The sequence below is a fragment of the Pedobacter panaciterrae genome (assembly GCF_013204795.1).
GTDB lineage: Bacteria > Bacteroidota > Bacteroidia > Sphingobacteriales > Sphingobacteriaceae > Pedobacter > Pedobacter panaciterrae.
Map to the genome: position 1 here is coordinate 1,325,301 of NZ_JABMKW010000020.1, position 57,671 is coordinate 1,382,971.

The following is a 57,671-nucleotide window of genomic DNA, read 5'->3' on the forward strand; positions in this document are numbered from 1 at the left end:
AACAAAAACTGATCGAGGAGCATGATCGCATTATCCTGCAATTCCCCTACTACTGGTTCAATTGCCCGGCATTGTTAAAAAAATGGATGGACGAAGTTTTTACCCATGGCTGGGCCTATGGCAGTCAAAGTGGCCATAAATTAAGAGATAAAAAGTTTGCTTTGGCAATAACATTAGGCCTGAAGGAAGAGGAAGTACAGCCCGGCGCAACTTATAAATATTCGCTGGAAGAAATGACGCGACCTTTCGAATTAACATTTGAATATCTAAAAGCTGATTACAGGCCCCTTTTTGCATACTATGGAATGACTTATAACCCGTCGGAAGAATGGGTTGAAAAAAGCGTTCCGCTGTACCTGGATTTTCTGTATCAATATCAAGATAACAATCCAGCGCAATCACTAGAATCAGTCAAGTAAATCAAACAGACAAATTTTCTGCCGAACCAAATTTGCGGCACAATAGAATATATAAATGAAAACATTAATTATCGTCATCCATCCTGATATTAGAAATTCAAAAATAAATAAAAGATGGATTCAAGAATTGGAAAAATTCCCGGAAAAGTATCACATACACCAACTACACGAGGTTTATCCTGACCAGAAATTTGATATTGAAGGTGAACAAAAACTGATCGAAGAACATGACCGAATTATATTTCAGTTTCCTTTCTACTGGTATCATGGCCCCGCATTATTAAAGAGATGGATGGACGAGGTGCTTAACTATGGCTGGGCATACGGTAATACAAGCGGCTATAAATTAAACGGAAAAAAAATAGCAATCGCAATTTCATTAGGACTTAAAGAAGATGAAGTACGGAAAGGAGGTCCTTATAAATATTCTCTTGAAGAAATGACCCGTCCATTCGAACTGACATTTGGTTACGTTAAAGCCGATTACAGACCCCTTTTTGCCTATTACGGAATGGCCTACAACCCTTCGGAAGATTGGATAGAAAAAAGCGTTCCATTATACATTGATTTTTTGAATCAGCTACATGAAGCTGAAGATGGCGCCGAGGCGGCTTTATTAACAGGAAAATAAGCCTATTATCTTACGATTGAACGTAAGTCGCTTGAGGGTTTAAAATGGTCACTATTTCAAAGTGACCATTTTAGCTATTATCTACATTACAAGAGCGATGTTTTTGACTACGATTGTATGTACATACCAATACTAGTTCTGGAATGCAGTTTCAAAAGGTTAATAACAAAGCGCCCTTCCTAACGGCGCTTTGGATCATTTTGCGGCATTGTGTTTCGCTTCAACTAAAGGCTTATAGATGACCTCATACAAACGATCGTACAAATCCAGCAGGTGATTCCTGCTGGATCTATCTTTCATGATTACCGAAGCTGTTTTAAGCGCGCTAATCAGACTCCTTGCATGTTGCCTGACAAGGGACGTGGCATCCAGATCCGTACCAAGGCCTGCGCGGTAGGAAGAGATCAAGTTAAGCACATAGGCCCTTTGAAAGTGGCTTTTCATCCCGGTCGGATTTTTTTAAAGCCCATTGACTTCAGTTCCTCAGACCGCATCAGCCGGGCTATTCCCTCTATCGACCCTATGTCCACGCAAAAATCTGTCAGGGAAGGATAATCGATCCAGAATCTGTATTCTTTCTGATGGGCAAACCATATGTCTTTCATAAATTGAGATTTCTTACCGTCATATTTCGAAAAATTGGTATATGTGACACACCTCCCCTCAAAATCAAGGCTTTTGGATTTCAGCGCATTTTCCAGGCAGTTTGTAAATTCCTGCGCGCCAATAATGACCAGCACCCATTCTTTTATCAGATCAATGTCTCCGCCGGCAGGAACATTTAATTCCTGACCTTCGATGTTGTGAAAATAGAGACAAAAAAGGTTTCCGCAGATTTGGCTGGGGGTATATGCTTTGGTTTGCTGACAGGGGCCGTTTTAAAGCGGTTTGAAGACATCTCCCTCTTGTATTCGATTCGCCCCGCCGAGTTACGAATGTCAAAAACCATTTCATACTTGTCCCCAATGAAATTTTCATCCTTCAGGTTGGCAAAATAGTGCATCGGCCTGCAAAATACGTTTAGTTTGGTACGGCTGCATTAAGGTTCATGGTAACTTTGAAGCTTAACGAAGCTGATTCCCGCTATACATCCCTTCCTTGAATATCGTCGTGTTCTCATCAGTTACGAATAAAACCAGCTCTGCACCTTGCAAGGTTTGAATGGCAATTTCCTCATCCCTAATGATCAAGCCTTCTTTATGTTTTAATTGGAATGTTTTATTCACCGTTACATCACCCTTGAAAACATAGAGTAGCTGCGTAAGACCTTCGACGGGAAGGACCGGCAGACCTATTGAATTGCCTGCTGATAAACGGACATCATAGATCCAGGTCTGACTACTGAATTGAAAAACGGTGTTCTTTGCAGTCGAAGCAAGTAACCGCCATTGATCATCACTATATATTTTGTCAAGGTCCTGAAACACTACTTCCGGCTTTAAATCTTTCACACCGGGACGGATGAATATCTGTAGTCCCTCATGTGGTTCCGTTTGTCCGTCTATGTCTTCTTCGTGCTGGAACATCCTTCCCGCTTTCATGAGCATCAGGCGGTTTGCGCCGATGGACTCATGAAAACCTTCAGAGTCCCGGTGCACAACTTTACCACTTCTGAAATAAGAAAGGATCTCGTCGTTGACGTGCGGGTGCATGGCGATATGATGTTTACCTTTAAATGTAGCATGGTCGATCCGGCCAATGCTACCGATGCCGGTATCAGCAGTACCCACCACCAAACCCGGATATAGCGCCTGAATAGGGCCGTTCCCGCGGAAGTCGCTGCTTTTGAACTGTTGTATCATAGTTTTGAGATAAAGCAGCGCCGGTAAACCGGCACTGCAAATGATTATTTGAACAATAGTGAATAAACCTCATCGATAACGATAGGCTTGGCAATCTCGCCTTCGGGTGATGCCCAGCTGCCGATCAATTCTGAAATGAATTGGCTGATAGTAGTGGTACGTACGCCGTTAGCCTCCCAGGTTTTGCGTGCCACGTCTTCCGCGATCTCGGTCGGTGAGCCGCCTCCGTCTATTACCACTTGTACCTCAAAACCCTCTTCCTGCATATCTATTGCCGGCCATACGATACACACGTCATTAGTTAAACCAGCCATGACGATATTCTTTCTGCCATCAGCAGCCTGACGAACAGCTGCCCTGAAATTCTCATCATCCCATGCGTTGGTGATGCCTTCACGTTTCACGCGTTTGGCAAATTGTTCCGGTAAGATCTCCTGAAGGTCTTTTAACAGCGGGCCTTGCTGCATATCTTCCTGACTGGAAGTTAACACAACCGGCATGTTAAGCTCTTTGGCTAATCTTGCCAGCGTGCGGGCACGGGATATGATCACCTCATGCGGACGGTTAGCTGAAAAATTGATGGTTCCTTCCTGATGATCGATCAGTAAAATTACGGTGTCTTCGATCTTGAACTTTTTCATATGCTTTGTTTTTTAAATAAATGAATAAAATTTACAAAGCAAAAGTACCCTCATGAATGAAGGCAGAACGATGACGTTTGTCACAAAAGATGCGTGACGAAAGTCACGCTCCTGTTAGTAGCCTATTGCTCAGCGTACCGATCTCGAACGCGCCCGGCTGAGCGTTTCCCGGGAGACACCTAAATAGGAAGCGATCTGGTGCGAAGGAAACCGCTGGATGATTTGCGGGTAAAGCCGCTGAAAATTTTCATAACGTTTAATGGCGGAAAGGCTGATTGTATCGTCCAACCGTTTCTGTGCTGCAATGTGATTATTCTCACTCATCTGCCAGAACATCGTGTTGATGGCCGGTATCGAAAGCAAGGTATCAAGTTTGGCACGCGGCAATAGCAAAAGTTCGCAATCTTCCCAGGCCTCTATAAAGTAAGCCGAAGGCACCTGGTTCATAAAACTGTTTCGGTCAACGATCCACCAGTTTTCAATGGCCAGCTGCATGATGTGCTCATTTCCTTCTTCATCCAGACTGTATTGACGGGTTGCGCCTTTCACGATGAATCCTGTATTGGCACAAATCTCACCTTCTTCTAAAAAATACTGTTTTTTGCGCAGACGCTTAGGTTCCATCACAGAGGTTATGATCGACATCTCTTGTTCAGACAGTGTTTGTTTGCTATAGCGGTTGATATAATCAAAAAGCTGTTCGTGCATATACAAGAAGTGGTTTATCTATAAGCAATATCGTGAAGTCTTTCAATAAAGTCAAACGCATTTATATTTGAAAATTAAAAATACTATTATAAATACGAGCGGGGTTGCTAAAAACATAGCTGGGATACTGAAAAAACAGTCTGATGAATTCTGGAAATTTAGGGAATTCGGCACCAGTTCCGGAGAGGTATTGTATACAGTATACTGTACCTGTGGCAGTATGAACATGTGGCAGTTGAAGCGTGGGGAATTACTCGTAGATGACGTATGCCAGGACTGTGGCAAGCTGCTGTTTGATGCGAAGGGTGAAGCATCACTACCAGTAATTAAAGAATATTTTTAATCTCGCCTGTGAAGTAATTAAACAAGACACTAAACCAAATTCAATATGGCACTAAACCGCGATGAACTCATACTGTTAGCTAACAAGATTAGGAATGCAGAGGGAAAAACTGAAAAAGAAAACGACGAATTTTTAAGCCAGTTCCTGGATAATGTGATAGACCCTAATGCAAGCAATTATTTCTTTGAACCGGCATACGACCAATTGTCCCCCGAAGAAATTGTGGACAGAATTTCAGCATACAACCCCATTCAATTATAACATGAAATCCCACTCATGAAAGCATTTCTATCCGTGGCATTTACGCTTATGGTTTCTACCCATGTCTGTGCCCAGTCTACCGGTTCTCTAAAAAAAACTGATTTCAGTAGCTTGAATCCACCTAAAAATAAACCTGAGTACCAGGTAACAGTTACTGCCGAAACACCTTATCGGGTATTTATAAACGATATCCCCTTAATGAGCAGTATCATATCGGGGAGAATCAAATTTCCTGTAAATAGTGCGATACAATCGAGCGGCACGCAAAAAATCCGGGTTGTAAAGCAGCACAAGTATGCACAAGAAAAACAGATTGAGGTGTCCGTGCAGCAATTGGGCGGACTGGATACTTTATGGCAATCCAAGTTGAAAAACCAATTAAAAGCTGAGGGTGTTTTTCAGGCTGCAGTACCTTACAAAGTAACGGATTGGAGCCTTGGTGTATCTATAAGCGAGCAAGACAAAATACGGATAGAGAAGGCCAACTTGTGGTTTAAACAGATGGCGGCATTTCTTCAATCAGGCAAAGGTGACGCTTTTATGAACCGCCTTTCAGCAGCGGAAATGCTTACTTTCCAAGCACATTATTTCGACAAATCGATGGCAATTGACACCCCATTCGCACCTGTTTATTTAAAAGAAAGCCAGTCACTGATCAAGGTCATGACCAGGGGCAACCCCAGCCTGAGAACCGAGGCGCTGGCAGTCATCAAAGAAGCACTAAAAAGCCTGCATCACACCGGCCGATAAAAACCAGGATCTGCGCCAAATTCAATTTTTCCGAACCATTCGCCCCCAGCATTGTTATCCTTTAGGAATTAAACTCAACGATTATGACAGACCCTAAAGAAAAAGACGAGCAGGCACAAGATGCCAGCGAGCAAACAAAGAAACCGCAATCAAACGACACCAAAAACACCAAAGGGACAAACACCAGCAAATAGACGAGGAAGGCAATGAAGTCGGTCCGGATGACATCAAATAAAACAATATGAAAAACATTCTAATGGTCCTGAGCTCCCACAGCGAGATGGAAAATACCGACAGCAAAACCGGAGTATGGCTCGGCGAATTCACCGACCCCTACTATGAATTTATAGATGCAGGATACACCATCACCCTGACCAGCCCCAAAGGCGGCAGACCACCGGTTGACCCCATGAGCGAACTCACTGAAAACATCACCGGTTCCAACCGCAGGTTTCGGGACGACGAGCAGGCAAAAGCCGATTTCAGTCAAACCACCGTACTGGACCAGATCAAACACACCGCGTTTGATGCTGTATTTTATCCCGGCGGACATGGCCCCATCTGGGACCTTGCGACCAACAACAACAGCGGAATTCTGATCCATGACTTTCTGGACGCAGGGAAACCGGTAGCAGCAGTATGTCACGGCCCCGCCGCATTGATCAGCGCAGAACAGCAAAGACCCGGCTTTTTAAAAGGAAAGGTCCTCTCCGCCTTCAGCAACACCGAAGAAACCCTGGTCGGACGCAGCCACAACGTCCCTTACCTGCTCCAAACCAAACTGGAAGAACTGGGCGCAAAAGTAGAAACAGCCCTGGTACCCTTTCTCCCTCATGTTGAAACAGACGGCCTGCTGATCACCGGGCAAAACCCCCTTTCAGCAGGACCCGCCGCAAAGGCCCTGATCGAACTCCTGGAATCCAGAACCCTTAAAAACACCTCTGATCCCGTCGACTAGCAGCAGCAATGGCAGGAAAAAGCAGAACCTGGACCAGAGGACCCCAAACCCTAGAAAATAAAAAGCTGAAACATCAAAAAACGCAACGACCGCTTTCCAAAAACGCTGTTTCTTCAAATTTCATCACTCAAAATCATTAAAGCCCGCGCTTCATTCCATATCTTCGCCTCATGAGTAAGGGATACATCACAGCAGAAGACTACCAGGCAGCATTTCACGGAATTGAATTACCAGAGGGACCCATTGAATTAGTAAAAGGCTCCACCATTCCAGATGTGCATATATTTCTGGATAAACAAATAACAATCCTTCGCACAGGAACGCACGAACGGATTAAAGAACCGGTAAGATGGAGATTAGACAGACTGCTGGAGATCATTGAAGAAATGAAACAGCCTTAAGTCCCCTCTCATTCCATCCATCCCGCATCGCGCAATCTGTCCAATACTGCCTCAGCATCATCGAGACCGTAACGATCCTGGTCACACTTTTCTCAGTTGGCTGCCTCCAAAGCACTACCCATTTACCCCTAATACCGGTAATAGCCATTAACATAAATATGAATACCATTCAAGCTGCCCTGACTAATCACAGCCACCCTACCCTTATCACCATAAGCAGCTTTAAACTTGATCCCCTTCATCCCTAAATACCGAATATTGAGTAACAGGATGTGTCGTTTTAAGCCGCTGGAATAACCTGCCAGAGTCGTTACGATGATAATCAGCCATTCCCCAGGCTAAATATTGCGTCATCATCTCCTGAAACACACCCGTAAGCTGGTAACAGTGCCATTCCTCAACATAAAACACATAGGTGAACAGTTGATAACCTTTATAACCCCTGATAGATAAGTAAGTATTGATATCTCCCGCATCACAGTAATCCACCCGGTCATAAAAAGTCAAAAGATGCTTTATTATCGCATTCCGCAGCGTACGATATTCAGCAACATTAATCACATACTTTTCTTCCGGATTTACACTGGTATTAATTACAAGACTGCCATCCCCAGGCATTTCATTAACAGGCACTGAGGGCTTGAAATAGTACTTTTCATCTAATATCGGTGTTTCCATACGTAAAAATTGGACCACAAAATTACTAATATTTTTAGCAAAAAATATAAAATAAACAGCAGAAATATCGAAAATTAATAGGCATGGAACCAGCTACCTGATCACATACCTAAATGGAATCTAAAGGCAATGAATAAACCTTACACCATCTATTTATTGAAGCCCTACACTAACGGTACACAACTAAACATTAAACTGTTACTGAAAATCGACGATCAGCCATCCAAAATGACCGGAATTAGAGTTTTATAAAAAAGGCCGCTTAAAAAGCAGCCCTCTTCAATCATCAATCAGCCCTTTTTAATCACTAAGGCAATTGTGATTATATTTTATCAGAACGATTCAGGGGTTCTGACTAAGATGAAATCTTATTGAATTACTTTACCGTCCTTGTCGATTTTCAAAGAACCAGTTTCTGTTTCTTTTTTAACATCAACTTGATAGTAAGTAGATTTATCTGCATTTGTTACCAGAAATGCCACTGTTGGAGTCCATTCTTTAACCGCATCTGACTGCAGAGTTTTTTGCACCGGTTCCGGAAGATCTTTTAATTCTACAGGAGTTTTTGTTGTACTATCCTGATGAACACTAATCATCACTGGATTTTTGATTTCGCTTGCTTTTACTGAGGTTAATCCTGCTACAGCTAAAATTGCTGCTGATAAAATGATCTTTTTCATAATTACCATATTAAAGTTCAACTAAATATTCTAGTTATTTATGTTTTGAGTAGGCTACATAATAATGCCTAACTACAGTTATTTTGACACACATTTGATTTACAACAACTTACAAATAAACACCGCGCATCACACTGTTGCATTTTTCCGCAAGTTGCGGAATACCGATACGGTTTTATACTCCCGGATTATGCGCTAAACTAAAAAGCACAAGCTTTTAGCGGTAAAGTTTTAGCTCCAGGGCTTTGATATGGATTAATGACAGGATTAATTGCATACGGACGCTTTCGATTGATTCCATTTCACGAAAAAGTGTGATAAAAATTACACAATCGAACAGTTTTGAAATATTTTTATCTGATTGTTAAAATATTTATTTATATTCAAACAACTCAGCTATTGATAGATACAAATAAATAACAAGCTACTTCCGAACCCACCAACTACTTATCATATCCAGAGCTGGATATAAATTAACCTCAAAGAAATGACTAAAAACAAAAAGTCTTTCCAAGTCTCCGGTCCATGCTATCCAAATGTATACGTCCGTGGTTATGTCATGACGTCTAATAAAAAGGGAAGAAACTTTCAGCCGTGCCTATTATAGTTTGACGGCAGCGCAGTTAAAAAAATGCAGGCAACGAAGAAAATAATCACTAATGGAAAACAAGACACCGGGTCAGATCTCATTTAATCCTTTTCAAAACATAGGAGTTGCACTTTCAGGAGGCGGTTTCAGAGCCGCATCCTTCTCACTTGGTGCACTAAGTTACCTGAATCACCTGACAATAGAAGATAAACCAATAGCGGACCGCATCAGTTTTATTTCATCTGCTTCAGGAGGTACCATCACCGCTTTGTTGTACACTGCAGGCTTGCACCAGGGCAAGGACTTTTTGAGCTTTTATCGCAATCTACTCTTTAATCTTGAAGGTGACAGGCTTTTAGAAATGGTATTAAAAATCCTGAATGACGACAACAAATGGAATAAGCCCGGCGCAGAGAAGCAAAGAAACCTGATTAATGCTTTCGCAAAGGTTTATGACAAAATGCTTTTTGACCAACAGACCATGGGGGTTTTCTTTCAAAAAACACACAGAAAGAAAATGGAAGTCTGTTTTAACACCACAGAATTTTACAGAGGACTGAGTTTCCGTTTTCAAACAGACGGAAGGAAGGACGGCAGACAGATAATTGGCCATAACTATTTGTGGTTCGACTTTAAGCAGCTGGAAACATTTAAGAAAATCAAACTTGCCGACGTACTTGCTGCCTCCTCTTGCTTTCCAATGGGCCAGGAGCCCATAATCTATCCGGAAGATTTCAGCTATTCGGATTCGCCAGAGCAGTCACTTACTACCACAGAACTGCGTGCTGCACTTTACTATGAAAACTATAATGAAGAGCAGCATCCCTTGTCCTATGAACCATCACCGGCAGCAAAAGAAGACTCAAAAGAAAAGGGACATATACAATCCGTTGCCTTTATGGACGGAGGTATTACTGACAATCAGGGCCTTTACACGTTAATGCTTGCTGACAATAAGCGGCGCAAAAGAACCTCCCCAAATCCCTTCGACCTAATCATCGTCACAGACGTTGCAAGTCACTTCATGCATAGTTATGAAACACCATCTATCCAAAACGGAGGAGATTGGCGTAATAGCAGCCTGGGCCATTACCTGATGACAATAAAAATGACCCTTTCTGAATTAGATCTCTACCTGGTGCTTTCTTTATGGGGGTCAGTCGTCTTAATTATTGCAGCATGCCTCATTCCAAATCAGTGGGCGCGTATTCCGGCAACAATAGGTTCCACAATATTGCTCACCTTGTGCAGTCTATTCCTATGGACGAAGCGATCGAAGGCAGGAAAGAGTTTGCTAACGGGACTACACGACTTCGATTTAAAACAGTACCTCTATGCCAATTTAAACCTGAGAGGAAATTTCTCTGTGAGCATTATCGAAAAGCTAGTAAAATATTTGAAACTTACACGGCTCAGTGTATTTGAGCAAATGATTAAATCCAGGATCAGTTCGGTGATGACCATGGTCTCGGATGTAAACTTAAAACAGGTAAGAAGGTTGATCTTCAAGATGTTTTATGATGACACCCGATGGGATGACCGACGCGTACCGAATTTTATTTACGAACTGAGCAGCCATAATCAGATTGCCAGGAAGAGCAGGATTAACGATAAAGGACGGCTGAAATGGGGAGCAACAGAAGAAGACAAACAATTATTAGTTGAGGGCCTGGAACAGATTAGTGGCATTGCCGAAGAAGCCCGTTTAACCGGCACCACGCTCTGGTTTGACGAAACTCAGGTCAGGAACGAGATTCTTAAAAAGATTGTCGCAACCGGACAGTTCACAACCTGCGCGAACCTTTTGGAATATATCATTTCACTGGAGCGGAAAAAAGTTAAATTTGACCAGTCATGGACTGAAGAAGCAGATACCTTAAAATCCAAACTCAAAGCCGATTTCCTCCGTTTTAAAGCCAGTCCTTACTTTCTTTTTGATGAGCTGGCAGAAAACAACATTACACCTACACAACCTTGACAATGGCCACAAAACCTACGCAAACATCTACTGAGCCGGATATTCTGAAAGATGCCGGCAGTATCTGGAAATTTCTAATAGAGAATGCAGGAAATGATCCTGTATTTTATGATAAGGATTTTCTGAAAGGCAACGAAGATGAAGCTGGTTTGTATACTCATCTGAAAATTAAGCCCTCAACAGCGGGGTTAGAAAAAGACCTGATCAAACACAAAATCAGTTCTGAGCAGTTTATCGTTGCTTTATTTAAAACGCTTCAGCCTTATTCACAAATGATGTCAGACCTATGTGTGTTTTTTGAGCGACATGAAATTAAAACAACCAATAAAAATTTGAGGATAGAATTTGATTTCAGCAAAACACAAACTGACCAGTTGGCATTCGACCTAAAGCATTTCAGGGAAACCATAAAAAAATTGACACGGGCATCCAGAATCGTTAACTATTACTTCTTACACGACCGGGATATATGGCAAGCGCTGAGGATATTAGACAATTATCCGTATCCCCGGCCAAATATTGATCCGTCAGTTAGCGAGGTGATAAAAAACTTCCGAGAAAAAGGCCTGATTACCCAGGTTAACACTCAGCTATCATTGACTGGCAATGTTAGACTGGACAAGGAATTGGCACGCCTGTATAAGATGGCAAGAAGTTTTATTGATGCCTGCTTGGTTATAGGCAGGCATCAGGCAGAATTAGACGAATATTTTAGGGCCAACAATTATGGACATTCTAAGTCCCAAACGACCGAAGAGTTAGATTTTCAGGAGGAATGGATTTTAGGCTGGCCACTAAATGTACTTTATATCGGAATTAATGATCACTGGCCTTACCTACTGATACAGTCCATATTTGAGATTATAGAACGCCTCAGCCCTGGAATTTTGAATATTGAACCAGCACGTAATGAGCTGGCCGAGAAATTAAACACCTTCATGGCGACAGCGAGCATCAGCAGAGATGAGCAGCAGGAACTCCTGACCGAACTAGCGAACCTGCTTAGCCTGCCGGTCTGGAAACAAAGACATGAACTTTATGCTGCATGGATCCTCAGCCTGATGGACAAAACGCTGGAAGAATATCCTTCTAGTATTCATCACAACAATGGATTATTATCGCTCAGCTTCTCGGCAACCAGGTTAATTTCCTATGAAACCAATCAGGGAAATATGGAGCTTTGGTCTGAAGTCAGAAGCCCATTGAAGAATCCCAGCAGCAAAAGCAGAACCGCGAACATTCAGCCGGACTATACAATTTACAAGCATAAGAATGCTATTGAGAATTGCGTGGCTGTTGTCGAAGTGAAACAATACCGTAAGCCAAGTAGCCGGAAATTCACAGAAGCGATTAACGATTACGCCAATGGCCTGCCATATGCCGACGTATTTTTGGTAAATTATGGTTCCGTACATGAGGGAATGCTACTTGACCATGCTGATCGTTCATTCTTTTTTGGTTTAGTAAGGCCGGATCTTGACACAAAAATGGATTTTACGGATGCTTTTAAAAATGCAATTAGTACACGACTGCCGCCTCCGTTTCTCATCAAGGTGCCGGGTCTTAACAAAACTGACTTCAATATCTCTGCAACAAAAGAAATCTATATTGATGTATCCTCTTCACTAGATACTGATGCTTACAGGTCTTTCTTGAACAACATTCTGGAACCAATTCTAGTTTATAAAACTGCCGAACGATTAATCGCTGTCGATACGATAATCCGGCAGGAATGGCAGGCCCCTGATGCCAAGTCAATAAGTGAACTAACTGATTTAGATTTTAGCGGCGCAACTGATTTTGCAGCCTACTTGCCCGAACTATCTGAAATGACAATAGTGGTGACAGATGAAGATGGTGCAGCGCAAATTCAATCAGCAGGAAAAAAAGGGATTCTATTGGTGATATTTAATTCAGAACATGATATTAGAGCAGTAAAGATCTGATTTAAACCACGATACCGAGCACAGCTTGAATAATGTCAATGATCTAATGTTTGCTGATTTCGATAACAGAAATAGTGTTTTATTTTGCAATCAGGTAACCTCCTCTCCAAGATAATATCCCCATATGGTTGAATCCTGCCATTGAATAAAATTCATGGCAGGAATTCAACCATATAACCACGATCGTTAATTTCCCGAATCAGCAGATTTGCTTTTCAGGCCGAGGCTCTTGGCGAAAATGGCCGGTGCAAAACTGATACCCACAGAGAAATTGGCTTTACCGTATCTTCTTTTAGCAAATTTAAGTGCATCATCGACAGAAGTTATGGCTCCAATGTCTGTTACCTGCGTCTCATATTCATTAACCCAAACCCAACCCAGGTTAACTGCAAAATCATTCGTTATTGCATAGTTGAAGCCAGCATAAAGCCCTGATAGCGGATCTTTGGAAAGCTTTAACCCTCCATAAACTCCAATTCTGGATAAGGTATTGTCATATAAATACCTCGCAAATGACCTTGGTGATTCGTAAGCTTTGTTATCAAAAAGGGATTTCCAAAGGGGATAAAATCTGTCCACATCCCTGGGCACATGGACTTCAAGCAAGGCATAAGCGTTACTTTTCCAGTCCTTGGTCTGATCAGCATTAGGTTTTACCGTTAAATTCCCATCTGAGATAGAGATATTGCTTACCGCTATTTTACTGTTGGTAACGCCAATCTGAAAGGTTGCCAGATTGCTTTCATGTACGGTATACACCTGATCTTCTTTAAAGGCGGAATGGCTTAAAATGACATCGCATGGATCTTTTATGCGCTCGGGTGCAACCTTGATCAATGTCAGGCTCAGGGTATTGATGGTCTGTGTGCTCATAGTCCCCACATCCATCAAATCCTTCCAACTCTGTTCAAATCTCCCGGTTTTATACTTAATCTTCACCGAGGCGAGGGAAAGCTTCTTGTCTTTTTTGAGGTCATCATTTTCGTAAACGGCATCATCAACGTCTATCAAAACAATATAAACCTTTTTAGTGGACAGAAGGTAGCTGGTCAGTTTACCATCCTTTTTTTCCCGGTGACCATAGATGGTGTTGAGCGTGGTATAGTCCGCAGCGTACTCACCACTGAGCGTTACCGTAATTTTCCGGTAGACCACCAGAACAGCGGCATTTTTTCCCATATTTATCTCCTCCATGGTTTTTTCAATCTCTTTGGCAAAAGGACTTATCTGAGCATTCGCCAAGGTGTTATCATTAGAGAGCACGCTTGATTTACCGAAGATTTCCTTCAATTTTGCATAAGCTGATTCATCACTTTCATTAAGCGAGGCAACCAGTTCTTTGGAGGACACAGAATTCAAACTGCATTCCAGTCTTTTACTCTCATATTCATTTTTGCCGTTTTGCGCAGCACAGTATCCGCTGATTAATATCAGAACAGATAACAGAGGGCTAAAGTGTTTCGTTTTCATATCAGTTTATATTATATAGTTCTTAAAATTTTTCGCGGGTCTGATGATGTAGTTTCCCCTCCAGCCGTTTCTTCTGAATACCCGGTCGATTGCAGTATCCATACTGTCCAGATCTGTCTGCCATGATTGGGAAAATGCCGAAAAAAAGAAACTATTTTCCCGGAACCGAGCGGAGGCATTCGCCGAAGAAGCGGAGAGTACAGAGTGGTAAAAGGTATCATCTAAGATTGCGTCTACAATGCCATAGGCAAAGCAGCAATCAAGAATAGTGATCAAATGACCTTTGCCGGCCACATCCTTAAACCGTTTGACAAAATCTATGTAATCCCTTTCGTTAAAAAAAGTATCGAACGGAGCCGGAGGGTTTACCGTGAGCCTGGGATTACTGGTTACAAAATAAACCTCATCATTTCTGGCTTGAGTACTGTTGAGGAGCTTGGCCGCATGTCCGCTATAGAAAAAAATCAGATGGCCATCTTCACCGAGTTGTTCAAGGGCTTCAGTAAGTTTAGCGATGATATGCGCTTTAGTAGCCAGTTCATCAAATATGGGAAATGGAACCTCCCAGCCCCTACTTACCAGATTCGCCATCAAACTTTTCACATTTTGCTCAACGAATTTCAGTTTGATATTTCCATTGACTGTAAATTGGTAATAATCTCCCAGGCCAACCAGAACTGCTATCTTTTTCATAAGCTTATTGATTTAACAGACCTTCGATTTCACTAATTTCACTGGCAATCTTATTTGCCTGGTCAGAAAGAATGGTTATTTTACTTTCTATTTTTTCTTTGCTTAAAAGGTCTAATTGGGTGACGCCTTTGGCACTCATCGCCAGGATTTCCGCCAGATCTTCTTTTTGATCTTCTATTTCCTTCAACCTGCTGTTGAGGTCATTCATTTTCAAGGCTTTGACCTCCTCCCACTTAAAAGTCGGAACAAGCTTTTTAGCAATGTATGCACCCTGGCTCAGGCCCATCAATACCACGAAAGACCAGGGCAAATAAGGGACAAAGACCTCTGCACCCTGCGAAGGGAGCAGTTTCTGGTTATACTCTTCAAAAAAGTTATTGTAGACCTTATTGACCCCTTCGATGTTGGAGAAAAGCAGTTCCTGGTTGAACAGGTAAGATTTGGAGAGAAAGACGGCAATTGCAAGAATTGTCCATAGCAACATTTGACACCTGCTGAAATCAAGTCCGTTTTCTCCCATCAGGATATCTTCCCATTTACCTTTCTCCGTATGATAGTTCCAGGAACGGGGTGCCTTTGCGGCCTTGTCAAGGGTAATCTGTTTTACCGCAATATAGCTCGAAAGGCTAAGTCCGAGCAGCCACATGGCAGATTCGGAAAATACCGGCTGATAAAGATGAAAAAGGTTTCCCCCTTTATTAAAAGTGAGCGCGAAAAGCTCAGAAAGCTGTACAGAGATAATAACCACAGCCCAGACAAGAGCCTGGAGTCGCCCAAGGCTGTATGTTCCATCGTCGCCGATGAGAAAGTTCATTGCCCCTTCTTTAAAGTTAGTCTTACCGAAGATTTTAATGATCAGCCAGAATACGCACCAGGTAACCAATAGGGAAATAACCTGCAGTGAAAGGCCAGCAAATATCTTTGCATCAATCCTGGGAATCTTTGTATCTCTTAAGCAGGGGAACAAAAATAAAAGGGCTATCGTAAGTACAATAAGCCCAAACAGCCAGAAACCATTTCGGTCTGTTTTTTTTGATTGGTTATGTTTAAACATGATTGGATCATTTGACCCAAAAGTATGGCAGCATAACAGACCAGTCCACAGGAAATTCCCCCTAAATCATACCGGAAATTTCCTGTTTTTCACGAAGCCAGACTGATTATATGGCAACAAGATTATGCCTGATGGCTTCCAATGCCATCCCTACCCTGCTTTTCACATTCAGTTTTATAAAGATAGACTCCCGGTAACCATCAATCGTTTTTTCTGAAAGGCACATAATCGATGCAATCTGTTTATAGGTCATGTCGCTACAGGCGAGTTTTAAGAAAGCCTTTTCACGATCCGAGAGCAACAGTTTTTGAGATGTCTCGCCCCTTGCCATAAGATTCCTCAGGTGCCTGTTTATTGCATCAGCATTATAGTAGCCAAGATCATGTACATCAGACAGGGCATCACGCAGTTTATCAGGGTGTATATCCTTCAATAGAAAGGCACAGCAGCCCGCCTTAAGCATCGCAATCACCGAGGTATCATCATCATTCATTGAAAGCGCGACCAGTTTTATATCCGGGTATTTATTTTTTATAGCGGCGGCAGTCTCAGGGCCGTTCATGATCGGCATACGTACGTCAAGTAAAATGATATCCGGTTTGATCCCGGAATGTTCGAGCTCCTGGATCATAATTGATCCGTCGAGCGCCTGGATCACCACAGTAAATCCGGGAATCGAATTTATCAGCAGCGAAAGTGCCTTCAGAAATAACAGATGATCATCAGCGATACCTATTTTGATCATGATACTACTTTTAAAAGGTCCCTTCCAATCCCCTCAGCAAGGATCCTTGCGGTCAAGCGTGTTCCACCCGAGGGATTCTGCCTTACCTCAAATGATCCACCCAAAAGCTGCATGCGCTCCCTCATACTCACCATCCCCTGACCTGGATGACCGGAAAACGTGGTATCCATCCCGCAGCCATTATCTGAAACGGTAAGTGAAAATTCATCACTAAAATCCATTTCAACTTCTATGCTTGATGCGCCACTGTGTTTCAGGGCATTATTCATTGCCTCCCTTGATACCCGATAAAGGATAAATGCTGTCCTTGCATCCAGTAAATAAGGGGTTCCTGTAATGATCACAGACGCTTTTATCGTCCCTATTTTCCTGATATGGTCGATATCTTCGAGTATTGCATTTCCAAGATCAAATTCACTGAGGTTTTCCGCATAAAGATTGTTTGATATGTTGCGCAGGTCCTGAATCGCCTTCCCCGCTAACGCGAGCGTTTCCTTGACATTATCAGGAGGCATCTGTTCCGGCCTGCTGTCCAGCAGGTGCAGATTGAGCTTAATGATCGAAAGCGTCTGGCCTACCCCATCATGGATTTCCTGGGAAATTTGATAAAGGGCGTTTTTCTTTTTTTCCTCTGCTAAAAGGAGGCTTTTTACTTCAAGGCGTTTAATGGCCGCATTTTTCCCGTTTTCGAAAACGAGTGAAACAAAAAATATGATCATGATCAGTCCCAATACACAATTCAGGCTCAAATTATCTCTCCACCCCAGGTTGTAATTTATCGGAAAACGGATCCCCATCTTAATCGAAAATGCAAAAAACAGGATCAACAAGGTATTGACAACCAGCCAGGCAATACCTGTCCGGCGCCCTCCCATAAGCAAGGCCATTACCGGAGAGGTGGCAAGCCATGGCAGCACAGGTGAGGAAAAACCTCCGGAATGGACGATAGAAACGACAATTGCGGACACCCCGGTTAATATATATATATTACTGACAACCTGCAGGTTAACATTTTTCTTCACCGCATAAATAAGCAAAAGATGTATCGTTGCTGCAATAAAAAGCATGGTCGTACCCGCTTTCATACCTATACTTATGGTAGTAAAGGCATAATCAAAATCAAAGACCACAGTGATCATGATGATGCTCAAGATCAGCCGATACCGACGGAGCAAATCGGGATTTTCCGCTGCATGCCGGGGAATAAGATAAAGGAAGATACGTTTAAACATATTATATGAGTTTAAGTTTCCGAAGTATGTTTAAAAAGAAATTAAAAACAGGCCCAAACCATGGTTCTTTCAATTTCCAAGGAAGCCCCTGACGGAACCGCTTCCGGTCTTTCCACTGATAATACAATAGCCATTTAGGCTCATGAAGATCCCATACCCCGCAAAATTCCGCCCTTGTACCACTATGTTCTATAATATTGTTGACAGCCCTTCTTGCGGCCTCGTTTGCCCCTTCCATTGTGGCCAGGTCTGTAAAAGTCCTGACGTAATCCGCTGCAAGGAAAAAATTCCCAATGGCTGTCCTGGAATCACTTCTGATGGACCATGTATTGATTTCATTAACTAATAAAGGCTCTTCATTACTGGTAACCCTGTTGTTGCCATAACCAGGAAACGACCGGGATCCGCCTGTTTTGGGATCAGATCTTTTTCCTGATTTGGCCAGTCGCAAAAGGACCTCCGAAAACACAATACTTTCATCCACATACCCCATTATCAGGTCTTCATCACGAATTAATTCCTCCTCGACATTGAAAGACATCTTCATCTGCTCCCAGACTTCCGTTAATGCCTCCTCCCTTGAACACTCTTTTGCCGGAAGTTTAAAAATAATTCCCTTGTTTTCCCAGTTGGATACATCAACAGAAATTATACCTCTGACATCCCCTTTTCCGTAATCTGAAATATCAACATCCCAAAATTGCACCTGGGATATAGCCGTAAGTGCCCAGGGTGTGTCTGCAAGAATGATATGTCCTTTTACAATCGGTACATCATGTCGAAGAAAAAACTGCATCCCGTTCATCCATGCCACTGAAGGCGCAAGCTTGCTGATGAAGGAAAGATTTGGGTCCAGGGACAGCATCGCAGGGGTATTGGTAATCAGGGCAGCCCGTTCCACAGGCATCGCACACAGGTAATAATCAGCCTGGAACTGCTCTTCTGTATTGTTTACTTTCGCCCTCACCCCACACACCAGCCTTCCGCTGGTTTCAATTTTTGTTACTTCGGCACCAAACCGATAATCAACGCCTTTACTCTGCAGATAGGCTAACCAGGGAAAAAGCCATTTTTCATTTGTCGGCCCGTTCAGGATACGGTCATTTTCGATTCTGGGATTGGTGATACAGAGCATCATCTGGATGAGCACATCCCCGTTGGTTTTGGTATTACATGTTTCTGCTTTAGCCGCGACCAAAGTACGCGTAAGCCCCTCGACAAAAACCGTTCGGTAATTCTCGCTATTTACTGCTGCCTCCGTAAATTCCCACCAGCCCGTCCGTTCGTATTCATCGATTCTGCGTTCCCGGCAACTTGTCAGCAACTGCCAAAGCTTACGCGCAATCAACTCAGTTTCTGCTTTAGTCAGTCCCGTCTCTATCCCCTGAAGTGTTTTCAGCATTTCTTTCAAGTCCTTTAAAGACCTGGGCAGATGTGAAGGGAGTACTATAGGAAGCTTGCCCATCCGGGTCATCATCATATTCGGGCAGGCCACCAGATTCCCACTCACTTTTGCATTGGAATGAATATCAGGATAAGGTATCCTGTCCATCGTATGGATAATATGGCGGTAGAAACCCGGAAAGAAACGAAATCCATGCTCACCCGGCAACTCCTGTTTTCCGGTACTGGCAGAGTCCGGAACCGGGATACTCCGGGCCTTCCCTCCCGGAAGCATTTTATTCTTTTCCAGCACCAGGACACTGAATCCCCTTTCGATGAGTTCATGGGCAGCACTCATCCCGGCAACCCCTCCACCCATAATGAGTACGCGTTTATTCATGAGTTTGGTCTAAGAAACTGAAGTTAAGTCTTTTAACTTAAAACTTATAATTATCTCAATATTATTAAGCAAACAAGCTGAAGCAAGCCAAAATCAACCGATAAAATTTATTTAAAATTAAAATATTTAATATTAAATAGCCAAAAACAAAAGCTAATTTCATTGGATTCGTCTAAAACAAGCTTCCTCTATCTAACTGATTTTTAAACAAACTCCCTAATTTAACAACAACTTACCGGCACTAAATCCCTCAGGAATAGACCTCAGGTAAAGAAATTTGATAAACACACTCATTTTTATTCCGACAGCAGAGCCTAATGCATTTCTTCGATCCATTCCATTTTCACAGCAATGTGTGATAAAAATTACACAATCGAACAACTTCGAAACATATTCACCTCATTATTAAAACATTTACCTAGCTTTAAACAACTCATTTACCGACAGATACCAGCAAAAAAGTTCTACTTTTAAAAGTATTCACTTATTTCTAAATAGCTGCCTGAACCTAAATTAACCTCAGAGAAATGATGACAACCAAAAAGTCCTTCGACGTCCCGGCTCCTTACTACCCAATTCTTTACTCACCTGGCCATGCCATGACAGCCACCCAAAGGGAAGAATTTTGCAATGACGCCACAGCAGGCTCAGTAAAAAAAGACAAACAGCAAAAGCAAATGCTCACCAGGTTGCCGATATTTTCAAAGGCCAACCTAGTAGATACAGTTAAACTTAAACACTCTTAATCATTGAATTATGACCGGATCAGCACCACCAGGTTTCGAAATAATACTCTTCATAATTATGGGAATAGCAGCCGTTGCTACTGTTGGGTATGTTATTTATGGGATTTATGAAGGAATAAATTTTATAATCAAAAAGTTATCAAAATGGAAGGAAAATCTGAAATAATCATCAATGGCATTTATTCCGCCGTAGGCAACCTAAACACGTTTATGCTGGTAAGCGGCGGCCTTCTGTTACTCATCGTCGGAACCAAGTTTTTCTCACCGGATAAAAAAGCCTTTAAAGTTCCAAAACTAGATGTTGAAATACCATGGAAAAAAATCTGGATTATTCTTGCCGCATATACCATCGCGCATTTCTATTTTGCATTAATTTTAAATCAGCGCATTGATAAACTACAAGCAAAAAGCCCAAGCGACATTCAAAAGGCAACTGTTTGGGAAGAAGTGACAAATGGCAGCGAAGGCGGTTTTATCTTTGCCGGAATGCAAAAAAGATTGAATACCCACAAAAAAACCTTTCTGGGAATCGACATTTATACCATGCAAAAAACAGATACCACCACCTGGATTTCCTTAGGAATGTCAATACTATTATTCCTTAGCATATTTCAGCTTAGCGCATCAAAAAAAGAACTGGCCTTCTCTGCATACAGCGCGCTGATGATTTGTATTATCAACTGGGTAATTGGCGGCTGGTGGGCGATAAACATCTCGAATTTAGCCCCCTAAGGATATTGCAAAATAACAGATTTTTTGTTATTTTACCGATTACCTTTTTAAATTAAACCAGTCACCTATAAGGCTCTCGTAATCAAATTACTGAATCGCTATACATAATATAGTGTAGATGATAGTACCTACCGAGTCATTTTTGATTTCCGATTGGAGAAAACAGTGGAATCCCATCCATCATTATTGATCTGGATAATGATTATATTTAAGGTAGTCATTCCCCATAAGCTAACTTTTAAACATAAAGTCCGCATCATAAAAGATGCCGGAGATAAGCTATGAAGAACTATGGTGAATTCTCGGACGCTGAAAACAGCAAGCAATTCCAGGGCAATAGCTTTCGTCCTAAGCTAAGGGAACACATTCTATAAATATACACTATATCAGATATTCATTCAGAGCAAGTCCGATCCTACAATATGAGTCGGGTTAAAAGCAAAAATACAAAACCGGAATTAATAGTAAGAAAATTTCTGTACTCCCAGGGGTTTAGATATAAATTACACGTTAAGCAGTTACCCGGTAAACCCGATATTGTATTGCCAAAGTACAAAACCGTTATATTCGTTAATGGCTGTTTCTGGCACGGGCACGAAGGATGTAAATATTCTACACTTCCAAAGACGAGAACTGCGTGGTGGGATGAAAAAATAAAAAAAACTATAGCGAGGGATAATATTAATAAACACTCCCTTCTTAAAAGGGGCTGGGCCGTTATTACATTTTGGGCATGTGGCTTAAAAATAAAAGAAAAAAGGACTCAACTACTAGATCAGCTAATTAATACTATTAAGCAGAAGATTGGCTAGCTCCTTTATTTAAGCAAATGTTTTCATTTAGATATTTATCTAAATGCGTTTTTATATTAGCCGATTGTATTAGGCTGAATGCCGGTGGCAATGCATTACCAATAAGCAATGCCAACGCTTGTTTTGGTATGTCAAGCGGAAATTTATAGTTTTTCGGAAATGATTGTATTAATGCCGCCTCACGAGGTGTAATAACTCTATTTTCTTCCGGATGCAAAAATCTTCCTTTTGAAGGGTTGAGGCACCCCCCTGTTATGGTCGTGGAATAATCATCCCATCTTAAGCGGCCGTAAACGTCATTAAAACCAACATTCTCTTTAGCATGACATTTTAACTGGTATTCTTTAGGAAGGTCCTTCCAGCTCCCCCCATCTTTAGGCGTTAGTTTTATACGATCTAATACTTTAACAGTATGATTTGCTATGATTTTGTGTAAGGGATCAATCGTGGTTGTAATCGACTCCATTTTACCTATTGCGGCCCTTACGGTGACTTTCTTCTTCGAAGGCTCGGCAATTTTTATGGGTGCCAATCGAGAGCCAATTAACACCAATCTCCTTCTTTGTTGCGGAACACCATAGTCTTTAACATTCACAACATCGATATCGATATAGTAGCCAAGTTTTTTTAATTCGGAAACCACTTTTTTAAACAAATAATAATCTTTAAGCGCGGGAACGTTTTCCATCATTATAGTATACGGCAGAAGTTCTCGAACCATCCTTAAATATTCTAGGACTAAATTGTTTCTGTCATCTCTAACATTTTTCCCATTTAAGCGCCTCATAGATGAAAATCCCTGACATGGCGGGCATCCTGCGAGGAGATGTAAAGTTTCACCATCCAATTTTTCTCTGATTTCTTCAGATGTGATTTTGCGAATGTCTTTATCTATAACATGGGTTTTTTTGTGATTCAGCTTAAAGCCTTTAACGGCATAATCTAAGATTTCTATAGCCACTTTTGTCTCGAAGCCAGCTTCATGCATACCCTGAGTTAAGCCTCCGACTCCTGAAAATAGATCTATACTAGAATATTTTAGTTTAAACACAAAAAAATAGAATGAAAGTAAAATGTAATCTTTATTTTAGTAAAAATACGAAGATCCATGTCAATTAACCAAATTTTAAAGGCAGAACTTACAGAGGAACAGTATAAAGCTGTGATTGACAACAATAAAGAGATTTTATGCTTAGCGTGTGCCGGATCTGGGAAGTCCAGGACATTGGCTTATAGAATAGCAAGATTAATAGCAGAGGGGGCTAGTGCAGAGAGTATAGTTGCATTTACCTTTACTGAAAAGGCAGCAGAATCAATTAAACGACGAGTTGCCGAAGCATTAGAAAAATGCGGATTTTCTCCGATCCTTGTGGGGGCAATGTCTATCGGAACCATACACTCCTATTGTCAGCATCTTCTGGGTGAGATGGATCCTAAATATAGACAATTTGATGTCCTGGATGAAAACAGATTAAAATTATTCATCTTAAGCCGGTACCCGAAACTAAGTGTGCAAGATGTTAGGGCTTCAAAAAATCTAGGAATGTTTGCAACAATCAACGAAGTTTCAAATTGTTGGAAAATAGCAAATGATGAAATGATTTCGTTTGAAGATCTAGATGTACACGATCCTTATATTGCTGATACCCTTAAAAAATTATATTCATTATTAGATAAAGATCAGTATATCGATTTTTCTTTAATGATAAGGTTGGTGGTTGAGGCACTGGAAGCTAAGGATCGTTCGGTAGGGTTAGCCTTGCAAAACGTCAAACATCTACTCGTTGATGAGTATCAAGATGTTAATCCTTCACAAGAGAAGTTAATTAAAGGCATCTATAATTTAATTGAAACCCTAATAGTAGTAGGTGATGATGACCAATCAATTTACGCATGGAGAGGTGCTGATGTTAATAACATAATTGAATTTAGCGTCAGATATCCGAATAGCAGTATTCATACTTTGTCTGAAAACTTTAGAAGTACTAGGGCTATTGTCGAAACTGCCGATAATTTTATAACAAACATTCTTTCTACCACCCGCATAAGTAAATCACCCATTTCTCACAGTGATGGAAATGTTAGACATTTAGGAAATCTATGGTTTGATAATCCAATAGAGGAAGCAGAATGGATCGCAGGCAGAATAAAGGACCTGTTAGGAACAAAGTACGTTGAAAATGGATCGGAACGCGGACTGACAAAGGCCGATTTCGCCATATTGATGAGGTCAGTATCAGGAGGAACAAGAAACGGAGATCCGGCCAGACATAGCGTGTATACTCAGGCTTTGACCAATGCGAACATTAGTTATTCGATAGAGGCAGAAGGAAGCATCTTTACAAGGCCGTACGGAACTGTACTAAGGGGGACCATGGAGCTTTTAAGAGAACCGGGGGTTACAAGAGAAGAGCTGAAAAAATTCTTTGATGAAGAAATCATATTACATTTTCCTCATGCAAATTTTCGCGAATTAGCAAAGATAATTGGCAACTGGAATACTAAAATACATACTCCGATGGGTGGAGCGCGTCGAAAAGTTTACCCTCAAGAGCTAATTCACGAATTGTTAAATGCTTTTGGGGTTCATAAAACCAAATTTGATGATCATGTTTTAAGAGACTTAGGTGTTTTTAGCAGTATAATTTTAGATGTTGAAAAGGTCTTTGTAAGTATTGACGACTCATGGAGATTTACAAGCGTTCTTAATTTTTTGCAAAACGTTGCGGAAACCGGTTATGATGTAACCCAAATTGATTTGTTTTCTAAACCGGACTCCGTTACGATTTCTACTGTACATAAGATGAAGGGGTTAGAGTTTCCCGTTGTTTTCATTGTTGATGTAGTGCAGCAGAGATTCCCGGTTAGCAATTCTCAATATCGGGGATTTTTACCGCATTCAGTGATACAGGAAGCGTTAGACAAAAGATTATATTCGACGGATATTTATGGTGAAGCTAGATTATTTTATACGGCATTAACACGAGCAGAACGGATATTGTATGTTACTGGCAGCGAAAATCATCCGGGATTAAAAAGGCCAAAGAAGCAATCGGAATTTAAGCTTAGACTAAACCATTCTGAAATCACTGTCGATGCCACCAGCTTACCTAATGGTCTTGAGAAAATAGCAGAGAAAAGAAGAATTGATGATAATTCGATGCCAACTAGTTTTACGGAGATTAAAGATTATCTGGAATGTCCTATGAAGTATAAATATCGAAAGATATTCGGCTTTAGTCCGGCCGTGCCAGAATTATTTGGATTTGGTTTGACTACCCATGCTGCAATAAATAAACTTCACAAGCAATTTTCTAATTCTAAGCCTACCAAGGATGACGGGATACAAGCTGTAGAAGATATTTTTCATCTAAAGCATGTTTTTGCATCCAATGATCCTGAGAGGAAAGGACCATTCGAAAACGCTAAGGCAAAGTCAAAGGAAATCGTAGGGAATTATGCCAAAGATTATCCTGACGATTTCGTACAGATGCGACAATTAGAACAAAGTTTTGAAATCAAGGCCGGAAATGCAGTAATTACCGGAGCAATAGATTTACTTTTAAAAGAAGACGTTAATGGTGCGATCTTGGAGGCCAAGGTTATTGATTTTAAGTCCATGGATCATCCTAAGGATCCAGATCCGTATTTTTGGATTAATCTTTCCTTGCAGGTTCAGTTATATGCTTATGCTTCTAAAATCGTACTTAATGAAAATGCAAAAACGGGTTCAGTTCATTTGTTAAAGGCCAACCAGAGGATTGATATTCCAATTGATGACATGGATATAGAATCTGCAGTTGAGAATATTAGATGGGCAGTGGACAGAATATTAAATCAAGATTTCCCCTTTAGACCAAGCTTTTCTAAATGTGGAGATTGTGATTTTAAGCTTATTTGTCCGAAAATAGCAAGTGATTTTTCGGTAAAAGAAATGCCGTCCCCTATTAGCATACCGGGTCCTAATGGTAATGAAAGTATTATGGTAGCTGCTTTTAGCGATTACGAAGAAGCACAATTTTAGTATTTTTGTAACATGAAGGATTTAACAAGTTCAAATATTCACAGAAAGAATGTTCTAAATAATAATCCGGCGTTAAAGGAAATATATAAAGAACTTTCATTTCCGGGCATAATTTTCGAAGGTAAATATAGATTTACTAAGCGGCAAGTTGCGACTTTTTATGAAGTAGACGATAGAACCGTTGAGCGATACATTGAAAGCAATGTTCAAGAATTTAAAGAAAGCGGCTACGAGATTATTCAAGGAAATGAACTTAAAATTTTCAAGCTGCTAAAGGTTGGCGACAAACATGTCGTTGACCTTCCAGAACTCGGGATTGATAAATTCGCACCTAGCCTGGGAATATTTTCGTTCAAAGCATTTCTAAATCTGGGAATGTTACTTACGGATAGCGATAATGCTAAGCTGTTACGAACTTTGGTATTGAATATTGTTATTGATACACTAAATAAGAAAGTAGGAGGAAAAACAAAATATATTAATCAACGAGAAGAAGAGTTTGTTTCAAGTGCAATAAGAGAATACAACTACAGAGAGGCATTTACTAATGCTATTGATGAATTTATCGAACCAAATAAATTTAAATATTCTCAATTAACGGATAAAATATATAAAAGCATATTTAAAGAAAATGCTAAAGAATATCGGCAAATTCTAAATTTAAATTATAACGAAAGTGTCAGATCTACAATGTATTCTGAGGTCCTTGATCTAATAGCCAGCTATGAAAATGGTTTTAGTAGCAATCTTAAGAAAACTTCCGAACAGTACAACAGGAAATTAAAGCTATCCGAAGCAAATTCGTTATTCAGAGAATTTGAACTTCAATCGGAGGCATTATATCTTCCCTTAATTGAAAAAGCAAGAAGCATAATGGCAAGCAGAGATATGGCGCTAAGGGATGCAATGCATGAAAAATTGAAAAACTATATTACATACCTTAACTCTGAGGATTTTGAGAAATTTTTAGGTGAACGAAGCATGGCACTTGAAGATACTTTAAGCCAGAATAAAGAGGTGTTTCAAAGACTAAAGGATAGGTAAGTAATGGTGTGCAATTATTTTGATTTAACACATGCCAAGGCAACTCATAAGTTTATTATTGAGTTATCAGGTGGCTTACTGGGAGAACGGGATATTTTCCTATTGGAAAGTGTACTCGAGCACATACAAAGTGATCTTTATTATCCTGAATTCGAGGATAAATTAACACATTTAGTTTATTCGGTTAATAAAGGCCATGCTTTTAATGACGGCAATAAAAGAACAAGTATTGCCCTTGGAGGCTATTTTTTAGAAATTAACGGTTTAGGCATTTTGGGGTCTAAATTTATTTCAGAAATGGAAAATATTGCAGTTCACGTGGCAGACAATAGAATCAATAAGGAGCTGCTGCACGAGGTTATTTGCTCTATACTCATCGAAGAAGATTACAACGAAGAATTGCAGATAAAGTTAATAGACGCTATTTCAATACCAATTCAACCAGAAGATGAAGAGGACAATATGTTTTAGTTAATTTACAACTGCTATAATTGGAAATCAACTCTCACTACATTCTTGAATTCACAATCTTTAATGTACTGTATAGCCATTCTTTTTTTTTCTTCACTTGCTACGATTCCAAAGCGTCCAGAATTAAAATTTACATAAATCTCTCCGTTTTCACAGAAATACAATTCCCCTCCTATATATGCTTTCCCTTCAATTCCGGTTATATTCGTATGACAGACATAAGGTTTTTTAGGAACCAATGACTTCCTTTTTATATTAGTAGTCATTTCCCAAATAATTTTGATACTCTCCTGATCGATAACCCATAAAAAACATTTTAAAGGATAACTATTGCCATTTTTTATTTTTTTTGTCTCGAGTTCCTCGTCACTCACCAAAAGATGATTGTGAAATTGTTTAGGATATCCATTATTCCTTCCGTCAGAAATGAAATCAAAAAAAAGATCATTTTCTTTTTCTCCTTCTAGGACGTCGATATTCCTGTCTTTATTTTTTTGCCCTTCAAATGCAAAAATAAGAGGTGATAAACCTTCGATATGATTAGGCTGGAGCGCTGGCATATAATTTATTTAGATATTTAAAAATCCTTTTTCTAAAGTTTCTTCGAGTTGGTCAATGGAAAATTCTTTGAGAATATCCACATAGGAAATCTTTTCCAGGAAATCTAATTGTTTATCTTTTAACAAATGATTGTCGGGTGTAATTAGGTATCCTTTCATGCGATTTATATAAAGAAAAAGCTTAGCGTCATTTAGTACTTTTTCGACAGACGATGCGTTGATTATAAAATCAATTTTATTCATTTCCTCAAGAACGTATTCATTTCCTAATATCCTTTGTAGGAATAAAATGTCGCTCGCTTTATCTAAATAATTATTTGAGGTGAATTTTATTGGTATCCCAGAGATTTTGATACTACCGCTATCTTTTGCCGAGCCAATAATATATTGTAATATGAATTCTTCAGATGAAAAAGTCGATTTATTCTTACGGCTTTTTACGAACAGCTGAAATCTCTCGACAAAAGGTATGAATTCTTTCGTATTCAATAGTTTGGGCAGCTCATCTCCCTTTTTTGAATATACAAAAATAAATGCGGTTGTGCTTTTTAACAAATCTATTAACCAGTTTTTGGCATTTTGACTATAGATTTGGGCATTTGGATATTCCCAATCATATATAATTATATCCGGCATAAAATTTTCTTCTAAGCCTTGTAGAGCTTGAGTAGGAGTACTGAAACCAAATAGATCAATTAGTCCCTCTTCCGATGCTTCACTCGAAATAATATCTATAATTAATTGTTGTAATTCCGCTAAATGTACCCAATCGCTATTTACCGCAAGATGAAAAAGATTATCTTTAGAGATAGCAGAGTTATAGATCCCCGATTTTCTAAATTCGGGAATTTTAGGGAATTCATCGTCTATTATAAAAACGTTTACAGGTTTAGTCTTCATGATTAGCTATTACTTTAGAAAAATCCAGGAGAAACTGAGCGCCGGGAAAATTAGTGATTCGGTCTTTTTCCTTTACTAAATAGATGTCTCCTCTTTTCTTCATTTGATTCATATAATGCTTGCAAACATATAATCCCAGCCCGCTTTGAGGTTCTTTAAGGCTATATCCAGGTTGAAATAAATAAGGAAGTAACGATTCTTCTATGCCAGGTCCACTGTCGGCCACAATAACGGTTCGGTGACTACGGTCCAAGACTAGTTTAATCTTCCTGTCTAAAATTTCCGGATCGTCTAGCCAGTAACATGAGTTGTCGATCATGTTTGTAAGTATTTGATTTACGGCTCCATATCTTGTTGTTATTTCGAAGTCTTGATCCTTATTGTAGGAAAATTCAATATCAAATTTACTGAATTGCCATTCGAAAATTGACCTTACATAATCGATAGATTCGGAAATTAGAAAAGTTGCTTCTTTTTCATTTCTTAATGCTCTTAAAGGACTAATCCGCATTAATTCTGAACCTAATGCTTCAGAAGTGTTTTTGAGATCCTCTAATTTAACCTGATTGAATTGTTTTTTTCTTAACACCTCAAGGATACCATAGTAAAAATTTGAAGCCACCTTATTAATTTCATGCAGAGCTACCGCAATCCCCAATCCAAAGCCAGCCTGTTCCGTAAGCATGTCCTGTACTTGTGTCATTGCATCTAAGTTCTTCTGAAGATTTTTAGATGAGTTTTCAAGATCGACTAATTTCTGTTTTCTGAGAGATAGATCTCCCAATTCTTCTAAAAGCAAATATGGATCGGAAGCAATGTCATATCTATTGTGAATATTTTTAATAATCCTAGAGGACTGCTTGGAATAGTCATTAAGTGTTCTAGGTTCTCTGATTAATCCACCAGTAAGTTTTGTTAGTTCTTCTCTTTTCCCCATATAATCTAACTCCACAAATTTTACTACTGCTCTTGTTAATGCGGACAAGTCATGAAATGCAGAGTTCATTATCATCCCTTCTCGATTAGTCTTATCAATTAGCTCAATGTTGTTTGATTGTTCAATCTCTATATTCCCAATCATATGATAATAAGAAATCCGTTTTGCCTGAGAAATTTGATCTTGTCTTAGCTTTAGCCAGTCATACTTTGCACCCCATTCAGCAGGATAGACATTTATACCATCACGAAATATTGATAATCCTCCGTACTCTTCCAAATAATCTAAAAAAGCTTTTTCAATACCGTCAACCCAAGGCCTAGCCCTATACCAGACATTAATGTGTATATAAAAGGAACCGCAGGTAGGGATTTTCCAAAGCCGCTTACCGTTAATCTCCTTCAAAAAATAATTTTTATTATGTTTCTTTATATCGACACGTTCATTAGTCTTCTCAAATCCGTTTAAAGGGATTTTATCATTGTATGGTGGATTAAATTTATAATCGTATTCAAAAACACCCTGAGAATCAACTATTCCATAAATTTGAAAAACATAATCATCTCTTTCCGATTGTGGCCACACTGTTAAATTCATTACTTGAACACATTTGAAAGATGCTGTAAAGCTTTGCTGTGCTGCTAACGGAGACGGATTCGGGCTATTCAGTTTTAATATAGTATTATTTATCTCTCGAATTTCTTCCTCGGTCAATTCTAGCCCCTCTCTACCCCCGTAAATTATTAACTGTGTTCCAGAATTTCTTATACCGTAGTCTCGAGAAAGGGGTTGTCGAGTCAGCGAAAGCCCGATTGAATCGAGATCTTTGGGAATACCATCTGCAGAATCAAAATCGTCCCAATTAATCCTTAATACGAATTCGTAGTCGTTATCAACTGTTTTTGATTTTAGAATCAACTTACTCCCTAGCCTATGCGTAGCAAATCTACCAACACCTTTTTCGCCTAGAGGTATTCTGCCTTTATGCTCTTCTTTAAGTAATTTAATGAAGTTTTCAAATGTATCAAGTTGCCCCATTTGTCGGGCCTTCTCTTTTTCAATTTTCAACCTTTGTTTTACATTGGTCTTTAACGTAGAAGCAGGTCTAAGCCAACCCAATTCAATTTGTTCTTTGGTCATCCCCACTCCGTCATCTTCAATTACAATCACAGGGCCATTGAATTCGTTGAATTCATAAAGTTCAGTAGAGACAGGTGGTAGATTGGGGATGTTCTCAATCATGACGTTGCAATATGACGCTCCCGCGTCAAATGCATTTTTAACTAATTCCAAAATGCCAACTCGTTCAGAAGCTATAAGCTGTTCACCAAGAACCTGAACAAGATGGGCATCAGCTTTGAAATTCAAAAGCACTCCGCCATCGAGACAAAGTTCATCTAAAAAAAATGGCCAAATTTTTCTAACAGCATTGCTGGCGTTGTAATATTCCGGATTATGTGTTTTTTCAAGTATTTCTCCGTTTTCATTTTTAAAAAACACTGGCTTTGCAAACGGCTTGTAATCAGATATTTCTACGAAATAATGATTACTGGTTTTCTTGTCCAAGAAAGGGGGTTTTTCTATTCTTCCATATCCGTAAAAAACCCCTTCGCCTTTTTTTTCAGGTTCATAATAAGCGAATTCGATCGGTAGAGATTCAAATTGTTTTAGATAATTCTTTTTGTTGGTAGCTGGGAAATGATAGTATTTTCCAATGAAGTCATTGTACTGATCACCTTCCCTGTATTGCGATAATATTAAACAATTCCTTTTTGCCATAACTCTTGTAAAGCTACTTATTATTCTCCGTTTTGGATAGATGCAGATTTGGCAGAAAGATAGTGAATATTAACCATTTGTTAAATAATCCCAAACCAGTCTTTTTAATAAAGGATTGATTTGTGCCTTTTCTCTGAACAAGCTGATTGCACTGCCAGAAAAAACAAAATAGTGTTTGAGGATTATGACTTCCCAGTGAACTATTTAGTATCAATCGCCGGTAGGATTGCATTATGCTATGCCGTTCCTCGGAAAGCAGAGAACATAAGTCCTTTTGTGTGGAAATGGAATTCAAAGTTACCTGCAATCCCTCCGGTATATCATATTTTCCATCTCCGTTTTTGACAATAACTTTATCCAAGTCGCCCAATGAATACCAGAAACGAAAATTTAAACTTTTGTCTAACATCTATTCCAATTATTCCAAATGGAATAATTGGGGTAAAAATTCAGAATATTTCCACTATTTCTAAAATGGAAAAGACTTTAAACAGCTTGATTAAACCTATCGTAAACTTTCTTCAACATGTAATTCCTGACTATACCTCCAAATTCTTTATCATCCATCATTTTCGAGAATATATCTTGGTTTTGCTCCATCCTACCGATGGCCTTATCCATATAAATATCATCAAAACCGAACTTGAAGTTTTCTATACTATTTGCCTGGGCTTGTTGTCTTAATTTATCATCAGCATAAAGTTCTTCCTCAATGGCATCGAAAAACAATTTATCGGCATCATTAAACTCTGTAGAAAAGCGCTTGTTTAAAACCTCAATAATTTCTGAGAGTGCCGCTTTCTCATCTTTCTTCATTCTGATACCGGATTCAATTTCACCATCCAAACCAAATTCACCCTTTGGCTCCATTATAATATGCGTTTCGGCAATACGCTGTAACCTGTAGTATTCTAATGAAACCTCATCGCCAAGCTTAAATTTATCGTTGCTGTTTCTAGGCAATCTCCTTAATAGGTAAGTACAATAAGTAAACAGCTTTTCTAAGTTCACATCGCTAAATGGCATTATTTGGGTTAGGAAGGCATACAGTCGCACAAAAGCTTGTACGGAATTCTTGAAGTCTTCCTGTGTAGATTGAGTGTCTAACAAACCACCTTTGCCTTGTTCCGCTGGCAATTGTTTAAAACGCTGCACAGCTGGATCAGTAAGGGAATACAATTTCTTCTGATCTGCTATCTGTAATGCTCTTGCCGATTTAAAGTAAATATTACAAAAGTTATCAACCTCACTATCCCAAATTACCTGGGCTTTTTTAATTTCATGTTCAAGGTTATATAAATGATTTGGGTCCGTTGATGATTCTATTGTGGTGAGTTCGTAATACGGTTGAAACGACGCTAAAATATCTTCGGTTTCATTAACAAAATCGAGCACAAAAGTATCCTGCTTGCCGGGATGCATTCGGTTTAAACGCGATAAGGTTTGCACCGCCTTAACGCCAGATAGTTTTTTATCTACATACATGGTATGTAGCAAAGGTTGGTCGAAACCAGTTTGATATTTATCGGCGACCAATAAAAGTTGGTACTCATCGGTTGCAAATTTTTGAGGAAGTTCTTTTTCCTTAAAGCCATTTATTTCCACCTCAGTAACGCCGTCAGGAAAAGCATCTGTTGGAACCTTGCCCGAAAAAGCAACTATCGTTTTAATATCGTGATAACTCTTTGCTTTCAAATATCTATCGAATTCTTCTTTGTAGCGAACGGCGTGCAAACGAGAACCCGTTACCACCATTGCCTTTGCCTTGCCACCAATCTTTTTGGAAACTATTTGGCGGAAATGCTCAACCATAACCTCCGTTTTTTGCGCAAGATTGTGTGGGTGTAGCGATAAAAAGCGCGCAATTGCCGTTGATGCCTGTTTTTTATTTATCTCAGGATCCTCCTCTATTTCTTTCGATAGCTTAAAGAATGTTTTATAAGTGGTATAGTTATTCAGTACATCTAAAATAAAGCCCTCTTCAATGGCTTGTTTCATCGAATAAACATCGAAAGGTTTCGGTTTCCCTTTGGCATCGGATGCACCAAAAACTTCAATGGTTTTTGCTTTAGGGGTTGCAGTAAAGGCAAAGAAACTAAGGTTTTCTTGTTTACCTCTTGCCTGCATCGATTTTCTGATCTCATCTTCAGCATCATCGTCTAAGCCGCTAATATTTTCTTCATCAGCTGCCTCTTCTAATGATTTATATGCCAAAACTTCTTTTAGCTTTTTACTTGCCTCACCACCTTGCGATGAATGTGCCTCATCAATAATAACCGCATATTTGCGGTTGGGCAACTCACCAATTTTATCGAGCACAAAAGGAAATTTTTGTAAAGTGGTGATGATGATATTCGATTTTGATGAAATCGCATTAGCCAATTGCTGCGAATCCTTATCTATTTTTTGTACCACGCCCGGTTTGTGCTCAAACTGGTAAATGGTATTTTGTAATTGATTATCGAGTACCTTTCTATCGGTAATTACAATGGTAGAATCGAAAATACGTTCGTTTGCCGCATCATGCAAACTCGATAGCCTATATGATAACCAGGCAATGGAATTGGATTTACCTGAACCTGCGGAATGCTGAATTAAATAATTTTGTCCAGCTCCGTACGCTTTCACATCGTACTCCAATCTCCTCACCACCTGTAATTGATGATATCGAGGAAAGACCATGCTTTCCTTTTTCTTGGTTATACCCTCAAACTCATATTGCTCAACACTTAAATGGAGAAATTTGCCCAAGATATCCATCATGCTATCTTTCGTCCAAACGTACTCCCATAAGTAAGCTGTTTTGTAACCATCTTTATTGTTCGGATTACCTGCTCCATTGTTAAAGCCCTTATTAAACGGCAGGTATCGGGTATGTTTACCCGCCAGTTTGGTAGTCATAAAACACTCATCAGCATCTACTGCAAAGTGGACCAATGTTCTTTTTTTAAACTGGAAGATCGGTTCGCTAGGCTCCCTATCGTAAACGTATTGCTTTTTAGCGTGACTAATATTTTGCCCTGTGAATTGATTTTTAAGTTCTATAGTTGCTACAGGCAAACCATTTAAACTTAAAACCATATCCAAGCTGTTATTGCCCTTGCGTTCGTAATATAATTGCCGGGTTACGGTAAGCTGATTGCTATCGTAAAGTTTAGCAGCGGAAGAGTTCAGGGTAGATTCGGGTTTTAAATAACCCATTTTAAATTTTACCCCATAATCAGTAAAGCCATTACGTATAACATCTAAAGTGCCACGTAAATCGAGCTCTTTTAGTAAGCGGTTTAATACCTTTTTCTCTACATCGTTCTTATGGATGGTTGATATTTTCACCCACTCTTTTGGTTGCGATGCTTTTAAGAAATCTGTAATATAGGTTGGAAATAAACCTAAATCAACATCAAAATCTGTAGAGTTACCTTTACTGTAACCACCAGCGCTGATTAATGACTCTTCTATTGCTGATTCGAAAGTATGTTCGGTATGGATTCCGCTTGCCATATTTTGTGGTTTGGTAATTTAATTTTTTCTGATAGTTCGTCACCCTGAATTTATTTCAGTGTCTTTATTGCACTACAGATGTTGAAACAAGTTCAGCCTCACGACCGCATATCACCTCATCACGCACATCTACTTTACCAGTAACTACTTCTGAAATTAAAGCTGTTTTGTATTCTTTAAGGAGGTCGATTTCTTGCTGAATAGTCATCAATAAATTTTGGATTCTTAATTCTTCAGAATCAAGGTATCCAATTATTTTATTTTGTTCTAATTCTGCTGGATAAGCAACAGGGAAATTTTGAAACATTGGTCTTCTTAACGAATCAACCGTTGATTTAGCAGATAATTTCATCACCTCTTTTTCAAAATTTTCTTTAAGATATAAAAACAAAAATTTCCCCTTGACATCTTTAAAGTCACTCATTCTATAAACCCTCTGATGGTAGTCAAACTTTTCATTTACATAATGCCAAACTTTACAAACACCCACACCATCACCAGCCGTTAATATTGCCTCTCCATCAAATGAATAAGATGAAATTCTCTCAACAGTTTGCGAACGAACATAAAATGGATAAGCCCCATCAACCTCACGATTTTCAGTATCTTTTCCGCCAGTACCTATCTCACATAAATATTTCATTCGTTTAATTTCCCAATGCTCTGGTATTTCTCCCAGCCACTCAACACCACTATCTTTCATGGGTACGTTTAGGTTTAAACCTTTTGTTATCGCTTGGTTAATTATGGCAGTTCGCTCTTCGTTTAAAAGCTCAATTAGCTTTTCTTTATCAGCGATGAGTTTATCTATTTGAGTGGTTTTTTGAGCGAGGTATTTAGCGATTTGAATTTGTTCAACTAATAACGGGGTGACAAATGAAACATTTTCAAGTTTTTCTTTTGTAAGATGGGGAATACTAACTCGATTTACAATTGAATCAAAATATCTCAGTTGATGGTGCAAATAAAAATGATATAGGTAATAATGATTATTGCCTAAAACCATTTGAACTCTGTTTACAGAGTTTTGGATATAGCATTCATCGATTTCAGAATTCCAAATACATGTTCTCCCAATATCTCCACCCTCATTGACTAAAATATCTCCTTTTTTTAAACGGTACTTTCCTAGTTCATTTTCAGAAAACCACATTTCTTTGACGTCTGATATATCAACTTGATTGATTTGAATATTTTGACTTCGTAAATAAGGCTTCAGCGTATATCCCCCTTTATCTTCTGGAGTTAGCATTTTTCCTAATGTAATTTTAGAGAGATGTTTAAGCGGTCGAACATCCCAATGCTCGGGAATTTCCCCTATCCACTCAATACCCGAATCTTTATAATTATCGTATCTCTTCATTTGATAAATTTTTAAATCTTGACAAATATTTACCAAATCCCCACATTGCCTCATCCCAATGTTTATGATTCTCAATTTGAGGTTTTAAATCGTTAAAATAGGTCAAATAATTTTCGTAATGAAATAATTTCTTTTTATCGTTTAATGGAATTTCTTGAATTGTTTTATTAACTAAGTAATTGTGCGCTCTATATACATGCATGTCGTAAATTGGAAATTTTTCTCCATCAATGATGTGGGTTAGAAATATTAACCAAATGGCTGAAGAAAGTTTTGGAGTGATTTTTCGAACATCTTCAACAGATGTAATTCCTTTAGCTTTTAACTCGTTTATCTCATTTAAAAAATTGCCTACTTTATTATCAAATGAAATTTGTTTCAAGCCAGAAAGAATAGAACCATTTTTCCACTCAAAAAGTAATTGTAGGTCTTCAAGCTCAAGTTTTTCTTTAGCAATTGGATTTAAATAGTATTTTTCCTCTTTATCAGGATTATAGGTATAATAGGTGCGCCAATATTCAATAAATGATTTAAAATCTGTTTCCTTAAAATCAGGTACAGGGAAATAGTTTGCGTTTTCCATTAGGCAATTACTTCATAAATTAACCCCAATGTTTCTTTTTCTAAAGCCAATATGTCTTTTCGAATATCATCTAAACTGCGCAATGGTTTATATTGGTAAAAATATTTAGTGAAATTTAGCTCGTAACCTACTTTAGTTTTACTTTCATCAATCCAGGCATCAGGTACATGAGGCAAAACTTCTCTTTTTAAGTAAGCGTGGATATCCTCTTTTAAGGGAATGTTTTCGGTATCACGTAAGCTGGTATCGGCCTTTGGCAAACCTTTTTTATCGAGTTTAATATTTCCTTTAGCATCACGTTCTGGTCTTTCAACGGTAACTTTCGAATACCCAAAATCTGTATTATCAAATATTTTGCTGTAATCGTTTGCGATAAAATTGCCATAAGTTTCGGTAATGTTGGCAATATGGTCTACCGCCAATTCATTACGCTTATTCCCTAACGATTTACTCATCTTTTTAAATAAATCTACAGCATTGATTAACTGCACTTTTCCTTTTCTGTTTTTAGGCTTATGATTAGAAATTAACCAAATGTAGGTGCTAATGCCTGTATTATAGAACAGCTGGTTGGGTAAAGCAATTACCGCCTCCAGCATATCATTTTCTATAATCCATTGCCTAATACTTGATTCATTTTTAGTAGCACTAGGGCTACCTGAAAACATTGGAGAACCATTAAACACAATGGCTAAACGAGAACCTTCCGGTTTCATTTTTGAGATCAAATGCATCAAAAATAAAAAAGAGCCATCACTTGTTGAAGGTAAGCCTGCGCCAAAGCGACCGCCATGTCCTTTTTCATCATGCTCAGCTTTTACTTTTTTGGCTATCTTTTCCCATTTCACCCCAAAAGGTGGGTTGGTAATTAAATAATCGAACTGTTCACCAGCTAAATGGTCTTCAGATATGCTATTTCCTTTTTTAATATTAATTGGGTTCTGCCCTTTAATTAACATATCCGATTTGCAGATCGCATAAGATTCAGGATTTAACTCCTGCCCAAAAACTTCTAAGCGGGCATCGGGATTAAGTTCGTTCAAATACTCTTCAGCGACGCTTAACATCCCGCCTGTACCTGCACAGCAATCGTAAATGGTTTTTACAATACCTTTTTTAGTTAAAATATCATGATCGTTTAAGAATAGCAAATTAATCATTAAGCGAATAACCTCACGAGGGGTAAAGTGCTCCCCTGCTGTTTCGTTAGATATCTCCGCAAACTTTCTAATCAATTCTTCAAATAGATACCCCATTTCCATACTGCTCACTTTATCAGGGTGCAAATCAATTTCCTGGAATCGTTTAACCACCATAAATAAGAGGTTGTTATCATCCATACGGTTGATCTGATTTTCGAATTCGAATTGTTCTATAATCTCCCTAGCCTCAGCAGAAAAACCATTTATATAATCACGCAGATTAGCGGCAATATTATTTGGATCGGCAATTAGTTTATCAAAATCGAAATTACTTCGGTTATGAAAACTATAACCTGCAACCTTATTTAAAATCGGGTCAATATTCTGAATTTTCATAACGGTCGCTTGTTCGTACTTTTTAAGTACATCAGCTTTAGTAGCTTGTAAAACGCAATCAAGGCGGCGTAAAACAGTTAGCGGTAAAATCACTTTTCCATAATCGCTCTGTTTATAATCACCACGTAGTAAATCTGCAATAGACCAGATAAAATTTGCTGTTTCTTTAAAATTTTTCATTGAATTTTTGTGTTCAGTATGGACCGTATCTGGCTAAATTAACAATTTTCAAAGCAAAATCACCTGCTAGTGAAAAAGAAGCCTAAGGACAGGAATGTAACCTGACATAAAAAATTCAATCTTCTTATTTTTATTAACAACAAAACCCACTGATTACCATCGGGCTTTGTTGTTAATGTGCGGAGAGCTGGGATCGAATCCCCTTCGGCACACGTTTGGCAGGCCAACCCATTTTCTCCTGATCATTTAGTGTTATCCGGGTGGCGTTCCAGCAACGTGCTCTCCATCAATATCCCTCCTAAGTTTTTGATCTAATTTTTAAGCCATCCGGCGAAAAATATTCATTTCTAAGCAAAGTACTAACGATACGGCAAGCGAAGGAACATGTTTACAGCGCTTGAAGGAAATTCTTAGAACATATTGTCGGCGCATCAAAGATGCTTAGTTATGAAATGTATAGGAACCGGCTATTCGAAGAATTTAAACAAGGAGTGCCAAGCTGAACTTAAAGCCAGCACTATATCGACAAACCCTGCTTTTTACCATTCTTCTGACTTTTATCCTGTCCTTGGCTTTCAGCGATCTGTTTACTCTGGCCTTTATCCTTGATCTCAAGCTCATCACGACGAACCGAAACACCTTTATCGTCCTTGATATTGATGGTGCGCCACCGCGGATTCGCTTCAACAAAGAACATCGACTCTTTTCCATCTTTAGTAAAACTAACAGCTACGGAATTTCCCGCTTTAAGCGATTCCATCAGTTCTTTTTTGTCTTCAGGACGATCAAGCCCCGCGATCGGAAAGCGGTCCAAAGCCTTTTCCAGGTTATAGCCGTAACGATCACTAAACTGTTCCATTTTATGGTTCCCATAATCATCTTTCTGCGAAAAATCTATTTTCAGCCAGGCCAGATAAGCATCTCCGTCCCCATTCACCATAGACTTCTGCACCGCTCTGCCAGCAACGAGATTGAAAGCCTCATCCATGCCGACATTATTCCCATTACGAATTCTGAATTCCTGGCTTGCATCATAGGACTTATTACCGGTTTTTAAAGTCGCCTGGTAACTGTTAAAGAAATACATATCAGTGGTACCGGATCTGCGAAAGTTCAGGTCAAATTGAACCGTTTCATCACCGCGGTTGAGCTCATGACTAAGTTTAATTTCCGGTCGCTCCGCTTTAACCTGTTCGGCTAACTTGTGACCAAGCTCCACTGGAAAACCCATTCGCTCCAACGTATTTTTCAAAAATTCCAAATTGTTCTCGTTCATAACTCTAAAATTTAAATGAATAATTAAACCATTATTTCGCCTTGCGGCTATTGTCTCTAAGCAATACCGGATAACCGGCAGCAAGCTTTTGCTTCACCCGTTTGATCTTTTTGGACAGCAAATCTTTGGCAGCATTCAAACCAGCTCCGGCAACCTGCGTCCCCAGGTTTTGATCAAAACCCATCAGTCCTACGCTGCTCATGGCATCCACACTGCCGGAACCAACGACCTCTGCCAGCAGTGCTTCCGGTGCATTGATTCCCCGCATCCCATCGCGCTTATCATAAGTACTTAAAGAAACCGGTATGATCGAAGTCCCCAAACGAATATTTCTGATCTCTAAAGCAATCCGCTGATTACTGAATTCTGCAATCCCAAAAACCGAATGTCCTTTTAAAAGCAGCTGTCCGTTAATGGTTATCGAATCCAGCAAACGCAGTTCGATTACCGAACCCTGGGTAACTTTCACCGGGCCCACAACAAGGGCAGGAATTGCCCGAAATAAACTATCCGAAGCCGGAGGTACAGCCACCACGGGCCTGACCAGACCGAGATTCTGGATCGCCAGGATTTTATCCATCATTGAATTGAGCTGCAACATCTCCGGATCCTCTTCTCCGGCCGGCTCCTTCATATCCTGCATCAGTTTTTCCAACCTGTCTACATCACCTGTTAAGGAAGGAACGGCAGCAGAACCGGGGGAAATCGCAGCAACTGAAGGCACGGCAGCTGGAGCATTTACCTGTGCATTGATCTGTGCCAACCGGCTACTTATAGCAAGCTCGGCGGGATCTGTTTTGAGACCCCTGCCCTCACCTGCAATCCCAAGATTCGAAGGTGAGGTATAAAGCCCTGCCATGATCAACTTAGCTGAATCCTTTTGTGCCTGGTCATAAAGGCTCATCTTATCGGGCCCATCCTTCCCCTTTAATTCTGCATCAGGTAAGGCCATATTCAGACCATGGCTCGACTGGACTGCCGTAACCGTATTTTTAGATCCACCACCCAGGGCCCAAAAGCCCATCGTCACAAAAGGCAATACCAATAATGGCAGCACCATTAAAAATTTACGCCGCTTTAAAAAAGCGGGACTATGTGTTGTATTCATAAGCTTAATTTTATTATGTTATTTATTTTATTAATTGTTACCGGATCTGCTTAATAAATGGAGGAAACGATCAGGTAAATGCAAATACTTCCTGCAAAGCCACAGAACAAGATCAGCAGCAAAAGCCACTGACCAAATGAGTAACCTTTGGTCTTCGCATTCAGCCAGCCGGCGATCTTTATCTGAATGGCTTTAGCTGCATTAAGAAATCCTCCGGACAAAGTACCCCAAAAAAGCCCTTGCCTGTACCGATTACTGAAGCGACCCATTACCATCAGTTTTAACCACGTCCCTGTTTTCCAGAATCTCCCAGCTCTGGATCAGAAACCCATGCGGGTTGTCGTCCGTCTGAACCTTTAAGTCCCTGACTTGACCACGGGTAACGAGTTTTCGAACCGCAGTACTGCTGGCACGAACCAGCCTTTCGGTAGCATAACAGGTAAAGGCATAGGGATAAACATCAATGTTCAGCACGGTACTGTCCACTTCTATTTCCTGAGAGATGCTCGCGGAGATGAGGTTATTATAATACCCGCTTTCTACCAGATTATCATACTGTTTTTTAGCAGAAAGGTCCGCCAGAAACAGGGACTTCCCCACCGAAGCTTTTATGGCCTTATCTTCCGGACTCAGGTTAAAAAAGTACTGGTGAAAAGTTTTGATGTGATCCCGTAATTGCACCGGCAGGTTAGATTTACGGTCTGAGGCCATTGCCTCCAGTACCTTGCCATTATACAGAATGTAGATCTTCTGATCCTTTTCCTCCACAAGCCTGCACCACTTGAATATCCCAACGCAGATGGTAAAAGCATTGGCCAGGATCAGCAAATAGCTGAACAGCCTGATGTGCCTGAAGGCGGTATCTATCGTTTTGAGTTGTGTAAACATAGGCTTAAAAATTAATCGTCACTTTTGAGTTTGTTCTTGAAATAGTCGTTTCCTGCCGAGGCGCTGCCACCTGCAGCAGTTCGGGAAGCATTTCCCAAGGCATCTGCCGCCATACCGCCCACAGCGCCACCGGCCCGCATGGTGGTACTGGCTCCTCCAACCACAAGCGAATTCACCTTTGATAAAATCGAATGTCCTCCACCGGCATGTACAATGTAATTGGCAACGGTTGGCACCGAGAAATAACCGACAATTCCAATGATCAGGAAACATAAGTATGCAGTATCGGTAGCACTAAAGAAGGTATCTCCCTGCTGGTTTACCTGGGAAATGTCATAGCGCAGCATGTTTTCCTGCACTTTACCGATGATACTTCCAAAAATATTGGCAATGGGCAGCCAGAGGAAAACATTCACATACCGTGCAATCCAAACCGTTAGGGTATGCTCAAAGCCATCGAACACTGCAAAAGCAAATACCAGCGGGCCCAGGATGGCAAGAATAATCAGGTAAAACGTCCGGATTGTATTGATGCAAAGCGAAGCCGCCGCATATAACACCTGTAAGACCTCGCTCATCCATTGCTTGATCGAATTTCGAAAATTATAAGAAGCCTTTGCCATTGCAAAATCAATCCCATGCGCCAGCCGGTCCAACATTCCTTCGTCCTGCCTGTTCGGATCCTCCGGATGTGTATACTTATACCAGCGGTCAGCATCGCCTGTTCCATCAGCGCCAACGTACATCTGATACTGATCGGTTTTCCTGATCACCTGCTCTTTCTGCTTCAGCAACACCGCAATCGCCCGGTCCGAGTTTTCCACCATGGCTGAAGTTGCTGAAACCGTTGGCGAAAGCACACCATTCATCAGCCCAATCACCGTGGGAAACAACAGTATGGCAAGCCCCAAAGCAAAAGGACGCAACAAGGGATAAAAATCCACCGGCTCTGCCTGAGCAATGTTCTTCCAGACCCTGGAAGCAATATAAATCAGCGCTGCGAAGCCTGCCAATCCCCTCCCAACTCCAATCAGCTTACTGCATAAAGGGAGCATCTCCCGGTACACCTGATCCAGCACCAGGTGCATGCTTTTCATCTCTCCGGCAAGTCCCTGAGCAAAGGAATAGACCGGAAATAAAGTCAAAAGCATAGCTACCACCACCAATAATGTGGCCTTTAAAAATCTGTTTTTCATAAGTTTTTATTTTATATTATCGAATTCAAGCTTGCTTCGCAGGTCATGTTAAATTTATTTAGGATTAGCCTTAAACAATTCCTGCATGGATGAAACATCCCGCTGTTCCAGCTTCCGCTGCCTGGCAATGCCAATCCCCTGCGCGTTGAAATGCCGCAAAAAGGTCAGCTTCTCCTGCATGTCATCATAAATCCGGTCAATTTCGGAAAGCCGCTGATCATCGGACATGCGCAGCTGCCCTGCAGTGATCACCCTCAGCAGCGCATCCAGGTTCGCCAGGCTTTGTTTGTTCAAACCACGATAAACTGAGCTTAAATAATCCAGTTCCTCAACGGTAAACCTGCCTCCTGAGCTGAAAGCAGCAAAGGCAGCTTTATATTCCGATAAGATCGTTCCCTGAGCCCTGAGGATGCCTGCAATCTTATGGTACTTCTTCAATTCCGGGCTTACGGCCAGCAAGCCATCCAAAAAACTCTCATGCAAAGAAAAGTTGCCTTTTGAGATGTCCCGAACCGCATTGTAACCCGTGGAAATGATCTGGTAGCCGGCTTTCATGTCCTTAAGGATGTTCTTGAACTGAGACAATTTCTCCACGTTCAACAGCAACTGCTGTACCTCGGTAGATTGCGCAAGCAACGATACAGGACTAAGACCAAACCAGCCTAAAAAAAGCAATGCAACCGCCCTACTACTCCAGCTCATACCACCCCCTTACATCATTAATGTCCCGTTCCTCTCTAAGCCGCTGCCGGGCAAAAATCTCCAGTTCCGAAGTAAAAGACAAAGCGAAATCATATTTATCCTGCACCGATAACCTCAGTTTTTCCAGCCGCTGCAAGCGTTCATCATCTTTCATTTCCAGCTTACCTGAAGTGGTCACTAAAAGCAGTTCTTCCAGATCATGTGCACACCCGTTCAGCAAATTTGCCTTCACCAAAGCAACATAAGCCCATTCCGCCCCGGACAGTTCTAAGTCTTTCCAGCCCCCCGATACCGAGAGAATCCCCAAACCGCCAGAAACAATCTCTCCAACCACCGCACTGTTTTTAATAATAGGATTGACCCTAGCCAGTGAAGTAAAGAAAGCTCTGTGCAAGCTGAATTCACCATTAGTGATGTCTTTTACCGCATGAATCCCGCTGCCCACCAGATCATATCCTTTTTTCGCATAGCCGATATATACCTGCAACGCCGCAATCTGCTGAAGCAGGTATTTTTTCTGCGTTTTCTTCTGCTTAAAGATCTCGTTCCAGGTTTGGGCCGAAGCCACATCAGCTGCCATGGATAATGCCACCAGCATTCCCAAAGCTAAATTTCGCCTACTGGATCCCATAGAGTTTTTTAATGATGTTCAGGTCCCCCGCCTCTTTGGCGCGGTTCAGACTCAGTTTGATCTGCCGGGTATTGAACTCCCTCAGGTCAAAATAATTCTGATCGATTTTAACGGCCACCTCTTCGATGATTTCCAGCCGTTTCGCATCATCCATCTGCACCTTAAAAGAATTTACCACCAATAGCAACTGGTCAATGTTCTTCAAACTCGCATCCAGGATCCCCCTGAACACTTCTTCCATATAATCCAGCTCTTCCACAGTGAAGTGCTTGTCTTTGGCAAACAGACTTTTGGCCTCCCGGTATTCCGCAATAATATCGCCCTGGCGTTGGGTGATGTCCCTGATCCGGTGGTAATAGGCGATGGCAGCTTTCACCCTGGAGAGCTCATCAAAGTATTTCCCGTACAGCTCTTTCTGGCGGGTGGTCCAGTCGGCAATCTCCGACAGCTTCAGTTTAGACAAAGTGTTTTCTATCACCTTCTGCGCATTTTGCAGCCAGATCGTTTCATTCTGCAAGCGCTGCACCTTCAGGTCAACAGCCTTAATCACTTTTTTAACCCCTGCCTTAATCACTTCTGCAATGGCAATCTGCGCATTGACTTCCTTCACCGGGAGCGAAACCAGCAACACCACCAAACTGAGCGGCATCACCACCATATAGATTTTTGCAGATAAAACCCCTTTTTTTATTTTATTCATTTTTACTTTCATATACCCCCTCCTCACTATTCTGCAACCTTATGATATTCCCGCTGCATCAGCAGCAGGCTGTTTTTACCCGGAAAGAATGTGATCTTTTTACCGGCAGCATCCATGAGCAATACCCGCAGTTTAGAATCATATTTGCCCATATACTCCCGGATTTTATGTTCGGTAGCCTGGAGTTTTCCGGCCCTGATGGTTTGAAAAGCAGATTTACGGATTACCTGATAATCTCCCTGATCCCCATAGGGAATGATCACCAGGGTATCTCTGGAGATGCTGTATTCTCCCGATTCCTGGCTGGCATAGGTGCCCGTAACAGCATCTCCCCGGTTACAGGATGCAAATAAGACAAGCGCTGCAAGGCAGCAGCCCAACTGATATTTTAGCTCTTTCATAAGCATTAAGATTTTAATTGTTTAACCGAGCCCTCTTCTGGCGGCGCTCGTTAGCCAGTACCCTAATCCCTGCAGCCATACTGCCGTGCACATCAGACGCAGCCCTGACTTCCATTTTTTCGCTTTCCTCAGTCGTATAAGCCAGGTATTCCTCATCGGAGAGTTCGTTGCGGTACACCCCGAGTTTTTGGCCACCCTGATCAATAAATACCTCCCGGTAAACCAGCCCCGGCTCGTTCGCCTTATTGACCGACAAGAGCATGGCCCTTGCTTTATCAGACAAACCCAAAGTCTGCTGCAGGCTGTCAAACTTGTTCATGAACTTGCGCATATCCAGCAGGATCTTGGTATCCGACAGGTTAATCACCGTTTCTTTGATGATCGGTGAGGAAATCAGGTCATCCACTTCCTGGGTAATCAGCGCCGCAATACCATTGAATTTTCTGATGGTTTTAAAGAGGTATTTGATAAATGAGCTCATGCCCGTTTTGGCGATCGCAATCCAGGCTTCATCAATCGCCAGGATCTTCCGCTGCCCTTTGAGTTTGCGCATCTTGGAGATGAACATTTCCATAATGATGATCGTCACTACCGGGAAAAGCACCTCATGCTCCTTCAGATTATCCAGTTCAAAAACAATAAATCGCTCATTAAGCAAATCCAAATTCTCCCTGGCATTCAATAAATAATCAAACTCTCCACCCTTGTAATAAGGATTCAGCACATAGAGCAGGTTCCCCAGATCAAAGTCTTTTTCTTTGACCTTGCCGTTTTCCATTACCTGCAAATACCCCGACATCAGAAAATCATAGAAACTATCAAAGCAGGGAAATACAGCAGGATTGGCCTCCAAATGCTGATAGTACAAGGTAATTGCACCTGAAATGGCCACGTACTCCGAGCGGCTGAAGGGCTCACCTTCCCTTTTCCACAGGGCTAACAGCAAAGTTTTCAAGCTCTCTTTTTTTTCAATATCCAGTACATCGTCCGCCCCGATATAAAAAGGATTGAACCTGATGGGATCCTGCTCGGTATAGTTGAAATAATAACCACCGACCAGTTCACACAGTCCCTGATAGCTGCCACCAATATCGATGGTCACGCAGTGGGTTCCCTGATCATACAAGGTGCGCAGCATGTGGTTACAGGCCATGGATTTGCCCGCACCACTTCCCCCGCAGATGAACAGGTTCCTGTTGGTAATCAACCCCGATTTCATCGGGCGGTCAAAAAGGTCCAGATATACCGGCCTGCCGAAACTCCGCTCCCCCAGGCGAATGCCGGAACCGTCAGATTTCGCATGGCTTTCCATATTCAGAAAGCAGCTTGCCTGCTCCAGGAAGGTATCAAAGCAGTCATTGACCGGGAAGTCCGCCGCATTCCCTGGGATCCCCGCCCACCAGATCTGCGCTGCCCCATCGGTTTCCTGCCGGCATACCGCATCCATGCCCGTCATTGCCGAGCTTACTTTATTGCGAATCTCCTGCAACTCGGAACGATCAGCAGTCCAGGCCATCACATTAAAATGCGCTTTCACCGGCAGCCTGCCCAGCGCAACCGCCTCATTCAGAAAATCATTCACTGCATCACGACTCACTGCATTCTCCCTGGAATAAGCCGACAGGGAATGCAGGCGCAGCTTCTTCGCCTCCAGTTCCTTAATGGTCCTGCCGGGATCCCCGATAAAAATAAACTGGTTATACTGGTGGTTGCAGTCCAGCAGTAATCCCAAAGGCGCAGCAAAACCCAGGCTGAATTTACTTTTATCGGTACTGTATCGATCAAAATTCATCCGACTGCCGCAGAGTGACGGCAAATCCTCCACATCGGCCAGGGTAAACAACTGGCAATGGTTTTCACCGATCCTGATCCCCTCCTTCAGCTGCACATCCCGAAGCAATGGTCTTTCCCCAACGCCCAGCAATGAACAGTAAGATTCAATCAAACCCACTTTGCCAACCGTCCCGGCCAGCTCATCATCGGCTAAACGCCGCAAACCAACCAGACCACTGTCCGAAAGGATCCGCTCAAAGGCACCTATCTTTTCCATGAAATCCGTAAAAAGCCCTGCCTCCAAAGTTTGCCTGGGCACAATGCGCCTGCGCATCAGCCCTGAATAACCACTGGTCGCCACCCGCCGATCCTCCGGCTTCCTGGTGATCATCAGATAGCAGGTATGTTCCAAATACTTCCGGCCGTCAAAAGCCCTTTCCCCGGCAGCAGTTAAAAAGCTCAGATCAGCCTCCACATTAGCCCGGTGTTCCCTGCGAACAAACGTATCCTGTTTGTGAATCACCGTACCAAAAGGCAAGGTTTTGATCGCCTTTACCCAGGTATGATGTGCCGCCTCATAGTCTGCCGATCCCAGGCTAAACAACTCCGCATGCTCAACCCGGAATACCACCGTCAGGTCTCCCTGCATCGAAACAATACAGCCGTGCTCTACCTTGTAGATCGGGAAGATGTCTTTGAACTCTATCGCTCCCCTCATACTACAACAGCTAAGTGCCTGAATAAACTGCGGCTCCGGGAAACCAGACAGGCAGGAATACCGCGCCTGGCCATCTTCTTCATCAGGCCGTACCTTCCATACCGGTCACTCATCCTGAAAACCGTTACAAACAGGCCAAACCCCAGTCCAAAGACCAGAAATAAACAGATAAAAAGATTCAGCCCGCAGATGTACAAAAGGGCAAAAAGCAGCAGCAAACCAACCAGCCCGCCGGCTAAAAACCCGATGTACTGTGCTTTTAGCCCCTTGAATTCAATGGCACGTCCCACCCCCTTATTGATCTGATACACGCTGCTCATATCCCGAAGAAAGACTTAAGCACAGTTGCCACCACTACCAGAAAAATACAGCTGCCAAACCATGCTGTAGCCACCTTCGCCGTATCCGGCTCACCGGCATTCCATTTGGAATAGACCTTCACTGCCCCGACCAGTCCCATGATTGCACCGATGGCATACATCAGGTCCGTTCCCGTATCAAAATAACCGACAACCTTACTGGTCGCTTCAGCAATCCCCTGATTGCCATCCTGTGCATGAACCACCTGAGCCAGAAAAGCCAGCACCGCGATACATCCTGCCACAAGCCCGGTACCACGCTCTTTTTTCACCAAAAGCGCATCCAATTCCAAAACACTGATGTTCCAATCGAATCTCGACATCAGCTCTGAACAAATGTGCTCCTGCAGCTGAGTCCCAAGCGGAGAAGCAAAAACCTCCGGATAGCATTCCGCAATTTCAAACAGCGACGCGCCAAGCTTTTTCCTATCCCATCTGCCCTCTGCAGCCTCAAGAAATGCATATTTCAGCTCTTCCATACAATCCGCCAACTGCCCCTGCAGCATTTCCCCATTCCCCTCCCCGCCCCCAAAATCCAGTTCATCCATTCCCAGGCAAGTCAATCCTTCTTCAGCCACCGCCCTGCCCATCAGTCCGCCGTCAACTCCACCATCCAGTGCAAGCCGATCTTTCGCCAATACAGATCCCCTGATCTTTGCCTTAGCAAGCGATCCCCATAAAGCCCTGATCTCCTTCCGGTAATACAGTACAATTAATAACAGGTAATAAATGAGCAGGGATACCCCCATAAAAACTCCATACTGGAGCCAGCTAAAATTTGATAACATAGGCTTTTATTAAAGCCCGGACCCCATTGTCCGGGACAAGCAAATGTTGGCTGAACACAAATCTTTCTTTCCCAGGCTGGGAAAGAAAGGGGAATGAAAGATCAAAAACATAAAAAAACTTAGCCAGGCTTATACCGCAGGTCCTCATCCACACGGTCCCGGATCGCAGCACTCATCGAATCAATAAACTTAGAAGGACTGGAAACCTTCCGCTCCCGGATCTCCCCAAACGTATGGTGGACATCCCTGATCTTCACCTCACACATCCGCTCAAACAAAGCAACGATCTCCGACAACTGCGCGTTTCCATGGTTAAACTGACCGGTATAATACAGCCCATAAATCAACTCCCCCAGATTCACGATCTTCCCCGTCCACTTCAAACCAGCCTCCTTAGTCAAACTAGGCGCAACCTTCCCATCCAGGACACCAATCCTGCGCAGGATTTCCTGCTGCAACATTTCATAAGCAATAAACTTTGCAAAAAGGTAATCCATCGCCGTAGAGAAATCCGGATTCGGATCAGGAATTTCCGGCACCAGAGGTAAAGGCAAATCCGCTCCACGCAAAAAGTACTGACTATCCAGTCCCGCCTCGCCAGCACGGTAATACTGATATAGAAAAGCATACTGTTTAAAAAAGCGGTGAACCTGCCTAAGCTCATCTTCCAAAAAGACCCGGATCATTTCCCCTGTACCCACAGGCTTATTCATCGCTAAACCATAGCACTCAAAAGCATAGATTTTTTCTGCATAGAATTTCGGTTTCACCGACTTAAAGAAATGAATTTCAGCAAGCGAATCTTCAAAAGGAACACTTGTCATCATTTCCCGCAACTGGGCCAGGAACTTCCGGCAAAGTGCCAAAGTTTCAGAAAGAGACTGAATCGGACTCCCCTCAATGGAGGATACACCAGCCAGCGCATCCTTAAATTCAGCATACAATTTTTCATAGATTTCATGCTTCATAGAATAAAGTTTAAGTAAACCGGCCCACAGTTCAAGACAAAACCTTTTCACATCAACCGGAAATAAGTATCAATTTTTCATAGGCATTTGGAATGTTTACAACTAAGAATTAGTGGATTTGCTGTGAGGAAATCGTATATTTGCAGGGTATAAAATATTGTATAGCGATAGCTATTTAACTTGTATTCAGAAAACCGCGAATTTTTAAGACAAACAAGGAAAAATAGGCTCGTCGCCTGCGCTACAGCGCGGGTGCGGCTTATCTTGTTTGTCGGGCGCTTCGCGGTGCCTCTGATTACAGATGTAGCTCGTATCCCGCGCTATATCGTTTTCAGACACTGTATGGGATCGCAGAATTAGAATCACTCTCATGAGAAATGACAGTACTTTACTCTTGCTACACAAGCCCATCCCGGAACTTGGCTTAAGCCAGGAATTAAAAAGGGTTACAGAAATGCATGGTTATTTCACCCTGGAAGACCTCAGTAAACGCACTACGGACCAACTGATGCTATTACCCGGATTTACACAGCATCTTTTATACGAATACGTCAACTTTATGGAAGCTAATGGTTTGGGCGAACTGATAGACCCCATGTAGCCAGCTGAACGAAATGGCCTAACGTCCAGCCGGTCCACACGAGGGAAATTTTATTGAAGCAAAGCCCTCACTTCCTCCAACATTCCAGATAAGATCGGTTCCAGTGGAGCGATCTCTTCAACATCTGCCTGACCCAGTTTTAAGTCTATTTCAATCAACGACCTCCCATCTGCACCTTTGAAATTAAAAGCAACCTTCTTAAACAACAGAAGTTCATCCGCCTCATCATATACACCATGTTTCTGCTGCAATTTCTGCCACCAGGCGATTTGCACACCCCCCAGCTTACAATTTAAACTCAGCGGATTTGAAGCCTCACCAGATTTCAAATCCGATTGCAAGACCAGTTCTGCCTTAATCCATTTCATCAGTTCATCTACAGGATGCATTTTAGCAGCATTGAAACTCATGTTGGTAAACAAACTCACCTGCCTCAATACCGTCTTATGCCGTTTCAGAATCCTTTCCGCTTCACCTATATCTTTTCCTGCGATTTGTCTTTGTACCTGCAAAACATACCAACTGATAAAACGTACGTGGTTAAACCCAAGGCCAATTAAATCATGGATCAATTCTTCTTCAGAAACCGACCCTTCCACTGCCAACTCCTCCAAAACAGCAATATACTTCCTCAAGTATTTAAAGTCCGCCCAATGCATCTTCATCGAACTGTACAAAAACCGTTTGAATGGCACCCCGGCAATTTCTACCAGGGTATGGTCAATCCCTGATCTTCTGAATTCAGATGACACACGATTCCATTTCTCCTTTAATTTAAGTCCTTCATTGTTGCGGAATAGTTTGGGTAAGACAATCGTGTCAGGAACATATTCGGCAACCGGCATGCGTATGGCATCCATCAGTTCCATCAACAAGGTTGCATCCTCATTCAGCGAGTCTCCGTGACGATACAACTGGTCACAAACCCTGACCAATGTGAACATGCTGATCTTCAGATAGGTCCTGATCTGGGTCTCATTGGTTAAACCCAACAGGTGATCCAACATGACCCGTTCCACCCGCTTCACTTCTTCATATAAGGCCGTTTTGGACCCCAAATCGGGATCCTCTAACTCTTCTGCCATTCTTTCGGTGGCAAGGCGCTTTAAATTTTCAAATTCGTGATTCATAATAGATGATGTTTTTACTTCTTGTTTTTGCGTCTCCTGCGCCGCCTTCCATGCCCAGGAAATGATCTGTGCGATGGTACGGCTGACTTCTTCCATTCCCCGCTTGTCATTGATATCAATACCGGAGACCTTACTCTTAATGCTATTCGCTTGCAATACCATATAATAACTACCGCCCAGCAACAAACCAATAACCGCACGAAAATTGACATCGGTGCTGGCAAAGAACTGATCCGTCAGCCTGAACAACTTTTCTCCTTCCGCTTCCCGCGCATCCGAAATGTTCCTGATCAGCACATCCTCATCACTGATCTGCCAGAGAATGATCTTTTGCATTTCCCTGTCCCCGAAAAAGAACTTAAGGTTCTCCTGCATCAGCTGGACAAACATCTCCTTCAGTTCGGTTGCCGTCGCCGAACCTGAAACCTGGAACCTTTCAAAAAATGGCATCCAGTAATCTTTCTCGCTGATGTATTTACGCTTCAGGTTATTTAACCCTAAAAAATGATGACGGATCACATTCTTATTCCTGCCTACAAAGCGTGCAATGTTGTTTGTTCTCAGTGCATGATGACCATACTCTTGCAGGATCAAACCCACGACTTCAATCAGGCGCCGCTTTGTCGCTTCTGCATCCCTTACTTTTTGCTTTTTCCTAGGAGTAGTCATAAAATTTACCTTAACATTTGCTTCAGACCAGCTGTCTTAATCACCCATTCCCAGGCATTCAATACCTTATCCAGCTGGTCAAACTCGTGGGTGGCCATCACCGACATCCGGATCCTCGCATCTTTACGGGAAACTGCCGGATAATTGATCTGGTTGGCATAAACCCCCGCTTTCAACAGCAAATGACAGACTTCAGCATTCTTATTGCTGTTTCCGATCATTACCGGAATGATCGCTGACCGGCTCTTGCCGACATCCAGTCCCAGGGAAAGCAAGCCGCTTTTCAAATACGTTACATTCTGCTGCAGCTTTTCCATCCAGTGCGGTTCCTGATCTACCAGATCAATTGCCGTACTGATACAGGCAGACGCCGGCGTAGCCGTAGCCGAAAAGATATGCTGACGGGACTGGAATTTCAGGAAGTTCACCAATTTCGGATCGGCTACCACATAACCACCAATATGCGCAAAGGTCTTACTGAAGGTTCCGGTAATGATATCCACCTCTTTAAACAAATCATATAGTTCAATTACCCCACGCCCAGTTTTACCGATCACTCCCGTTCCATGCGCATCGTCTACCAGCAAGTAAGCCCCGTAATGTTTGGTCAGCTGAATGATCTTGTCCAAAGGCGCCAGGTCACCATCTTGGGAATACACCCCATCAATGATCACCATTCTCGTGCGGTACTTGTTCTTTGACATTTTCAACACTCGCTCCAATGCATCCAGGTCATTGTGCGGAAAAGACTTGGTATTGGTCAGGAAACAGCCCTCCTGTACACTTGCATGAACAGCCATATCCAGTATCGCCAGGTCTTCCTTTTTCAGTAAAGCCTGTATCGAGGCACTGTTCGCCGTATACCCCGTGGTAAAGGTGAGTGCAGCCTCCCTGTTAAAGAAAGCAGCTATCTTCATTTCCAATTCTGTATGATAATCATAGTGGCCACCAATAGCAGGTGAGGCTCCCGCACCGGAACCATATTTTTCAATCCCTGCTATCGCGGCCGCTTTTACTTTAGGATGCTGGGTAAAACCCAGGTAATCATTACTCACCAGACTGATGAAATCCCTCTGCGTTATTCCCGGCACTTTGAGACTGATCTCCGGGCCACAGCCCGTCTGCGCCTCGAACCGGTAATTCATCTGCCCGCGCTGCGTTTTATAATCAAAGTATTCACTCCATAGTTCTGCCCATGCAAAGGGATCCAGACCAGGAATATTTTCAAAATCTTTAAAGCTTGCATTTTCGAAATTGATCTTCATTTTTTTATAAGTATTAGTTCAATAGCGAAAGTAGTTTGGGGGAATACCCCGACCGGGCAATTAAGGGGCAGTATTTCTATTTTCTTTGCAAAACCGCCCTGGCAATGAAAAAGAGCGCCCTAAAGACAAAAAAAATGTAGAATTTATCCATTTTATAAAACATCAATTATGGTTTCTTTCTCCTCCTTGCCAGATGCCGATGACTCAGATTCTATTTCCTTAAGCTTTTTAACATGAGAATTCACGTATGTTTTTTCGAATTTCCGGTTCTGATTGACGCAGGCAAAAATCCGAAGGATCAGTTTATACCTCAATGCATTCAACACCGCCATTTTCGGCTTCCCCTCCTGTTCCACTTTTCTCAGGAAATAAGGCCTCAATTCCGGACTATGTCGCATCGCCTGAAGTGCACACAAGTGCAGTAAACTTTTCATCTTTTTATTTGCCAGATGTGACACCCTGGATTTTACTCTGGCCTTACCAGATTCCTTGGGAAACGGGGCAACTCCGGCATAACACGCAAATTTCTTCGGATCTTTAATGTCTCTGAACTCATTGGTACAGATCAGCATTTCCGTTGCCGTAACCACTCCCACATAATCTACAGAAACAATCAAATCCCTTAGACGGCACAGCTGCTCATCCTCATTGATCACCTTCAGGATCGCTTCATCCACATCCAGTAAATCAAGTTTTACCGCTTCAATACTACGCGAACACAACTGCGCATTCTCCCTGGCCACCTTCTTCTTCACAAAGGCCTGCTGTTCCTTCACCGGAGTCGTCAGGCTACCGTACAATACCCGGAGTCTGAGCCTTAAAGTGGTCAGTTCTGCCAGCTGATCAATTACCGGTCGTCTGGGAAACCAGAACCTGAGATTTTCATGATGCAGGGAAGCATACGCGGCGATTCGAACGGCATCAATCTTGTCGTTTTTACCCCTCATATTACCAGGAGAATTTTTAATCTTCACCGCATTCTCTATCACGATATTCGCCTTAAAACGATGCAATACCTGCAACAAATGATTCGAATAAAAACCAGTACTTTCCAGACAGAAGATTGCCTTACTAATGGTAAAGCCGTGCTGCATTTTAAGCTCCTTTATAAAGTCCTTGATTGACTCCAAACTGTTTGGTATTTCCCTATGAAAAAGTACGACCTTTGCTTTCATTACCGCAAAATCCAGTTCATTACGGGAAACGTCAACCCCAATAAACCACCCGTATTTTTTTGAACTCTTTTTATCCATTGCATTTCATCTATGTTATTCAGCTAAACCGGTTTCAAAATTCACAGTTCACCAAAGCCATTTTTGCTTTGGATGAATACGCCCAGGGATCGCGGATTTATGCTTTTTATGTTACTGGAGAGGGATTTATTCATCCGCTAGGCCTGCACCTAAGACATCTTTTAATTCGCCCTCTCCGTAGCACATTAGTATTTCCAAATCCAGTCTGATCAGGAATCTGTTTTCAAACTCTTCTTTTTGGACGTCATCTAATTCTGATCATGTCCTGCCCATTATATGCTACCGGAGAGGGATTTACTCATCAACTAGGCCTTCACCTAACTTGTCGCTTAATTCGCCCTCTCCGTAGCATATAAGCTTATTTCCAAATCTAGTCTAGTCTGATCATGAATCTGTTTTCAAACTCTTTTTTGAACGCTGTCTAATTCTGATCATGTCCTGCCCATTATATGCTACCGGAGAGGGATTTACTCATCAACTAGGCCTTCGCCTACAACTATACCTAATTCGCCCTCTCCATCGCATATTAAATATTTCCAAATCAAGCCCGATCAGAAATCTTTTTTCAAACTCTTCTTTTGGGTGGTATCTAATTCTGATCATGTCCTGCCCATCATATGCTACTGGAAAGGGATTTACTCATCAACCAGGCCTTCACCTAACCTGCCCCCTAATTCGCCCCTTCCATAGCACATTAACTTATTTCCAAATCCAGCCAGAATATGGATATATCTTCAAACGCTTCTTTTGGAGAGTATCTAATTCTGATCATGCCCTGCCCATCCTATTGCTATACGATTAGAAAAGAACTCATCTGATTATTAGCTCCCAGCCCAGGGGCATCAAACAGTTCACTTCTTCCGTCGCGTATTTATTTAAATCTGTATCAGCCGTCACCTAACTGGTCATTAATTCACCTTTTCTATCGTTTCATTTTTAATTACACTCATCAAGTTCCCACTTCTTTGATAAAACTGTGGCACCCATCCGGGCTGCCACAGTTTCTAACCTAAATTCAAATCTCATCGGAGAAGATGAGTTCACAAAACCATAAAGGGCTAACCAACCCTTTATCCTGACATACCAGTGCCCCAATAAAGCACTAATCTTTTCATAACACCTGCTTCAACTTAATTCATCAAAGCTCTCCCGTGTTACCTTATTTCTCAACCGCTTCAGACAAGCCACATGAATCTGACGTACCCGTTCCTTAGACAGATTCACCACTTTCGCAATTTCCGCCGGCTGCATTGGAAGCGGAATATCAATCCCGTAGTACAATTCTAAAATCTTTCTTTCACGCGGAGCAAGTTCCCTAAGTAGGTCATCCAGTGCCACTTCAACCGAATCCTGAACAGCAAACCGATCCGGTGTTTCCGCCCTATCATCCGCCAAACGATCCAGTAAAGTACCATCATGCTCTGCCTCATTTTCCTGATCCAGGGACAGCATCCAGGGAGAATAAGCCGCACATTCGATTACCCTTGTCACACTTAAATCCGTATAATCCGCCAGTTCCTCCACACTTGGCATGCGTTCCAGTAATTGTTCCAATACCGCACTATCCTGTCCCATTTTTATAATTGCGTTCACCTGATTGGCAGGAAGCCGAATCGTACGCCGCTTTTCCGCAACTGCATGAATGATGCTCTGACGCACCCACCACACTGCAAAAGAAATAAACTTAAATCCCCTGGCGGCATCAAAACGCTGTGCCGCCCGAATCAAACCCATATTCCCTTCACAGATCAGGTCCTCCAAGGCAAAACCCGCGCACTGATACTTCTTCGCCACCGAAACCACAAACCGCAGGTTCGATTTCACCAATGTATTCAATGCCAGCTGATCCCCCGCCCGGATCCTGGCACATAAATCCACCTCCTGTTCCACTGTCAGCAGCTCAATCTTAGACAGCTCATTCAAATACTTATCCAGCACCGCAGACTTCCTGGTCAGCGACACTTCAATCTTCAGCGCCCTCATAAATTCCGAAGCCCCAATGGACTTAACCGCGTTCTGCGCCGGATAAACCGGGCAAAGTAAGCCTGGTCCCGGAAGCCCAGTTCAAAAGTGATTTCTTTCACAGAATCCTTCCCCATTCGGAGCAGTTTCAGCGCTTCCTGAAACAACCTGTCCTGGATCATTTGATAAACCGTCATCCCTAAATGGGCCTTCCCCATTTTATCCAATTTATACAAGGAAACCCCAATCAACGCCGCATAATACTCCCTGTATTTACACTTCCTGAAATCAATATCGATCAGGCGTTGTAAACGAAACAACAATCTGATCTCATCCAAAGCGCCATTCCGC

The 57,671-nt window shown here is 41.6% G+C and carries 55 protein-coding genes (2 of these 55 cut by a window edge); 17 read left to right on the forward strand and 38 right to left on the reverse strand.

What is annotated here, in order from left to right:
* Positions 1-419 carry the 3' portion of an NAD(P)H-dependent oxidoreductase gene (locus tag HQN86_RS24690; RefSeq protein WP_172663511.1) on the forward strand. It extends 151 nt beyond the left edge of the window, so only the last 419 of its 570 coding nucleotides appear in the window; its start codon lies beyond the left edge, outside the window; its stop codon occupies positions 417-419.
* A gap of 55 nt (positions 420-474) precedes the next feature.
* A complete protein-coding gene (locus HQN86_RS24695) occupies positions 475-1,050 on the forward strand; it encodes an NAD(P)H-dependent oxidoreductase (protein WP_172663512.1) in 576 nt (191 codons plus the stop codon).
* A 195-nt stretch (positions 1,051-1,245) separates the two neighbouring features.
* Here the strand turns inward: HQN86_RS24695 and HQN86_RS24700 are convergent, their stop codons facing one another.
* The 4 genes from HQN86_RS24700 to HQN86_RS24715 all read right to left on the reverse strand — a co-directional run bounded on the left by HQN86_RS24700 (position 1,246) and on the right by HQN86_RS24715 (position 4,201).
* A complete protein-coding gene (locus HQN86_RS24700; RefSeq protein ID WP_172663513.1) occupies positions 1,246-1,494 on the reverse strand; it encodes a hypothetical protein in 249 nt (82 codons plus the stop codon).
* A gap of 620 nt (positions 1,495-2,114) precedes the next feature.
* On the reverse strand, positions 2,115-2,852 hold the full coding sequence (locus HQN86_RS24705) for a pirin family protein (protein WP_172663514.1): 738 nt from the start codon (positions 2,850-2,852) through the stop codon (positions 2,115-2,117).
* Between the two features lie 44 nt (positions 2,853-2,896).
* Positions 2,897-3,493, reverse strand: coding sequence for an isochorismatase family protein (locus HQN86_RS24710; RefSeq protein WP_172663515.1), 597 nt, complete (start codon positions 3,491-3,493; stop codon positions 2,897-2,899).
* A 129-nt stretch (positions 3,494-3,622) separates the two neighbouring features.
* Positions 3,623-4,201, reverse strand: a complete 579-nt coding sequence (locus HQN86_RS24715) for a Crp/Fnr family transcriptional regulator (RefSeq protein ID WP_172663516.1) — start codon at positions 4,199-4,201, stop codon at positions 3,623-3,625.
* A gap of 67 nt (positions 4,202-4,268) precedes the next feature.
* On the opposite strand from HQN86_RS24715, the gene HQN86_RS24720 reads away from it, so the two are divergent.
* The 5 genes from HQN86_RS24720 (at position 4,269) to HQN86_RS24740 (ending at position 6,914) form a co-directional block, all read left to right on the forward strand.
* A complete protein-coding gene (locus tag HQN86_RS24720; protein WP_172663517.1) occupies positions 4,269-4,544 on the forward strand; it encodes a hypothetical protein in 276 nt (91 codons plus the stop codon).
* A 45-nt stretch (positions 4,545-4,589) separates the two neighbouring features.
* The gene (locus HQN86_RS24725) at positions 4,590-4,805 is read left to right on the forward strand and encodes a bacteriocin immunity protein (protein ID WP_172663518.1); all 216 of its coding nucleotides are present in this window, start codon (positions 4,590-4,592) and stop codon (positions 4,803-4,805) included.
* Between the two features lie 15 nt (positions 4,806-4,820).
* A complete protein-coding gene (locus HQN86_RS24730; RefSeq protein WP_172663519.1) occupies positions 4,821-5,555 on the forward strand; it encodes a hypothetical protein in 735 nt (244 codons plus the stop codon).
* 241 nt (positions 5,556-5,796) lie between these two features.
* Positions 5,797-6,513, forward strand: a complete 717-nt coding sequence (locus HQN86_RS24735; RefSeq protein ID WP_216854507.1) for a type 1 glutamine amidotransferase domain-containing protein — start codon at positions 5,797-5,799, stop codon at positions 6,511-6,513.
* Between the two features lie 170 nt (positions 6,514-6,683).
* On the forward strand, positions 6,684-6,914 hold the full coding sequence (locus tag HQN86_RS24740; protein ID WP_172663520.1) for a DUF6965 family protein: 231 nt from the start codon (positions 6,684-6,686) through the stop codon (positions 6,912-6,914).
* A gap of 222 nt (positions 6,915-7,136) precedes the next feature.
* On the opposite strand, the gene HQN86_RS24745 is transcribed toward HQN86_RS24740, so the two are convergent.
* Both HQN86_RS24745 and HQN86_RS24750 read right to left on the reverse strand, forming a co-directional pair.
* Entirely contained in the window at positions 7,137-7,592 is a 456-nt protein-coding gene (locus HQN86_RS24745; RefSeq protein ID WP_172663521.1) for a hypothetical protein, read from the reverse strand.
* 368 nt (positions 7,593-7,960) lie between these two features.
* The gene (locus HQN86_RS24750; RefSeq protein WP_172663522.1) at positions 7,961-8,272 is read right to left on the reverse strand and encodes a hypothetical protein; all 312 of its coding nucleotides are present in this window, start codon (positions 8,270-8,272) and stop codon (positions 7,961-7,963) included.
* A gap of 659 nt (positions 8,273-8,931) precedes the next feature.
* Here HQN86_RS24750 and HQN86_RS24755 point away from each other — a divergent pair.
* Positions 8,932-10,839 (forward strand): patatin-like phospholipase family protein, encoded by a 1,908-nt coding sequence (locus tag HQN86_RS24755; RefSeq protein WP_172663523.1) that lies wholly within the window; start codon positions 8,932-8,934, stop codon positions 10,837-10,839.
* A gap of 2 nt (positions 10,840-10,841) precedes the next feature.
* On the forward strand, positions 10,842-12,785 hold the full coding sequence (locus tag HQN86_RS24760) for a hypothetical protein (RefSeq protein WP_172663524.1): 1,944 nt from the start codon (positions 10,842-10,844) through the stop codon (positions 12,783-12,785).
* Between the two features lie 186 nt (positions 12,786-12,971).
* Here the strand turns inward: HQN86_RS24760 and HQN86_RS24765 are convergent, their stop codons facing one another.
* The 6 genes from HQN86_RS24765 to HQN86_RS24790 all read right to left on the reverse strand — a co-directional run bounded on the left by HQN86_RS24765 (position 12,972) and on the right by HQN86_RS24790 (position 19,762).
* Positions 12,972-14,255, reverse strand: coding sequence for a hypothetical protein (locus tag HQN86_RS24765; protein ID WP_172663525.1), 1,284 nt, complete (start codon positions 14,253-14,255; stop codon positions 12,972-12,974).
* A 6-nt stretch (positions 14,256-14,261) separates the two neighbouring features.
* A complete protein-coding gene (locus HQN86_RS24770) occupies positions 14,262-14,948 on the reverse strand; it encodes a caspase family protein (protein ID WP_172663526.1) in 687 nt (228 codons plus the stop codon).
* A gap of 4 nt (positions 14,949-14,952) precedes the next feature.
* A complete protein-coding gene (locus tag HQN86_RS24775) occupies positions 14,953-16,002 on the reverse strand; it encodes a hypothetical protein (protein WP_172663527.1) in 1,050 nt (349 codons plus the stop codon).
* 106 nt (positions 16,003-16,108) lie between these two features.
* The gene (locus HQN86_RS24780) at positions 16,109-16,747 is read right to left on the reverse strand and encodes a response regulator transcription factor (RefSeq protein ID WP_172663528.1); all 639 of its coding nucleotides are present in this window, start codon (positions 16,745-16,747) and stop codon (positions 16,109-16,111) included.
* Complete coding sequence (locus HQN86_RS24785) at positions 16,744-17,979, reverse strand: sensor histidine kinase (protein WP_172663529.1); 1,236 nt, start codon at positions 17,977-17,979, stop codon at positions 16,744-16,746. The genes HQN86_RS24780 and HQN86_RS24785 overlap by 4 nt, the downstream gene beginning before the upstream one ends.
* A gap of 1 nt (position 17,980) precedes the next feature.
* Positions 17,981-19,762 (reverse strand): hydroxysqualene dehydroxylase, encoded by a 1,782-nt coding sequence (locus tag HQN86_RS24790; protein WP_172663530.1) that lies wholly within the window; start codon positions 19,760-19,762, stop codon positions 17,981-17,983.
* A 527-nt stretch (positions 19,763-20,289) separates the two neighbouring features.
* On the opposite strand from HQN86_RS24790, the gene HQN86_RS24795 reads away from it, so the two are divergent.
* From HQN86_RS24795 to HQN86_RS24810, 4 genes are all read left to right on the forward strand, one after another.
* Entirely contained in the window at positions 20,290-20,508 is a 219-nt protein-coding gene (locus tag HQN86_RS24795) for a hypothetical protein (RefSeq protein WP_172663531.1), read from the forward strand.
* 10 nt (positions 20,509-20,518) lie between these two features.
* On the forward strand, positions 20,519-20,674 hold the full coding sequence (locus tag HQN86_RS24800) for a hypothetical protein (protein WP_172663532.1): 156 nt from the start codon (positions 20,519-20,521) through the stop codon (positions 20,672-20,674).
* Positions 20,653-21,240, forward strand: coding sequence for a hypothetical protein (locus tag HQN86_RS24805; protein WP_172663533.1), 588 nt, complete (start codon positions 20,653-20,655; stop codon positions 21,238-21,240). Before HQN86_RS24800 ends, HQN86_RS24805 begins: the two co-directional genes overlap by 22 nt.
* A gap of 392 nt (positions 21,241-21,632) precedes the next feature.
* Entirely contained in the window at positions 21,633-22,052 is a 420-nt protein-coding gene (locus HQN86_RS24810) for a very short patch repair endonuclease (RefSeq protein ID WP_317171752.1), read from the forward strand.
* Here the strand turns inward: HQN86_RS24810 and HQN86_RS24815 are convergent.
* A complete protein-coding gene (locus HQN86_RS24815) occupies positions 22,033-23,103 on the reverse strand; it encodes a DNA cytosine methyltransferase (RefSeq protein ID WP_216854509.1) in 1,071 nt (356 codons plus the stop codon). The genes HQN86_RS24810 and HQN86_RS24815 overlap by 20 nt on opposite strands.
* Positions 23,104-23,160: 57 nt before the next feature.
* On the opposite strand from HQN86_RS24815, the gene HQN86_RS24820 reads away from it, so the two are divergent.
* Genes HQN86_RS24820 through HQN86_RS24830 form a run of 3 tightly spaced genes read left to right on the forward strand, consistent with a single transcriptional unit; the run spans position 23,161 to position 27,591 of the window.
* Entirely contained in the window at positions 23,161-26,076 is a 2,916-nt protein-coding gene (locus tag HQN86_RS24820) for an ATP-dependent helicase (RefSeq protein WP_172663534.1), read from the forward strand.
* A 12-nt stretch (positions 26,077-26,088) separates the two neighbouring features.
* Positions 26,089-27,120, forward strand: coding sequence for a DNA-binding protein (locus HQN86_RS24825; RefSeq protein WP_172663535.1), 1,032 nt, complete (start codon positions 26,089-26,091; stop codon positions 27,118-27,120).
* A gap of 3 nt (positions 27,121-27,123) precedes the next feature.
* Positions 27,124-27,591, forward strand: a complete 468-nt coding sequence (locus HQN86_RS24830; RefSeq protein WP_172663536.1) for a type II toxin-antitoxin system death-on-curing family toxin — start codon at positions 27,124-27,126, stop codon at positions 27,589-27,591.
* Positions 27,592-27,605: 14 nt separating this feature from the next.
* Here HQN86_RS24830 and HQN86_RS24835 read toward each other — a convergent pair whose 3' ends face one another.
* The 20 genes from HQN86_RS24835 to HQN86_RS24930 all read right to left on the reverse strand — a co-directional run bounded on the left by HQN86_RS24835 (position 27,606) and on the right by HQN86_RS24930 (position 50,491).
* On the reverse strand, positions 27,606-28,151 hold the full coding sequence (locus HQN86_RS24835) for a hypothetical protein (protein ID WP_172663537.1): 546 nt from the start codon (positions 28,149-28,151) through the stop codon (positions 27,606-27,608).
* Positions 28,152-28,160: 9 nt separating this feature from the next.
* The gene (locus HQN86_RS24840; protein ID WP_172663538.1) at positions 28,161-29,051 is read right to left on the reverse strand and encodes a hypothetical protein; all 891 of its coding nucleotides are present in this window, start codon (positions 29,049-29,051) and stop codon (positions 28,161-28,163) included.
* Complete coding sequence (locus HQN86_RS24845) at positions 29,041-31,767, reverse strand: sensor histidine kinase (protein ID WP_172663539.1); 2,727 nt, start codon at positions 31,765-31,767, stop codon at positions 29,041-29,043. The genes HQN86_RS24840 and HQN86_RS24845 overlap by 11 nt, the downstream gene beginning before the upstream one ends.
* A 486-nt stretch (positions 31,768-32,253) precedes the next feature.
* Positions 32,254-35,268: a type I restriction endonuclease subunit R gene (locus HQN86_RS24850; RefSeq protein WP_172663540.1), complete on the reverse strand. Its 3,015-nt coding sequence runs from the start codon at positions 35,266-35,268 to the stop codon at positions 32,254-32,256.
* Positions 35,269-35,332: 64 nt separating this feature from the next.
* The gene (locus tag HQN86_RS24855) at positions 35,333-36,631 is read right to left on the reverse strand and encodes a restriction endonuclease subunit S (protein ID WP_172663541.1); all 1,299 of its coding nucleotides are present in this window, start codon (positions 36,629-36,631) and stop codon (positions 35,333-35,335) included.
* Positions 36,615-37,214: a hypothetical protein gene (locus tag HQN86_RS24860; RefSeq protein WP_172663542.1), complete on the reverse strand. Its 600-nt coding sequence runs from the start codon at positions 37,212-37,214 to the stop codon at positions 36,615-36,617. Before HQN86_RS24860 ends, HQN86_RS24855 begins: the two co-directional genes overlap by 17 nt.
* Complete coding sequence (locus tag HQN86_RS24865; protein ID WP_172663543.1) at positions 37,214-38,932, reverse strand: type I restriction-modification system subunit M; 1,719 nt, start codon at positions 38,930-38,932, stop codon at positions 37,214-37,216. Before HQN86_RS24865 ends, HQN86_RS24860 begins: the two co-directional genes overlap by 1 nt.
* 517 nt (positions 38,933-39,449) lie before the next feature.
* Positions 39,450-40,163 carry a hypothetical protein gene (locus HQN86_RS24870; RefSeq protein WP_172663544.1) on the reverse strand — a complete coding sequence of 238 codons (714 nt, stop codon included), beginning with the start codon at positions 40,161-40,163 and terminating at the stop codon, positions 39,450-39,452.
* A 76-nt stretch (positions 40,164-40,239) separates the two neighbouring features.
* Positions 40,240-41,316 carry a conjugative transposon protein TraM gene (traM, locus tag HQN86_RS24875; RefSeq protein WP_246269733.1) on the reverse strand — a complete coding sequence of 359 codons (1,077 nt, stop codon included), beginning with the start codon at positions 41,314-41,316 and terminating at the stop codon, positions 40,240-40,242.
* Positions 41,317-41,366: 50 nt separating this feature from the next.
* A complete protein-coding gene (locus HQN86_RS24880; protein WP_172663545.1) occupies positions 41,367-41,585 on the reverse strand; it encodes a hypothetical protein in 219 nt (72 codons plus the stop codon).
* Positions 41,569-42,204, reverse strand: a complete 636-nt coding sequence (gene traK / locus HQN86_RS24885; RefSeq protein WP_172663546.1) for a conjugative transposon protein TraK — start codon at positions 42,202-42,204, stop codon at positions 41,569-41,571. Before traK ends, HQN86_RS24880 begins: the two co-directional genes overlap by 17 nt.
* A gap of 11 nt (positions 42,205-42,215) precedes the next feature.
* Positions 42,216-43,400 (reverse strand): conjugative transposon protein TraJ, encoded by a 1,185-nt coding sequence (gene traJ, locus HQN86_RS24890; RefSeq protein WP_172663547.1) that lies wholly within the window; start codon positions 43,398-43,400, stop codon positions 42,216-42,218.
* Between the two features lie 54 nt (positions 43,401-43,454).
* Entirely contained in the window at positions 43,455-44,102 is a 648-nt protein-coding gene (locus HQN86_RS24895; protein ID WP_172663548.1) for a TerB family tellurite resistance protein, read from the reverse strand.
* Positions 44,089-44,733, reverse strand: coding sequence for a hypothetical protein (locus HQN86_RS24900; protein WP_172663549.1), 645 nt, complete (start codon positions 44,731-44,733; stop codon positions 44,089-44,091). The genes HQN86_RS24895 and HQN86_RS24900 overlap by 14 nt, the downstream gene beginning before the upstream one ends.
* On the reverse strand, positions 44,720-45,433 hold the full coding sequence (locus HQN86_RS24905; protein ID WP_246269734.1) for a conjugal transfer protein TraI: 714 nt from the start codon (positions 45,431-45,433) through the stop codon (positions 44,720-44,722). The genes HQN86_RS24900 and HQN86_RS24905 overlap by 14 nt, the downstream gene beginning before the upstream one ends.
* A 26-nt stretch (positions 45,434-45,459) precedes the next feature.
* A complete protein-coding gene (locus HQN86_RS24910; RefSeq protein ID WP_172663550.1) occupies positions 45,460-45,834 on the reverse strand; it encodes a hypothetical protein in 375 nt (124 codons plus the stop codon).
* Positions 45,835-45,847: 13 nt separating this feature from the next.
* A complete protein-coding gene (locus HQN86_RS24915; RefSeq protein WP_172663551.1) occupies positions 45,848-48,325 on the reverse strand; it encodes a TraG family conjugative transposon ATPase in 2,478 nt (825 codons plus the stop codon).
* Positions 48,322-48,645, reverse strand: a complete 324-nt coding sequence (locus tag HQN86_RS24920; RefSeq protein WP_172663552.1) for a DUF4133 domain-containing protein — start codon at positions 48,643-48,645, stop codon at positions 48,322-48,324. Before HQN86_RS24920 ends, HQN86_RS24915 begins: the two co-directional genes overlap by 4 nt.
* The gene (locus HQN86_RS24925) at positions 48,642-48,956 is read right to left on the reverse strand and encodes a DUF4134 domain-containing protein (RefSeq protein WP_317171754.1); all 315 of its coding nucleotides are present in this window, start codon (positions 48,954-48,956) and stop codon (positions 48,642-48,644) included. Before HQN86_RS24925 ends, HQN86_RS24920 begins: the two co-directional genes overlap by 4 nt.
* 635 nt (positions 48,957-49,591) lie before the next feature.
* Positions 49,592-50,491 carry an RteC domain-containing protein gene (locus HQN86_RS24930; protein ID WP_172663553.1) on the reverse strand — a complete coding sequence of 300 codons (900 nt, stop codon included), beginning with the start codon at positions 50,489-50,491 and terminating at the stop codon, positions 49,592-49,594.
* A 319-nt stretch (positions 50,492-50,810) separates the two neighbouring features.
* Between HQN86_RS24930 and HQN86_RS24935 the strand changes: the two genes are divergently transcribed.
* A complete protein-coding gene (locus HQN86_RS24935) occupies positions 50,811-51,041 on the forward strand; it encodes a hypothetical protein (protein WP_172663554.1) in 231 nt (76 codons plus the stop codon).
* A gap of 50 nt (positions 51,042-51,091) precedes the next feature.
* On the opposite strand, the gene HQN86_RS24940 is transcribed toward HQN86_RS24935, so the two are convergent.
* The 5 genes from HQN86_RS24940 to HQN86_RS24960 all read right to left on the reverse strand — a co-directional run.
* Positions 51,092-52,840, reverse strand: a complete 1,749-nt coding sequence (locus tag HQN86_RS24940; protein ID WP_172663555.1) for a hypothetical protein — start codon at positions 52,838-52,840, stop codon at positions 51,092-51,094.
* 5 nt (positions 52,841-52,845) lie between these two features.
* Positions 52,846-54,105 carry an aminotransferase class I/II-fold pyridoxal phosphate-dependent enzyme gene (locus HQN86_RS24945; protein WP_172663556.1) on the reverse strand — a complete coding sequence of 420 codons (1,260 nt, stop codon included), beginning with the start codon at positions 54,103-54,105 and terminating at the stop codon, positions 52,846-52,848.
* Positions 54,106-54,257: 152 nt separating this feature from the next.
* Positions 54,258-55,358: a transposase gene (locus HQN86_RS24950; protein WP_172663557.1), complete on the reverse strand. Its 1,101-nt coding sequence runs from the start codon at positions 55,356-55,358 to the stop codon at positions 54,258-54,260.
* A gap of 1,125 nt (positions 55,359-56,483) precedes the next feature.
* A complete protein-coding gene (locus HQN86_RS24955) occupies positions 56,484-57,341 on the reverse strand; it encodes a sigma-70 family RNA polymerase sigma factor (protein WP_172663558.1) in 858 nt (285 codons plus the stop codon).
* A protein-coding gene (locus HQN86_RS24960; protein WP_172663559.1) for a helix-turn-helix transcriptional regulator crosses the window boundary here: on the reverse strand, positions 57,338-57,671 show its 3' portion. Its footprint extends 47 nt past the window's final position; only the last 334 of its 381 coding nucleotides appear in the window; the start codon falls outside the window, past its right edge — the gene reads right to left on this strand; its stop codon occupies positions 57,338-57,340. The genes HQN86_RS24955 and HQN86_RS24960 overlap by 4 nt, the downstream gene beginning before the upstream one ends.

Coding starts and splice junctions, on each gene's coding strand:
- HQN86_RS24695 (WP_172663512.1), top strand. CDS start 475: ATGAAAACATTAATTATCGTCATCCATCCTGATATTAGAAATTCAAAA.
- HQN86_RS24700 (WP_172663513.1), bottom strand. CDS start 1,494: ATGAAAAGCCACTTTCAAAGGGCCTATGTGCTTAACTTGATCTCTTCC.
- HQN86_RS24705 (WP_172663514.1), bottom strand. CDS start 2,852: ATGATACAACAGTTCAAAAGCAGCGACTTCCGCGGGAACGGCCCTATT.
- HQN86_RS24710 (WP_172663515.1), bottom strand. CDS start 3,493: ATGAAAAAGTTCAAGATCGAAGACACCGTAATTTTACTGATCGATCAT.
- HQN86_RS24715 (WP_172663516.1), bottom strand. CDS start 4,201: ATGCACGAACAGCTTTTTGATTATATCAACCGCTATAGCAAACAAACA.
- HQN86_RS24725 (WP_172663518.1), top strand. CDS start 4,590: ATGGCACTAAACCGCGATGAACTCATACTGTTAGCTAACAAGATTAGG.
- HQN86_RS24730 (WP_172663519.1), top strand. CDS start 4,821: ATGAAAGCATTTCTATCCGTGGCATTTACGCTTATGGTTTCTACCCAT.
- HQN86_RS24735 (WP_216854507.1), top strand. CDS start 5,797: ATGAAAAACATTCTAATGGTCCTGAGCTCCCACAGCGAGATGGAAAAT.
- HQN86_RS24740 (WP_172663520.1), top strand. CDS start 6,684: ATGAGTAAGGGATACATCACAGCAGAAGACTACCAGGCAGCATTTCAC.
- HQN86_RS24745 (WP_172663521.1), bottom strand. CDS start 7,592: ATGGAAACACCGATATTAGATGAAAAGTACTATTTCAAGCCCTCAGTG.
- HQN86_RS24750 (WP_172663522.1), bottom strand. CDS start 8,272: ATGAAAAAGATCATTTTATCAGCAGCAATTTTAGCTGTAGCAGGATTA.
- HQN86_RS24755 (WP_172663523.1), top strand. CDS start 8,932: ATGGAAAACAAGACACCGGGTCAGATCTCATTTAATCCTTTTCAAAAC.
- HQN86_RS24760 (WP_172663524.1), top strand. CDS start 10,842: ATGGCCACAAAACCTACGCAAACATCTACTGAGCCGGATATTCTGAAA.
- HQN86_RS24765 (WP_172663525.1), bottom strand. CDS start 14,255: ATGAAAACGAAACACTTTAGCCCTCTGTTATCTGTTCTGATATTAATC.
- HQN86_RS24770 (WP_172663526.1), bottom strand. CDS start 14,948: ATGAAAAAGATAGCAGTTCTGGTTGGCCTGGGAGATTATTACCAATTT.
- HQN86_RS24775 (WP_172663527.1), bottom strand. CDS start 16,002: ATGTTTAAACATAACCAATCAAAAAAAACAGACCGAAATGGTTTCTGG.
- HQN86_RS24780 (WP_172663528.1), bottom strand. CDS start 16,747: ATGATCAAAATAGGTATCGCTGATGATCATCTGTTATTTCTGAAGGCA.
- HQN86_RS24785 (WP_172663529.1), bottom strand. CDS start 17,979: ATGTTTAAACGTATCTTCCTTTATCTTATTCCCCGGCATGCAGCGGAA.
- HQN86_RS24790 (WP_172663530.1), bottom strand. CDS start 19,762: ATGAATAAACGCGTACTCATTATGGGTGGAGGGGTTGCCGGGATGAGT.
- HQN86_RS24795 (WP_172663531.1), top strand. CDS start 20,290: ATGATGACAACCAAAAAGTCCTTCGACGTCCCGGCTCCTTACTACCCA.
- HQN86_RS24800 (WP_172663532.1), top strand. CDS start 20,519: ATGACCGGATCAGCACCACCAGGTTTCGAAATAATACTCTTCATAATT.
- HQN86_RS24805 (WP_172663533.1), top strand. CDS start 20,653: ATGGAAGGAAAATCTGAAATAATCATCAATGGCATTTATTCCGCCGTA.
- HQN86_RS24820 (WP_172663534.1), top strand. CDS start 23,161: ATGTCAATTAACCAAATTTTAAAGGCAGAACTTACAGAGGAACAGTAT.
- HQN86_RS24825 (WP_172663535.1), top strand. CDS start 26,089: ATGAAGGATTTAACAAGTTCAAATATTCACAGAAAGAATGTTCTAAAT.
- HQN86_RS24830 (WP_172663536.1), top strand. CDS start 27,124: ATGGTGTGCAATTATTTTGATTTAACACATGCCAAGGCAACTCATAAG.
- HQN86_RS24835 (WP_172663537.1), bottom strand. CDS start 28,151: ATGCCAGCGCTCCAGCCTAATCATATCGAAGGTTTATCACCTCTTATT.
- HQN86_RS24840 (WP_172663538.1), bottom strand. CDS start 29,051: ATGAAGACTAAACCTGTAAACGTTTTTATAATAGACGATGAATTCCCT.
- HQN86_RS24845 (WP_172663539.1), bottom strand. CDS start 31,767: ATGGCAAAAAGGAATTGTTTAATATTATCGCAATACAGGGAAGGTGAT.
- HQN86_RS24850 (WP_172663540.1), bottom strand. CDS start 35,268: ATGGCAAGCGGAATCCATACCGAACATACTTTCGAATCAGCAATAGAA.
- HQN86_RS24855 (WP_172663541.1), bottom strand. CDS start 36,631: ATGAAGAGATACGATAATTATAAAGATTCGGGTATTGAGTGGATAGGG.
- HQN86_RS24860 (WP_172663542.1), bottom strand. CDS start 37,214: ATGGAAAACGCAAACTATTTCCCTGTACCTGATTTTAAGGAAACAGAT.
- HQN86_RS24865 (WP_172663543.1), bottom strand. CDS start 38,932: ATGAAAAATTTTAAAGAAACAGCAAATTTTATCTGGTCTATTGCAGAT.
- HQN86_RS24870 (WP_172663544.1), bottom strand. CDS start 40,163: ATGGGTTTTCCAGTGGAGCTTGGTCACAAGTTAGCCGAACAGGTTAAA.
- traM (WP_246269733.1), bottom strand. CDS start 41,316: ATGAATACAACACATAGTCCCGCTTTTTTAAAGCGGCGTAAATTTTTA.
- HQN86_RS24880 (WP_172663545.1), bottom strand. CDS start 41,585: ATGGGTCGCTTCAGTAATCGGTACAGGCAAGGGCTTTTTTGGGGTACT.
- traK (WP_172663546.1), bottom strand. CDS start 42,204: ATGTTTACACAACTCAAAACGATAGATACCGCCTTCAGGCACATCAGG.
- traJ (WP_172663547.1), bottom strand. CDS start 43,400: ATGAAAAACAGATTTTTAAAGGCCACATTATTGGTGGTGGTAGCTATG.
- HQN86_RS24895 (WP_172663548.1), bottom strand. CDS start 44,102: ATGAGCTGGAGTAGTAGGGCGGTTGCATTGCTTTTTTTAGGCTGGTTT.
- HQN86_RS24900 (WP_172663549.1), bottom strand. CDS start 44,733: ATGGGATCCAGTAGGCGAAATTTAGCTTTGGGAATGCTGGTGGCATTA.
- HQN86_RS24905 (WP_246269734.1), bottom strand. CDS start 45,433: ATGAATAAAATAAAAAAAGGGGTTTTATCTGCAAAAATCTATATGGTG.
- HQN86_RS24910 (WP_172663550.1), bottom strand. CDS start 45,834: ATGAAAGAGCTAAAATATCAGTTGGGCTGCTGCCTTGCAGCGCTTGTC.
- HQN86_RS24915 (WP_172663551.1), bottom strand. CDS start 48,325: ATGAGGGGAGCGATAGAGTTCAAAGACATCTTCCCGATCTACAAGGTA.
- HQN86_RS24920 (WP_172663552.1), bottom strand. CDS start 48,645: ATGAGCAGCGTGTATCAGATCAATAAGGGGGTGGGACGTGCCATTGAA.
- HQN86_RS24935 (WP_172663554.1), top strand. CDS start 50,811: ATGAGAAATGACAGTACTTTACTCTTGCTACACAAGCCCATCCCGGAA.
- HQN86_RS24940 (WP_172663555.1), bottom strand. CDS start 52,840: ATGACTACTCCTAGGAAAAAGCAAAAAGTAAGGGATGCAGAAGCGACA.
- HQN86_RS24945 (WP_172663556.1), bottom strand. CDS start 54,105: ATGAAGATCAATTTCGAAAATGCAAGCTTTAAAGATTTTGAAAATATT.
- HQN86_RS24950 (WP_172663557.1), bottom strand. CDS start 55,358: ATGGATAAAAAGAGTTCAAAAAAATACGGGTGGTTTATTGGGGTTGAC.
- HQN86_RS24955 (WP_172663558.1), bottom strand. CDS start 57,341: ATGAGGGCGCTGAAGATTGAAGTGTCGCTGACCAGGAAGTCTGCGGTG.